The organism is Bradyrhizobium sp. Kon37, assembly GCF_055807535.1.
Map to the genome: position 1 here is coordinate 1 of NZ_JBVVOY010000021.1, position 57671 is coordinate 57671.

Below are 57671 nucleotides of genomic sequence, written 5' to 3' on the forward strand. Positions count from 1 at the left end.
AACTCCTTGGTCGCCTTGGTGACGACGGTGTAGCCGTTGTAGTCGAGCCAGTCGATCAGCGGCCGGATCGAGGAGTACTCCTGATCCTCGATTATCGCGGTGTAGTAGAACGCCCTAAGCAGCGTCCCGCGGCTCTGAAACTCCTTCAGCAGGCGCTTGTAATCGATGTCGAAGCCCAGAGTTTTCGCCGTCGCGTAGAGATTGGCTCCATCGATGAAGAGCGCGATCCTGTCGGTAGAGGAAGGTGACATTGTGGCTGAGCCTTTGGCCGCGCGTTGAGGGAGCGGAGCAGAGACTGCTCGAAACATTCGGGGAGCATTATGAGGTCCGCTAATTGTGATGGTGCGCAGCTGCTTCGTCGTCGACCACGCTGTGCTCTGGAACTCAGGCTGACACGGCAAATTAAGACGGGCAAGTCTGACATACTTTCTGCGTACTGAAATCCTGCCTCCTGTTTGGTGGGAATGATTTAGTTCAGGTCCGCGATGCATGTCATGAGGCCCGCAAAATTCGCTCGCTCTGATTGCGCAATCGCAGGCGTGGCCGCGCCTGGCGCTGTTCCGTTTCCGGCAAACTGGACCGTGCTTTTCGTGGGAGCGGCGCGAACCAAGCATGCCCCAGTACATGGCCAGACGAGCGATATTTCATCTGCGCTAATGACAATCTCACGTCGAAACCGTACGCGCTGGAGCTGAACCGGAGTCAATTTACTTCGGCTTCTTTTCCCTCTAGTCTCCGGCAAGTGGTAAAAGAAATTTTTGATTTCGGAGCGCTTATGCCGAGTGCAATCGAGTTGATCGTTGAGGGGTATGCACGTCTGAAAGACCGCGAGTCGCTCGAGCATCTGAGAATGCACCGCCAGCGCCTGGCCGTCGACCTGAAGGCAAGGGCGGGGTTTGACTGCCGCCCTTCGATCGCCCAGCTGGAAGAGGACATCGCTACTATTGAGGCGGGGCTCAGAACGCTTTCCGGCCCAGTCGCCGGGTAGATCGGCTAAGGCCTGCCGCAGACGGGATCAGCGAGAAGGCCGCCCGAAGGGAAGGTGGGGTGGCGCGAGACCAGGCGTAGGGCATCCTGCCGCGGATGGGAGTGTGCACCCTGACGTTTGCATTTCCCGCAGATGCGAAAAGTGCTGCACCAATCTTGCGCACGGTCCAAGTACATTCCGTCCCGCTGTCTGTAATCCCGGGCGAAGCTGGCAAGAGCGCTGGATGGAGCAAATTTGCCCGGCCGCAGCTTCTTGATCAGCACCGCGTAATTCCGGAGCGCCGCCCGGCACCATAATCCGAAGGGCGCAAGTCCACATATAGCGGTTCGGACTGTCGGCCGGGGGAATTAACACGGCAAACCGCGAAAAGACGCAACCGAGGCTTTGTCCTGCTAGCTCCAGATGGCTTCAATAACAGGCGCCTGTGGCGGGTTTTCCCGAAGAGGTGTAACGGGAATTGCGGGCTCGGGTCTCAGGAATTTGGAAGCGCCCATCGAGCGGAGTGCCGGTGCCTGCGCGGTTAAGCGTTTGGCTGGCAAATCCCTCGCGCAGGATGAGCTGCTAATTGAATTGGCTGTTCGTGATGGTTCCCGAACCAAGGTCGGGGCGTCGGGGATGAAACAGGATTGTCCAGAGGTTTTGGGGCAACACTCGTTGGCAGTCATTTTAGTCCTTAGACCGTCTCATTGAATATGGTCTCGGCGAAGGAGGGCCGAACATGGCTCCGCTGCAGCGTCGCTTCGGCGGTAAAACGGATTTTTCTGCATTTGCATCAAAGGCTTGATCGCGGCAATGGACGGCAAAAACGCGAGAGCCGATGATCCTGAATGGGGGCCGAAATCTAATGTTTGAGTCTACTGCCGCTTGTCTCGTGGGCAACAGTTCAAGCGTTAACTTTCATAAACCTTCTGCTTGCAGAGGGGCCGATGAATTGATACCACCAAAAAGCAATTTAAAAGAAAGGGATTCTCTTTATGTCGTTTTGGTCAAAGGGCCGTTTGGCCGCCCTCACGGTCGCTGCCGTTGTGGGTCTCGGGATGAGCGCAGCCAGCGCTTCGGTGACGCTCTTCAACACAGGTATTAATGGGCCAAACGACGGGGCGATCGATCCTAACTACTCCGTGGTCGGCGGTGGCGCTGCCGTCACCTACTATAACCCCGCTTATATTGCCGATAACGCCGGATCCCGCTGGGTGTCCGTAGATGGCGGCGGTGGTGCGGGCAACAGCACGGTGACGTTCACGACGACGTTCACGGCTGACAGTACCGCAACGGTTTCGGGCTTCTGGGGAGCCGATAACTTCGGTACGATTTTTCTGAACGGTGTTCCGATCGCATCCCTGTTCGGCACTGTTTACGAGAACTTCAATCAGCTCCACGCTTTCTCATTCAGCCCGCTGTTTGGTTCAAACACGCTCACAGTTGAGCTCACCGACACAGGCCCGCCCACCGCCTTCCGCATCGACGGTTTCGCGAGCGCCGTTCCCGAGCCCTCCACCTGGGCCATGATGATCCTTGGCTTCGCTGGCGTCGGCTTTATGGCCTACCGCCGCCGCAACCAGGCGTTGGCCCTGACTGCGGCCTGATACCAGCCACAATCAATCTGTTGAAAGACCGCCTTCGGGCGGTCTTTTTTTGTGCGGTCGGAAGATTGATTGAACGGACGATGGTCATGCTCGCCGTCGCCTACGGCGCCCTGCCAGATTTCGCGGGAACAGGTAAGCACCTCAGAGATCAGACCTGCCGGGAAAAGTCGGAATCTCGCGTTGAGAGACTACGGATCGGGGCCTTGAACAGGCTAAAGCCCTCAACAAGCATTCTAATCGAAATTTAATGAAATCAGGAACAAGTGGCAATGTCGGCTCTTAATGCCTGCGATCCGGCGCGCTGTGCGCCGCGTCACGATTGGAGACTGACATGAGGTTAATACTATCGGGAATTGCGGCTCTTGCCCTGACCGCAGCAATTCAGCCCGCGCAGGCAATGGTGGTGGGCAGCTTGGGGGGCGGCACCGGTCCCTTTCTCAGCCTGAGCAGCGCCGGCCTGAATGGTGGATCGGTCGCTACACTAAGCGGCGGCACAGTCTATACCAGCGACGAGCCGTTCGCTGACATCCCAAAGGGAGGGGTCTACGGCGGGACATTCCTCGCAGCCGGTCCGACCTCCGGTGAGCCTGCGGTGCTCACCTTCCAAAACCCGATCAACTATTTGAGCTTTCTCTGGGGATCTCCGGACACCTACAACCTGCTCCATGTCACCTCCACGAAGGGGACCTACGATTTTACTGCGAGCAGCCTGAATTTCGCCGTGACGAACGGAAATCAGGCATTCTCCCAGTATGTCCAGTTCAATGCGACGCCGGGAGACCAGATCCTCTCGGTCAGCTTCAACAACAGTCCCGCGCAGGACGCCTTCGAAACGGCGAACTTCAGCGTGTCTGCGGTCCCTGAAGCGTCTACCTGGGCGATGATGATCACCGGCTTCTTCGGCATCGGTTTCCTGGCCTATCGGGGTCGACGTCAGAGCGGCGCCGCGTTCCGGCTGGCTTAGCACCGGCTTTGAGAAAGGTGGGGCCGCGCTCCGCGGCCCCCCAACGTCTGTTGTTCCAAAACCAAATGTTTTGAAGTCACCGCAGTCTCAACTAAGCTTCGACTTTCCAAATTATACTTTTGAGGCGTTGTTTCATGCACACACGCTCCAAACGATACATGCGGCGTCATCGGGCCAAGCAAAGAGCATTGCGTCACCGTCCTCCTCCTGAGGGATCCGATCGTCTCGCTCTTCAAATCAAGCGAGCGATGGATCGGGCGATGCCCTTCTCAACATCATCGACCTGGTGGTTTCCGGCGAGCCGTTCTACGGGCAGCTTCGCGAGCGAGCGTGTTTCCGGATAGCACCCGAAGCTGCCGTTGCAGCTTGCCGAGCTCTCACCTTGAGCTTTCGGTCGCCGATGGCAGGTCTGCCTTGAACTGAGGCAGCTGCAAATGAACTGCGATTTGCAGTCATCCGGAGGACGGACGATTCTGCCTCGCTGCTTCCCCAAGCTACAACAGCACCCCGCAGGAATCTCTTGGGTGCGTGTGGCGTCCTGCTACCCCTTTCCGAACGTCTGGCGACTTGAAACTTCAACCGCGCCGGTCACGTCCAGATTTAAATTAAATGCCCGAATCTGAACAATTAACTATTCGTTAATTAGATATTGCGTTTTCTAAAGCATCTATTAAAATGGACGCGCCGAGGTCCAATTTTGCGAAAAGGGGTTTTTCATGAGAAAGAGCTTATATGCTGCGGCTTTTGCCGCGATGGTCGGATTTTCAGGCAGCGCGAATGCGGCCACGATCGCCTTCACAAACTACGGTCAATCTGACGGGATCACAGCAAATCTCGCTCAACCCGTTGTAGCTGGTCCAAATGCAGTTAATTGGACGGGTCAGCCGGCTGCTCCTGGTGGCTGCGGTCTGAGCAACTGCGGCTGGGATCCTTTCGGCTCTTCAGACACCACACATCATTGGATCGACATCGGCAATTCAGGGTCGTTGACCTTCAACATAGGCAGTTTGCTCAGCAGCATCAAAGACGATGTTCTGTACGTCGTCTGGGGCTCGCCGAATGGAGACAATAAGATCACGTTGAGCAACGGCTCTACTATGACCCTGGCCGATTTCCCCAATGTCAATCAGAAGGACAATCCAGCCGGATATCTGTTCGGCTTGAATCTTGCGGGCGCGTCCACCATCACCTTCGGTACTACTGAGACTGCGTTCGAGTTCGCCTTCACCTCACCGGTCCCCGAGGCGTCCACCTGGGCCATGATGATGCTTGGCTTCGCTGGCCTCGGCTTTATGGCCTATCGCCGCCGTAACCAGGCGTCAGCTCTCACCGCGGCCTGATCGCCAGCTACATGAGTATGCAGAAAGACCGCCTCCGGGCGGTCTTTTTTTGTGCCGCGGTCTTTTGGTACCAATCGGATTGATGAACAGCAGAATTATGACCGCGTACACCGGTCGTGCGGGGAAGCTTCCATGCTCCCAGTCGCGTGATATCGGTTTCACAACGGAGCCACTCGGCGCGGATGTTCTTGTTGGGCGCCAGCGCACAATGCGCGGCACCTGGCGATTAAGGTTGACGCACCAATTGGGATGCAATCGAACGTCGCGCCAGTTAGGACAGGGCATGCCTGAGAGAGTGCGCCTCGTTGCCTATGTTGCGGCTATCACCGTTGCCACGGCGGGGTGGCTGTTCTTCTTATATGAAGTAGCCGAACACCTTGTCAGCGGGTAGTTCAGCTTCATCTGCAAAGGCGGCCGCTGCGAACGTGCCTTGCTTACCGCGCCGAAGGTCATCCAAGCCATAAGCTCTGATTGACGGGCGGCGTTCCCCGGTTACACTCCTTTCCTTTCATTGAAAGATAGCGCCATGTTTTTCTCACGCGCCAATACTCCAGCAAAGAAGCCAAAATTGACGCTCAGGGCATTCTCGAAGATGTTGCGGGCGGAGGCCCAGAAGAGCGATACGCCGACGATCGCTCCTGCTCCAGTCCCAATCCTCGCAAAGAAGATCGTCTCCGCAATGCGGAACTGCGAGCAAGAAGACTCTACGGGTGCAGCAAACTGATCTCGGCCACACCGTGCCTCCACCCAATTGATTTCAGTACTACCTGTAAGAGGGCACGTTTTTCATGCTCCGGGTCGTTATCACTTTGGTGGTCATTTGGATTGCGATCAATCTCCTGTTTGTGGTGTTGGTCATTCCGCCGCGCAAGCCCGAGTCCAAATCTGATCCGTTATACCCTGTTGAGAGTGATAGAGCCCTCGGGCAACGCGGCCCGCGACAGGATCATCCTCGGACGCCGTGGCAAACCGCGATCTCCCTCGTCTCGGGTGCATGCTTCTCACTCGTCCCTGTCTTCGTTGCGGCGATTGACGTGATCAGGCGATTTTTCGGGAAGAACAGGCGCTAAAAATCTCATCAAAGAAAGGCCTCGGCGACGTTTCCAAGCTGGTAGTGGCTAGCGTTTGAAGTCGCGCCGTTCGTTCCTCCTCTCGCCTGCAGTAGCAACGGCGAACCGTAATCTTACCGTATCGAATAAGCGGCTGCTTTCGGCAACCGAAGAGGGCCAATCAGTACGGAAACGGAAAAGACCGCCCAGAGGGCGGTCTTTCTGATCTCAACCAGTTTGTCCAAGCGCCTAAGCGGGGAGCGAGGCGCTATGGGCTCGGCGGCGATACCCCAAGAAGCCTAGGCCTGCAAAGCCCAGGATCATGAGCGCCCATGTGGAGGGTTCGGGGATTGCTGTAATAGCGATATTGTCGAGGCCGCTGGCGTGGTCGCCATCAATACGCGTCGCCGAGAAGACCAGGTTCTGGCCGGCGACGGCCATGAAGCTCCACGTCGACGAAGCCCATGACAAACCTGGATCGATCGTCTTCGAGAGACCATTATATCTTACAGTGAACGGGTCCGCACCGGTCCCCGGGCGCGCAACGCTGTCGAATGCGACGGTGTAGCTCTGGCCAACCACGAGGGTGCCGGTATCGATGGTGATGACGCCGAGGTTCGAGCTGGAGTAACTCTGAAGAAAGGCGGCATTCGTGCCCGGACCCGGTGCTGCCGGGAAGCCCCACGCCTGAGCATTATTCTGGACTCCCGAGGTGCCCGAGAAACCGACGCCGGGAACCGATACCGAATTTCCCGAGGGCTGAGAGTACCCAGCGCTATCGGCGGCGTAGGAATACTGGCCGGCGCTCACGTTCGAATTCTCGAAATCAACGACGAGCACGGAAGCGGAAGCGGCGCTGGATGCCATCGCAATAGCGGCGGCGGCCAGAAAGAGAGCTTTCATAAATTCCTCAACGTTAACGAATCGATGTGATGTGTTGCCGGTGTTGCATGTTGTTCCTGCCCTATCAAGACCGGGTCTCCCCGGGGCACCACATCTTTGCTCTTGGCTGACAGCGCCGTGATCGAGAAGGCCTTTTGCTCAGCCAAGAATTATCCTGCGGTCCTTGGCTGTTGCTGCGGTCCTCCTGACAGAGCGCCCCGACAGACGCATGCCGCCTCTGAGCAACTCCAAGCTGAAAGATCACAGGCCAAGCCGCGGCGACCAAGAAGCTACACTCGAGCTGACGCGGCAAGGTCACCGGCACCTTGTTCTCGCTCTCTCTCCGCGCTGCGGAAATCGGCCAGGAGGCGATCGCTGCAGCCGGGAGCGCCAACCCTGGAGCTGAGCGCGGTGACCGCTAATGCTCACCTACGCTATTAGCCAGAACTGTACGGAGATGGACAGGAACTCTGGAGCGCTGGGCCGAATGAGGAAAGCCGGCGAGCCCCGAGACCGACATGCGGTCGCAGGGATGGTTCGGCTCAAATATGTTTGACGACAGCGATTCTACGGCATAAATAAGCGATAGCGACGTCGATCAACACCCGTCGCGATGCTTAGAACCCGAGCAAAAATGAAATGCTAACGAGCTGCGCAAGCGATGCGCCTCGGAGCTTGCTGGTTTCTGGGCCTGTTTCATCACCCAAAACTCCTGCTCTGTGCGCGCATGCCGCCGATGGAGTGGAGATGGTAAAGCAGGATGTGTCCCATCGGGGACCCGTCTCGAAGACGGAAACTTACGAGGTAGGCTACGGCAAGCCGCCCAAGGAAACCCGTTTCGGTGCACGACCCCAGCCTCAGCGAGCTGGGCGAGCTCCCGCGAGCGCATCCCAGCACGCGGGAACAGACATTGCTGAGCTGCTCGATCGACCGATCGAGATCAGACGCAATGGCAAGCGCCACAAGGTGCATCCTCACGAAGCGATGCTGGAGGCCCTGTTCCTAGGTGCCATGGCCGGCAAAATTGGTGCGCTGAAACAGTTCCTAGCGGAATGCATGCGAGCAGGCTTGCTGGAGCCGTCGCTCGCCCTTGCCTGCGGGGCGGTGCAGGCTCCTCGTGACGTGCCGCTCGACCTCGCAGGCTATATTATTTGCAATGAGGGGCTACCGCCTTGGGACGACCGAATCCTCAAGCACTATCGCGCTGAATATGAGGCTGATCTTGCCAGGATCGCAGAATTGAAAAGGGAGGCGTTGGCGAAAGCCCGGGCTGATGGCGAAAATGTCTACTAAATCGGACGATAGTGACGCGGTCTCTGCACCTGGGCGGACCCCTCCACCGGTGGAAAGTCGCTTCAAAAAAGGACAATCCGGCAATGCGCGCGGTCGGCCCAAAGGCGCTGTCAGCGTGCACGCCCGCACCAAACAGTTTGCACACAAGACGATCATTGCCCGAGTGTCCGGTAAACAACAAAGACTTAGCCGACTTCAGCTCGTTATCCTCAAGCTTCAAGCGCTGGCGGCCGAAGGAAAGCCTGCTGCCGCGGCGCTGATGAGCAAGGTTCGAGATCGCGCGGCACCAACGCCAATTCCCGACTCAGGGATTCTCCTGGTCCCAGCCGCGGTGTCACTGGATGAATTTATCACGCGAGAGCTCGAGCGAACCAAGGACGCTATTCAGCCCGGCACGGCCATCAACCTAGAGGCCGAAGAGTTCATAAGAGCCGCGCGCGGCGAACCTACGGCCTTGGGCGAGGCCTTACTTCAATTTCACAGGAAGTACGGGGGCTAGCCAAGATGCCTGAGCAGACTTCCGCAAGCCTGTACGAGCTGTTTGATGAACTAGACCTGCGATACTGGGAGAGGCTCATCAAAAGCGGCACCTACCCGAACAAGGAGCAGCTTGCTGCCCTAATCGAGGCCAATTTTGCGAAGCCGCTGCCAGCGTGGCTCAATCCCTTGATCTTGAAAGGTCTCAAAGGGGAGCTGAAAGGAAAGCCAGGGCGCCCCAAAAAATCGGCCTTGGACAACCTCCGATTTGACATTGCAGTCGACGAATACAAGCGCCTGCTGAGCGATTTGGCAATCCGAGAAGGCGTGGAACCTGGCGGCGCAAAGAAGCGTGTGCGATTGTCGGAGCCACCGCATCAACGCGCAGCAAAAATCGTCATCAAAAGCTGGGGCTTGCGGATGGACTGGCAGTCTTTCCTGAATCAGATCTCTTCAAAAAAATAGCCCCGAAATTATTATGAATGCCAAGGGCGATGGCCGTTCCTAGAAGCTCTGTTGTGACAAACAAGGGAGCTACTCAGATGAGCCATCAACGACCACAGCGTCAACTTTCGATTGTCTATCAAGCTATCAACGACCTCAAACTTCGTGACGGCAATGCCCGGACGCACTCGAGGAAGCAAGTTCAGCAAATTGCCGATGCGATCAAAAGGTTCGGCTTCATAAATCCGATACTGACGGACGAAAAAAACGGCGTCATCGCCGGTCATGGCCGGCTCGAAGCTGCCAAATTAATCGGCCTCAAGCACGTTCCAGCGGTTCGGCTATCCGACATGACCGAGCCGGAAATCCGGGCGTACGTCATCGCGGATAACAAGCTTGCCGAAAATGCCGGCTGGGACGAGAATCTGCTCGCGCTAGAATTCAAGTATCTCTCGGAGATCGAGATTGATTTTGACTTGACGATAACAGGCTTCGAGGTCCCCGAGATCGACATTCTGATCGGTACCGCGGCTCGCATGTCGTCGGACAGCGCGATAGATGGAACCGTTGAACCGGCTGCCGGTCGGGCCATCAGCCAAGCTGGTGACGTATGGCGGATCGGCGAGCACCGTTTGCTCTGCGGAGACTCAACGAGGTCTGAGAGCTACCAGGCTTTGCTCGGGGACAAACGTGCTCAAATGATCTTCTCGGATCCGCCCTACAATGTGCAAATCCAGGGGAATGTCTCAGGTAAGGGCGAAATCGTTCACGCCGAGTTCGCCATGGCATCGGGCGAAATGTCCAAGGCAGACTTTACGGGCTTCCTTGCTTCGGTTTTACGAAACCTCACAGCCAACGCCGTCGATGGCGCGATCCATTTTCAGTGCATAGACTGGCGGCATATTGAGGAAATGCTCGCTGCCGCTAACGGCGTTTATAGCGAACTTAAAAACGTTTGCGTATGGGCGAAAAACAACGCCGGCATGGGATCGTTCTACCGCTCTCAACATGAGCTTGTCTGTGTCTTCAAATCCGGCTCCGCACCACACATCAACAATATCGATCTTGGTCGCTTCGGTCGCAACCGGACGAACGTGTGGAACTATCCAGGCGTAAGCGCTTTTGGTGAAGGCCGCTCGGATCTTCGATTGCACCCGACCGTCAAGCCGGTTGCTATGGTTGAAGACGCGATCCTTGACTGTTCGCGGCGTAAGGGAATCATCCTCGATCCGTTTTTGGGATCGGGGACGACTCTGATCGCGGCGGAGCGGACCGGACGTATCGGGTGCGGCATTGAGATCGATCCGCACTACTGCGATGTCGCGCTACGCCGTCTCAAGGCGGTATGCGGATTGGACGCAATAATGGAAACCACCGGCGAAAGCTTCGAAGACGTCGAGATCCGAAGGGAAGAGGAAAACGCCCGCGGATTGGCGCAAGCTGCTGAATAGCCTCACGACGGCCGGCAGCCATCTCGCGTGCCGGCCCGTCTGTGCGCAATCTGCACATTCGCTCCGGGATTCAGCCGAAATGCCCCGTCGATAATGGCGGTGGCGTTTTTGCGCTCACCGAACATGAAGTTCTATCGGCGTATCCTGATGCAGAGCCCGTGCAAAGGCAGCAAAGGGCTGCGCAAAAACTTTCTATGATGCGGGGACATGTCGCTCATCATCTTTATTGCTCGGTCGGTTGTTTGAAAAGCTCAGTCTCGGGTCGTTCTTCCACCTTCGTTGCCGGCAGTCGCCCTCAGGCGCTTCAGTCCTCGTCGTTGTCGTGCTCGAGCTGCTTTCTCGTAGCGATGCAGACCTGCGACCTGCTTCATTTGGAGGGGTTCTGTGCAATCCATCAGATCGATAAGCATCCTGAACCGAACCCGGCGGATGTCAGCCAGCCAGTGTCGGGCTCGTGCAAGATCCTTGGCTGCGTCCGCCCGCGACTTGTCTGCCGCTTCAGCTGTGAGCGTCATGCTAAGCGCCTCCAGCCTCGGTCTTTCGTTATCGCCCTCGCTCGATAGTCCGTGTCGATATGCGTTGCGGCTCGATCGCGCTTTTCCCTTGATTGTCCTGGGGCCTGTGCTCTTCGTCGCATTTGCCCGATTGGCTTCGATTTGTCGTTTCGACGTCATTTGACTCACCTCATCGTTGCGCGGCGATGCTGGCCGTGTCCCCTCCGCGCCGCAACCTGATCAAGATTCTGAGGTGAAAAATAGCAAGAATCTTGCTCCAGAAAGGACTGGCAATCTTCGGCGACTGGAGCGTTACTGAGTCGGCCGGGCGCGATCCCGGCACCGGTATCTGACCTCGCGGACGCGGGGCTTAAGGCAGTGCGGCGGACAACGTCGCAATCGCCTTCAGCGTCGCGTAAACAGGAGATACCATTGCGTACCATCGTGACTGAATCTGTGGCAGGTCCACGGACCCCCATCGTCAAATTCAACCCCAACGACCGGCGCCATTTCATCGGTGGCTCGGACGCGCGCATCATTATGGGCGACGACCCGGATGCGCTCATTCGGCTGTGGCAGGAGAAGCGTGGGGACGTCGCACCGGAAGACCTCACCGGTAATCTCATCGTTCAGCTAGGTACTGTGACTGAGGTGCTGAACCGGGCCTGGTATCAACGATGCTCTGGCCAAACCATCAAGGACATCCAGAAGCGCGTCCGTCACCCGGTGCACAAATGGATGGGAGCCACCCTGGACGGCGTCGTCGAACAGACTGGCGCGGTCTTTGAAGCGAAGTTCATGTTGCCTTGGTCCTTCAATGAGGAAGCAGCAGCCGAAAAGCATATGGCGCAGCTACAGCACAACATGTGGGTGACGGCGGCGCGGAACGCGGTACTCTCGATCATCACCGGAGGCGGCAAGTGGGTCGAGATCACGGTTCACGCTGATCCGCTCTATCAACATCTCCTGCTCACGGCGGAAAAGAAATTCTGGCGTTGCGTTCAGAGCGGGGAGTCGCCCATTCTCTTCAACATCGAGACACCCCGTCCGAGGCTCGAGGCCGTCAAGGTCGTCGACATGTCCGGCTCGAACCTGTGGGCAGATCTCGCAGCCGTTTACCTTCGGACCCGAGAAGCCCACGGTGAGCACGAAGCAGCCAAGGCGGATCTGAAAAAGCTCGTACCGGAGGATGCGAGGGAGGCGGCCGGTCATGGCATCAGGGCCAAACGCTCCAAGTCAGGCGCTGTCAGTTTTGAGGGCCAAGCTGTCGCAGAGGTGGCCCATGCACCAATCCAGTGAGCGCATCGGGACCATCGCTGCGGCCCTTGCGCGGGCCCAGGCCGAGTTAATGAACCCGGAGAAGACGCTGACCGCGGTCATTCGGTCACCGGTCCCTCGGGAGGACGAGCGGACATTTCGTTATGCCTCGCTGGCAAGCGGCCTCGACATCGTCCGCAAGACCCTGAGCCAGCAGGAAATCGCCACCATCCAGACCACTCGGGTTGAGCAGCCTACCGGGCACATCCATCTCACGACCCTGCTGGCCCATGCATCCGGCGAGTGGATCTCGTCGGACTGGCCGGTCTGTGCCTCCAAGGACGTCGAGGCCCCGCACCGGATGGGGGCGGCGCTGACCTACGCCCGGCGCTATGCCCTGTTCGCTCTGGTCGGAATTGCCGGAGAGGACGATTTGGACGCGCCCGACACCCAGGCAGGACCTTTAGTGGCGGCCGAGCCACACACCGCCTCAGGGACGAAAGGAAAGCCTCCCAAGAGCGTCTTGAACCGACCCCCGGTCCTGCCTCCTGAGCGCTCGGCGGAATTGCTGAACCGGCTACTGGCCGAGCTCGCCACCGAGGTGGACGGGGAGGGCCAGGGCGGCCTCCTTGCTTGGGCCAAAGCAACCCTCCCCCTCAAGAACAGGCTTCGGGAAGCGGATGCGAGAGCTTTGGAGGCCGCTTATGCGGGCAAGCTTGCGGAGCCAACCGGGGCGGGCGCCGATCTCCAGGTCCATCTAACTTCGCCAGCGGAGAAGGCTGATTCCGACCCGCCAATGCCGCCGGATCTGAGGCTGCGTGCCACCGAACCACATCACCGGTTTGCGGATCCAGGCGGCAGCCTTGCTTTCCCAAAGGAGCCGCCTCGGAAACGAAGCAAGGCACATCTCGCTTTCGTCCGGGGATTGCCCTGTCTCATTTGTAAGCGGACGCCGGTCGATGCGCACCATCTCAAGTTCGCGCAACGGCGTGCGTTCGGGCGCAAGGTCAGCGACGAGTTTACCGTTCCCTTGTGTCGGGACCACCATCAGGCCCTGCACGGGCAAGGTAATGAAAAGGCGTGGTGGGCCGACATGCAGGTCGATCCGGTGCCTGCTGCGAGGGATCTCTGGGCCGCCAGCCCGGTTCATGCAATCGGGAACGCATCGCCATCATACTCAGAACCACGGAGTGCACTGGAGACGCCGGCAAGATGAACGCACCGTTCCAAATTGTACCACGCCCGAATTACGTTGTGCCAGAGGAGCTGGAAGTCCTGCGACCTGATCCTCTACTGTTGCCTGGGGAAAGCCGCGAACAGTACGACGCGCTCCAGCGCATCGTTCTCGGCGATATCGCGCCGAGATCCGCCATCGAGTGCTTGCTGGCGTTCGACGTAGCAGAGCTGTCCTGGGAAATTCGCCGCTACCGTTCGCTGCGTCACCAGCTGCTCGAGGCCTTTCGGCATCGAGCGGTCCAAAGGGCGTTGAGCCAAATTGATCTTGTCGGCATCGACGACCGCACAAAGGAGGTCGCAAGAGCGCATATCGCAAAGAATGTGCTGGACTGGCGAGTCAATCCTAAAGCTACGGGTGAAATCGACCGTCGCCTCCTGGCATACGGCTTCGATCAAACATCCATCAGTATGGAAGTCTATTTGCAGGTCCGCGAGCAGTACGCCTTCTTTGAGGGGTTGATCAATTCAGCCTCTCTCCATCGGTTCAACCTGCTCCGCGAAATTACTCGGGGGCGATTTGCCAAGTCAGCAAACCTGACGCAATGACGGAACCTCGCTAGAGGATTGGAAAGTCAACCCCAGCGCTGGCGCAAGAGACTTTGTCGCGGCTTCTTCGCGTTCTGAGGCTACAAGCCCGGTGAGTGCGCCCGGTGGCGATAGGTCATGAAGCCTACGCCGCAGAAGCGGAGGATCATCATTGCCCATCTCGATATTTCCGGAAACGCCCGATACGGCGGCTTCGAGCAAGCGGAAGTCATATTGAGCCTCAAGCAACTTCCCAGCTGACGAGAAATGCTGGTCATCGGAGAAGAAGCTCGTCAGCTCTGAGTTGGCAGACCTCAGGTGAGCAAAATCTGGGTGCGGAATCGTTGTGTTGCCGCACCATTGACCCCAACCGGAACCACCGCCGACGCAGGCGGAGCCAGTCGCACTGCCCGGAGCGCCTGATCCGATGTGCGCCAAAAATCGCAGCAGGTGAGTGCCTGAGTTCGCTTTTCCAGCTGTGTTCACGATGAACAAGGCTGGTGGTGTTCGCCGAACAGCTTTCACGTCTCACACAAGTGCGGGCGGGGATCTGTTTTGCTACGCAAGAATACCGGCACCGTGGCTTCATGCTCGTTCCGTTCTGCTGCGCTACAATTCTTAATCATCGTCGCACTTTTCTGGAGTGCGGCGGCATTGGAACGACAGTTAGACTGTCCGACCAAGTTGCGCCTTTCTTGAGCGCGAAGGGGTCGAGTGTCGACCGCTCCGTCCAAGAGCGGAGCGGCTTTGGAACGGCCCTCTTTCCATTGACACATCTCGGAACATGCCTGACATTGGCCGATATGGAGTAGCGTGAAGTATTTATTATCCCGAAGTCTTTTAGTCCTGCTTGCCGGCTTGGCCTCGCCAACGATTGCGTTGGCTCTCCCAATCGTAGCGGTCGGAGATACGTTCACCGGAACGATATCGATCTATCCTTCGGCTTCTCGTTCGTCCTGCATCGTTTCCGGCTCGACTGTGTATGAAACGTTCAGCAACGCGGGATCTATCTCCATTGTTCTGGCAGGCACCCACTTTGCGGGTAGCTCGCTTTACATCGAAGTCTCCTACGAGGATGCTCCCAATGGGCAACTTGGCCAATGGGCGGGATATACGCCAACGCTTAGCGGCGGGATTCAGGTTTTGCTAGACGGGGCATATCGTTCCACTTCGATCCTGCCTTTGGACCTATTGCAGTATCAGCCGCTGCCTCCCATCAACCAGATATCTTTCAACGAGGCGGACTCGACAGGCGCGCACTATAGCTATGCTGGTAATTTTACGTCACTGACGAAGCTCGACGGGCTAGGCAACTTCGCCTTCGAAGGCACCGTCACCCAATTCGAAGTCTTCTCCTCGGCAGTTCCGGAGGCTTCCACTTGGGTGATGATGATTATTGGTTTCCCAGGCATTGGCTTCCTTGCCCTTCGCCGCCGGGTCTTAATGACGTCTGACGCTACCTGACCCTTGCAGACCTCAATTCTGGCGACAAGCTCGTGGCGCGCCTTGTCGCCCGAGGATTGAAGCATCATTCCGCTGGTACAACGGTCTTATCGGGCGCATGCGACCGCCGCAGCCGGTCGATCAAGAGATAGATCACCGGCGTCGTGTAGAGGGTGAGGATCTGAGAGACGAACAGCCCGCCGATGATGGTGATGCCGAGCGGGCGGCGAAGCTCGGTGCCGGGTCCGGTCGCGACCACCAGCGGAATGCCGGCGAACAATGCCGCCATCGTCGTCATCAGGATCGGCCGGAAACGCGCCTGGCAGGCCTCGAAGATCGCCTCCGCCGAAGACAGGCCGCGCTGGCGCTCGGCATCGAGCGCGAAATCCACCATCATGATGCCGTTCTTCTTGACGATGCCGATCAACAGGATGATGCCGACGAAGGCGATCACCGTCAGCGGCGTGTTGGTGAGCTGCAAGGCCAGCAGCGCGCCGAGACCCGCCGAGGGCAGCGTCGAGATGATCGTGAGCGGATGGGCGAGGCTCTCGTAGAGCACGCCGAGCACAATATACATCGCCACCAGCGCGCCGAGGATCAGGAGCGGCTGGCGGCCGCTGGTCTTGGCGAAGTCGCCGGCATTTCCGTCAAAGCTACCGCGAATACCCTCCGGCATGTGCAATTCCTCGACCGCGCGCTGGATGTTTTGCGTGGCGGCCTGGAGCGGCACGTCGGGCAACAGGTTAAACGACACCGTGGTCGATGGGAACGATTGCGAATGGTGGACGGCGAGTGCTGCGAGCCCGCGTGTCGCATGCACCACGGCAGACAGCGGCACCTGTACGCCGCCCGAACCGGCGACATAGATGCGGTCGAGGTTGGTGGGATCGACCTGAAACTTCGGGTCGATCTCGAGCACGATCATGTACTGGTTGCGCTGGGTGTAGATGGTCGAGATCTGCCGCTGCGAAAACGCGTTGTTCAACGCGTTGTCGATGTCCTGGACGCGAACGCCGAGCATCGATGCCTTTTTGCGGTCAATAGAGAGTGTCAGCTGTAAACCGTTCGGATCGCGATCGCTGGAGATGTCCGTAATCCCCTCGACAGTTTCCAAACGCTTCGCCACGATGGGAGCCCATTGCTGCAACAAGCCGAGATCTGTGCTGGTGAGTGTATATTGGTAATTAGAATCGCTTTGCCGTCCGCCGGCTCGCACATCCTGGGCGGCAAACATGAACAGGCGGATGCCGGCGACCGGATAGAGAGCGCGGCGCAATCGATCGATGACGCTTTCCGTGGAGACAAACCCGCGATGCTCAGGTGGTTTCAAGTTGATGAACATGGTGCCGCGGTTTGCGCCTTGGCCTCCAGGGCCCCCGCCGCTTCCGACAACTGAGCCGAGGCCGGCCACGGCCGGATCGGCGAGAACAATGTCGGCGAGCTGTTGCTGCAAGCCCAGCATCGATTGGAACGAGGTGTCCGCGGAGGCGCGCGTTGCACCGATGACGAAACCGGAATCGTCAGTCGGAAAATAGCCTTTCGGGACCTTGATATAGAGAGTAACCGTCAAAGCAATGGTTGCGAAAAACACCAGCAATGTCAGGAATGGGTATTCGAGCGCGGCGCCCAAAGTGCGGGCGTAGAATGAGACCGTACGCGACAAGAAGCCCTCGACGAGGCGGTCGAATAGTGTCGCGCTTCTGGAAGTGGTCTGCCGGATGTAATGGGCGCAGATCATCGGCGTGACGGTCAGCGATACCAGAGTGGAGACGAGAATCGCGAACGTCAGCGTCAGTGAGAATTCTCGCAGCAGGCGGCCGACAATTCCATCCATAAAGATCAGTGGAGTGAAGGCAGCGACCAGCGAAAGGCTGATGGAGACTACAGTAAACCCGATCTGCCGGGCGCCTTCCTGCGCTGCCTGGAATGGGTGCATACCTATCTCTAGATTGCGGTGCATGTTTTCGATCATGACGATGGCATCGTCGACCACAAAGCCAACAGAGATCGCAAGTGCCATCAGCGATAGATTGTCGATCGAGAAGCCTGCGACCCACATACCGGCACATGTTCCAGCAAGGGCGAGCGGCACCGAGACGCCGGCGGCGATCGTCGGCGGGAGCCGGCGCAGGAACACGAACACGACGATCATGACAAGCAACGCGGTTGCCAGCAGCGTCCATTGCATGTCCACCACGCTGGCACGGATTGTGCCGGTGCGATCGACGAGAGTGGAAACCTCGACCGCGGCCGGGATCCACTGTTTCAGAGCCGGGATAAGCGCTTTCACGCGGTCAACCGTGTCAATGACGTTGGCGTCGCCTTGTTTTCTGATCTCGATGAGGACGGCCGGCTGCTTGTTGAACCAGGCAACCGAACGAACGTTCTTCACGGAATCTTCGATTTCGGCGACGTCGGAGAGACGCACGAGATTGCCGTTGGAGCTCTTGATGACGATGTTACGGAATTCTGTCGCCGTGCGCATCTGGCGATTGAGCGACAAAGTCTCGCCTTGGCGCTCGCCATCGAAGATCCCGACGGGCCCAAGCGGATTGGCATTGATCACCGCGGTTCTGACGTTGTCGGTTGCGATTCCAGCGTTCGATAACGCTATGGGGTTGAGCTGAATCCGCACCGCCGGCTGATCCGCCCCGCTGACCGTAACATTTCCAACGCCGGGTACCTGCGCGATCCGCTGTAGCAGGACGGTGTCGGCGACGTCGTAGAGAGCGCTGGTCGAGAGTGTTTTGGAAGTGAGCGCGAGAACGTAAACCGGAGCGCCGGAGGTATTGGCCTTCCCAAAACGTGGCAGGGAAGGAAGGTCGCTCGGTAAATCGGGGAGCGAGGCGTTAATTGCGGCTTGTACGTCCCTCGCCGCGCGATCGAGGCTCCGGTTGATGTCGAACTGGAGAAGCACGCTGGTTAGACCGAGCGTGCTGGTAGAGGTGATCTGGTTGACACCCGCGATTTCGCCGAGGCGTCGCTCGAGCGGCGCGGCCACGGTGCTTGCCATGATCGAAGGATCTGCACCCGGCCGAAATGCGTAAACGAAAATAGTGGGGAAGTCGACGTTGGGAACGGACGCCACCGGTAAGAAGCGGTAGGCTACGATACCAAGGAGAAGTAGCCCGATAGAAAGCAGTGTGGTGCCGACGGGACGTCGAATGAACGGTTGTGAGATCGAGAACATGCGTCTCCTGTCGGTCTTTCGAACGTTGATCGCCCCAATTTCGTTGTGTCCCCGAGCGGATCTAGGGGCGCCGGCGTAGTGCGATACCCGATTTTGTCCAATGACGATTTTACTGTAATGAGCGGGCTTTAGAAGCACCCCGCACGACAGATCCAGCGGCCCTGCAAGTGGCTTATGTCTGGGGCTCTGCCCCTATTGCGTGCAGGACATTGAAGCCATTTTCGGGGAGGCTGTCGCGAACCTGATTGATCGGGAAGCCGTCGAGGTGGAGGACAGATGTGTTACTATCTAGCCAGTCATGGTTTCGAAGGTAAACCCTGCTCAGTGCCGTTCGTCCATTCTGTCATACAGAACGGAGCTGACGCGAATGAGAAATGCGGCCGATGCTGAAGCCAAGCCGAGAAAGATGAAGAGTACAAGGTGGACATAGTCATTCAAGCTTTCAAGTTTGAACGAATATTCTGGTGGCAGCTCCAAGAAATACACCACGCCGGAAGCGACGGGCCATACGAGCAGGGAGTTGCGAAATCCGAAGCAAAGTGAGTGTATGAAAATGGCAGAGAAATAAAGATTGAACACTTTTCCCAAGAGGAGGCCGCCAACCTGATAATCGAGCATTTCGATCAGGACAAACACGCCGAGCGCAGATGCGATCTGCGCCCAGGTCGGAAGAGAATAAAGGCGGCCAAGGTAGGACGCCAACGTCAGCCTTATGCGGAGAGCGTCCTTCGACGCCGGCAGCATCACAAATGTAATGATGGTCAAGCCGATCGAAACAAAAATTGCGGTCCATGTCCCGCCAAGCAGCTTATCGGAGCCAGCGCATATCAAAACGAGCAATAACGCCAGAGCACGAGAAGCTCCCCAACTTGGCCGCTCTTCGAGCATCTTCATTAGGAAGTAATGGGACGACGTTTGCATAATCCGATCCGATACGGCGTTAGTCCTTTTCCGATCGATCGGTTCGGATCCACGAACCCGCCTTCCGCCCGAAATACACCCTGCCGTAGAAAATAAGGCGCTTCATCAGAGAAACGAGAGCAGATCCCACCTGGCGTGCTGGAAGGATCTCTCGACCGAACTTTAGCCAGCTCAAGAACAGCGCTAAGGTCACGATGACTACGTTCGCTCCGCAGATAATGACAGGCGCGATGAAGCCAAGCAACAGCAATGCAAGGCTCGCGACGAGCGATAGGGCCAAAAGTGGCAAGAACAGCGAGAATGGGGGAACCAGGACATCCAGCGCGAGGGCAAGCAGACCAACATTACGGGTCAGTAGTGCTCGGAGGAGGTACTTCGGGATGACCCCTACAATTACTGATAGGTGTCCTTGGATCCAGCGCTGACGCTGCGAATCGCTTCCCTTTTTTGTCATAGGGAATTCACTCGTGCCCACCACGAATGGATAGAAAGCGGGAGGATGTCCGTCGGCGGCCAGATCGAGGCCGAGTTTGAGATCTTCAACTAGATTCCCGTGAGCAAGCGGGGCCTTCAAGATCACGTGCCAAGGAAAAATCATGCCGGTGCCCATGAGTTGTACGGGAAAGCCTAGACCCGCGAGCCCCAAGGGACGCACCCAATTCCGTATGAGCCAGAAAAACTCAGCGATATGGTGATCGACGGCCGCCTTGCTCGGAGCTACCATCAAAAAGCAAGCCTGGATTGGCCGGTTTGTTAGCGCGCACATTTGCTTTAGACGCGATACCATGTCCTTCTGAATGCGACAATCGGCGTCGATGAACAGCACGAAGTCGGGCGAAGCGTTCCTAAGGTGAGTGACTGCGTGCGCAAGCGCGTAGCCCTTTCCGATCTTTGAGAGATCGTTTCGAACCAGAACTTCCGCACCTGCATGCGCTGCTACAGCCGCCGTATCGTCGGTGCAGTTATCGGCAACGACGAGCAGGCGATCACCTTCCTTTAGTTGAGGCTCGAGATCGGATAGGGTTGGGAGCACACCTGCGCTCTCATTGTGTGCTGGAATGACGATCGCAACCTTTTGCTCCTTTTGACAGACGGACGACGCTTCTGTTTGAAGCTGATCCCGATAAGGATTAAGAGACGCCAGAGTCTCGATAAACAGAATAATCGCAGGCACGCAGAGTGCGCTGGCAAATATGACAAATATAATGACGAGCCACATGTCAGGCTCGCCGGCCGGAAAGAGCGAGTTGTAGCTTGCGATAGAGAATTCCTGCGCCGGCACATCGGGCGCGGAATTCATAGTCCGGCATTGCGCGATCTGGCATCGAGATGCGCGGCAGAGCAAGACGATCGCTTTTCGACGTTGCCAGGTCGGAGTGTGTCAGGAACGCGAAGTCGAAGCCAGCGTCGCCCAGGACACCTCGGGTAGCTTGGTTGTGCGTGCTCTCCATTCCGTACGGATAGGCAAAAGCGCTGACCTGCCCCACGGTCTTAGTCAGGATGCGCCTCGTGGCACTGATCTCGTACTCCTGCCGTACGGGGCTGGCTTTCGCGAGATTGATATGGCTGACGGAATGGCCGCCGATTGCGACCTGCTCGCTCGCAATGTCCGCCAATTCCGCGAAAGTGCACGAAACCCGCGGGGGAGTAGAACGCAGCGAAGGCAGCTCGAACGAGTTCAGGCCAGTAACCTTAAGATGCTGCAGGAAGCGATCGAGTTCGACTGCGGTTTGTTGTTCGCCTTTCCCAAGTTCGAGTTCAAACCCGCCAATATCGAGCTTGCGGACTGGCCCTCGGTACCAATTGATATCGGCGACCAGTCTAGCAATCGAAATGTCCTCGTCGGCTCTTCCGTTCTCTTCTTGGGCACACCAGCCGGCGCAGGCGAATATCACGATTGGGATCGAGAAAGACCGGAAAATTTCAAGTACCTGAAGGATCTCGATCTTGGCATCATCGATCGTGACCAGGAGCGAGCTTGCTGGCAGTTGCCCGTCGATCAAGCCCTCCGTTGCCTGTTTGAGGCTCAGCGACCGGAACGACCGCGACAGCCAGTCGCACTGTCTCTTCAGCCGCTCGCGCCCGGACTCGGTCGTTTCGCCTTCAAAAAAGAAGCGGTGGAACAGGATGGTCCTGAGTCCTTGCCCCAGAGTGTAGATTGAGTGAGCCAAAATTATCATTCCGAATTGGCGAGCGCGACAGCTGATGAATAGCCGAATTCCAATCTCTGATTGGTCTTATGTGAACTCAAGACCGCATTGCTTCGTATGGCCACAAAAACTCCCTGGTAGCCGCGTTTACCAAGGTCAAATGCGCATACAAGATGGGCTCCTGCCGATCATCGGATAGTATAATCACGATGTCCGATTTGCTGGCTGACCCCTCCAGAATTCAATAGCATCAGCGATTCCGTTGGCGAGATCAAAACGCGGCTTAACCCCAAGCTCAGTGTAAAGCCTTCTCGTATCAGGAATCAAAACCGGGGGATCTTCGGGGCGCGATGGCAAAGCTCCTAACTGTACCAATTCGAGGCGACCAAGCTGTTTCCCAATCTCAAGTCCCACGCTCGAAAGGGAGATCGGTTGACCGCTCCCTATATTAACGCCACCCGAAACGTTACTGGCGGCAAGGGCGGCTATGGCGCTGCCCGCATCCTCCACATGCATCAGGTCGCGGATTTGGTCGCCTTTGGTACAGGGAGCCGCCCGACCCGATAGAAGGGCGTTCACGATCGATGGTACCAACCGCTGGGGTCGCTCGTGGGGGCCGTACAGCAGGAATATTCGAGCCCACGCCATCGAGATATTATGACTTTTGGCGTACGCCTCACAGAGATGGAACAGCGACGCCTTGCAAAGCCCGTAAGGCAGAGCAGGATTTAGCGGGGTGGTGTCTTCTGAGCAAAATCCAAAGCGCCAGTCATACTCGGCGCATGAGCCCACTACGACCAACCGCTGTCCTCCCACAGCCTGAAATGCCTGAATCAGCTCCAAACTTGCACAGACCCAAGCGTAATTCGCATCTGAGGTCCAGAATGCTCCGTGCGTCGTGTCCCAGGCGGCGTGCACGAGATGAGTAGGCCTTATTGTCTTCAGGAGTGCTCGCGTCGATGACTTGTCCATCAGGTCTCCCTGATGCCATGCATAAGCTGGAATCGACAAATCGGCTTCCGTAGACGAGAGCGCGTGCGTCTCTACACCCAGCGCAACAAGCCCTTTCGCAATTTGACGCCCGACGAAGCCGCGCGCACCGGTCAACAGAACTACTGTCATGGCTGGAAATCCGGATAGTTCGCGTCGCGTGGTGAGATGATCCGCTTGGCCGCGTCTGGCCAAGTGACGCCGAACGTCGGGTCGTTCCATCTGACCCCGCGACCGGCTTCGGCCACGAAGACCGGATGGATATGATAGGTGACCTCGCTATCGTCAGTAAGTGTCTGGAAGCCGTGTGCGATCCCGACGGGTATGTAGATCGCTTGTCCGACGTGGGCATCCAGTGTCACCGCAAACCATCGGCAATAAGTTGGGGAGGTCTTGCGCAGATCGATGAGGACATCATAGACCTTGCCTCGCGTCGCTCGCACGAGCTTCGTTTCTGCGTGGTCCCCGACCGAATAATGCAAGCCGCGCAGGGTGTTCGTTAGAGTATTGCGCGACACGCTCCATTGCGGAAAATTTGTCTTTAGTCCAAGCGAACCGAACTCCTGCTCGCAGAAGATTCGAGCAAATGCGCCGCGTTCGTCGTACATCGGCTCTGGTTCTATGACAAAAGCGCCGGAGACCGGAGTTTCCATGAATCTCACGGTATGATCTCGATTGTCGGGATGGGGACAACGAACGCTCCGCCCCATTCCCGGATATGCGAGTTGCTCGCAATGATCTCGTCACGAATATTCCAGGGGAGGATCAGGAGGTAGTCGGGCTTCGCCTGGCTGATCGCCTCTGGTGACAGCACTGGAATTCGCGTCCCCGGCAAAAGTCGGCCCTGCTTCGAAGCTGCTCGATCTACCACGAAGTCGATAAAGTCGGTGCGGACGCCACAGTAATTGAGAAGCGTATTGCCTTTGGCGGCGGCGCCGTAAGCCGCGATGCTTTTCCCGCTTCGTTTGGCCTGAATGAGGAACTCAAGCAAATCGCGCTTGCTTCGCTTCACGCGTTCTGAAAATTCGGCGAAGCGGTTCACGTCGGTAAGTCCGGCAACCTTCTCGCGTGCAAGAAGTTGGGGCACACTTGGATTGATTGTCGCGCGTATCGCGCCTTGATGAGCTGCGAAAATGCGCAGCGAGCCGCCATGGGTCGGTAATTCCTCGACGTCGAAGACGACAAGGTTATGTGCGGCAAAAATGCGTTGCACAGACGTCAGCGACAAGTACGAGAAGTGCTCGTGATAGATAGTGTCGAATTGTACGCCTTCGACCAGCCGCAACAGATGCGGAAATTCCATCGTGATGACGCCCTCGGGCTTCACGGCGATGGAAAGACCCGCAACGAAATCGTTGATGTCGGGTACGTGAGCCAGAACGTTGTTTCCGAGCAGCAGATCGGCCTGTCTGCTGGATCGCTTCAATTCGTTGGCGAGAGCGACGCCGAAGAAGCGCACCAGCGTCTCGACGCCCTTTTTGCGGGCCGCCTCAGCCACGTTTCCGGAAGGCTCGACGCCAAGTACCGGAATTCCCATGCCGTGGAAGTATTGCAGCAGATAGCCGTCATTGCTGGCAACCTCCACGACGAGGCTGGTTGACGCCAGCGCGAGGCGCTCTCGCATTTTCTGGCAGTACGCCTTGCTGTGCGCCAGCCAGCTGTCGGACATCGAGGAAAAGTAGACGTAATCGTCGGTAAAAATTTCGCCCGCCGATTTATGCTCGGGCAGCTGGACCAGAAAGCACTGGCTGCATGCGTAGACGTGGAGCGGATAAAACGGCTCGGCCGCCTGGGCATTCTCCGGCCTGATGAACGAGTTCGATACCGGCGAAGTGCCGAGATCGCAAAACGTCTTTGTCAGCGGTGATTTGCAGAAATTGCAGATGAAATGCATCGATCGCCTGTTCAAAGAGCTTGGTAGTGTTTGATCTGGTGGAGTGTGAAATCCCTCATGTCGGCGTGCGCCATGTGGGCGCGGTGCCATTTCACAATCCAGTCCAGTGCTTCCTCGATTTCGAGCTTGGGCCGCCACGACAGCTGGGTTCGTGCTTTTGTCGAGTCCAGTTTCAGCAGGTGAGCCTCATGGACGCCAGCCTCTTTGTCGCGGCGCCATCCGGCGCCATCGCCCCATTTTGCCGCGAGTGTATCTGCGATAATTCCCACCGGAACAGCGCCGGCATTATCAGGTCCGAAGTTCCACCCCTCGGCGAAGGTCGCCGGATCATTCCAGAGCCGTTCGGTCAGGGCAAGGTAGCCATGGATGGCCTCGAGCACGTGCTGCCAGGGCCGGATGGCATCCGGCTGCCGGATCATCGTGGGCTTGCCATCCATGAAGCCTCGGATCAGATCCGGAACCAGTCGATCCTCGGACCAGTCGCCGCCGCCGATGACGTTGCCGGCACGCGCGCTTGCCAACCCCATGCCGGCCTGCTCGAAATAGGACGCGCGGTAGGCGCTGACGACGAGCTCCGCGCAGCCCTTGCTGTTCGAGTAGGGGTCGCGCCCTCCCATCCGCTCACTCTCGCGATAGGGCCATAGCCATTCCCGGTTTTCATAGCATTTGTCGCTGGTGACGACGAGGCAGGCGCGCGTCTTCGACAAGCGCCGGACCGCGTCGAGCACGTGCACCGTGCCCAGCACGTTGGTCGCATAGGTCTCGACCGGCTCACGATAGCTGCGGCGAACCAGCGCCTGTGCGGCCATGTGGATGACGATCTCCGGCTGGGCATCCGCGACGACGCGTTCGACCGTCGGAAGATCGCGGATGTCGCCGATGATCGAGCGGACCCCGTTCTCGATCGCTGCGGCTTTGAACAGGTTGGGATCCTGCTCGGGGGCCAGCGCGAGGCCTGTGACCTCCGCTCCCAGCGACTCCAGGTAAAGCGAGAGCCATGCGCCTTTGAAGCCGGTATGCCCGGTCAGCAGAACGCGCTTGTTGTTCCAGAAACCGCCGGTCATCACCAGGTCTTCCACGGCGCGTTGCCGTGATTCCACAGGTCTTCCAGATACAGCTTGTCCCGCAATGTATCCATTGGGTGCCAGAAGCCGGCGTGCAAATAGGCGGAAAGTTGACCTTCCGCCGCGAGCCGCTCCAGCGGCTCGCTTTCCCAGACCGTGGCGTCGTCCGCGACATATTCGATGGTCTTGGGCGACAACACGAAGAAGCCGCCATTGATCCAGTTGCCGTCACCGCGCGGTTTCTCGATAAAGCGATTGACGCGCGTGCCGGTGAGATCCACGGCGCCGAAGCGGCCCGGTGGTTGGGTGGCGGTCATGGTGGCCAGACGCTTCTCGTTGCGGTGGAATTCGAGAAGTCTGGTAATATCTACGTTCGAAACGCCGTCGCCGTAGGTAAAGCAGAAATCGTCGTCGCCGACGAAGTCGCGGACCCGCTTCAGGCGTCCGCCGGTCTTGGTGTCCTCGCCGGTATTGACCAGCGTGACCCGCCAGGGTTCGGCCTTGGCCTCGTGAACCGTCATGGCATTCGCCGCCATGTCGAACGTCACGTCCGACATGTGCAGAAAATAGTTCGCGAAGTACTCCTTGATGACGTAGCCCTTGTAGCCGAGGCAGATGATGAAGTCGTTGATGCCGTGGCTCGAGTAGATCTTCATGATGTGCCACAGGATCGGCTTACCGCCGATCTCGATCATCGGCTTGGGCCGGACGTCGGTTTCTTCCGCAAAGCGGGTTCCCAGACCGCCGGCCAACAAGACTGCTTTCATCGTATCTCACCGCTTAATGATTGGGCAATATCGCCTTGCTGCAACTGGTCAGATTGGACGCTTTCGACTACACCAGCCTCGGGTTTCTAGCGAGAGCTATGAGCCATTATCATGACACGATGGTTTATTTTACAAGCCTTGCGCGCTCCCGGCATTCGCTCGCATGGCGCGGCCCTGACCGCGCCGTGAACGGCGGGGCGCCCTCGGGAAGGCCGTCCCGGTTAATCACCGAAGAGCCCCAAGCCCCCGAGAGACAGCCTCGTGGAAGGCTGCGAGCCGATCACGGCCATGACCGGCCTGTCGCCGCAATTTGGCTCTGCCAGCCCCTCTGTTGGCGCGTTAAGGTTGTCGCGCGAGCGGCGCCGGCGGCGTTCCGGAAGAGCCGGTCTCGCCTATCGTGAGCGGCCGTTGCGGGCTAGACTGGAGACGCACGGGAGCATGTCGCCGCCTTGATAATCACCCCTAACTATTTTGCCTACGCCGCGCTGGCGCTGTGGCCGCTCGTCGCGATTGTCCTGTTCGCGACGCGGCCGCTCAACCAGGCGCTGATCTGGACCATCCTGGGCGGATACCTGCTGCTGCCGGTCGGCACCGAGATCAAGTTCCCGGGCGTGCCGGCCTTCGACAAACACTCGATTCCGGCAACGATATCGGTAGTGGGATGTCTCGTCATTGCGGGCAGGCGGCCTCGTCGGATCGCGACGAGGATCGGCCTTCCTGAACTCCTGCTGGCTGCGCTTCTCATTGGTCCCTTCATCACCTCCGAGTTCAATGGGGATGCATTGCAAGTCGGAGGCCGCTACGGGTCTTTCGTCATTCCTGGTGTCGGCCATTACGAGGCTCTTTCGGCGAGCGTGGCCCAACTGATCCTACTGCTGCCGTTTCTCCTCGGCCGCCGCTATCTCGTCGGTCTCGAAGACCATCGAATGATCCTTGGTGCCCTTACGCTGGCGGGGCTGGTCTATACCCTGCCCATGCTGCTTGAGGTCCGGCTTAGCCCGCAGCTTCACGCCTGGATCTATGGCTACTTCCCGCATTCCTTCGAGCAGCAGATTCGCGACGGCGGGTTTCGGCCTGTGGTCTTCCTCGGCCATGGGCTGAAGGTCGCTTTCTTTGCCATGATCACAATCCTGGCCTCCGCGGCGCTGTGGCGTTGCCGCGTGCGGGTAGTGCCGGCTGCCCCCGCGTTGGTCACCGGATGGCTCGGCCTGACGCTGCTGCTGTGCAAGTCGCTCGGCTCCTTCGTTTATGCGATGGTGCTGACCCCTGTCATCCTGTTCCTGACGCCGCGCACGCAGGTGAAGATTGCCGCCGTACTGGTCTCCCTCGCGCTGGCCTATCCGATGTTGCGCGCCACCGATCTGCTTCCCACCCAGTTCCTGCTCGATGTCGCCGGCGCCGTCAGCGTTGAGCGCGAGGCTTCGCTGAAAATTCGATTTGACCAGGAGAAAGCGCTGCTGGATCGCGCCTCGGAGCGGCCCTGGTTCGGCTGGGGCAGGTTTGGGCGAGGGCGGATCTATGACGAGACCGGAAAGGACGTCACTCTCTCGGACGGCCACTGGGTCATCACGATGGGAAGCTTCGGTCTGTTCGGATTCCTTGCCGAATTCGGATTGCTGGCGCTGACGGTGTTTCGGGCCATTCGTGCGATCCGGCAAGCAAGCTCAGCTCGTGATCAGGTATTTCTTGCGGTGCTAGCGCTCATCGTTGCTGTTGGGCTCGTGGACCTGCTTCCCAATGCGACGATCAATCCGACAAGTTGGTTGTTCGCCGGTGCACTGCTGGGGCGGACTGAGGCGCTAAGAACCTCGCGAGTGGGAAGGCGCGCCAACCCACCCTTAATAAAACAGTCGATGGCTGGGACGGCTGGACAAGGAGTGACCGGATAGTTCTACCTTTCTTGAGTCGCCGCTTTGATGAGATCCAGCTGTTGGTGAACAGAGCCATAAGGAGTGAATGGAACTCGCACCTTCCGGATCAACTCGAAATCAATTCGGGAGGGGTAAGTTTTCCTGCAGTGTTGCTTGTTCGCTCAACGCTTACTCGGCTGCCCGTGATCTTGGGCAGCTGTGCCGGCGCTGAATGTCGCTCCTCTCTAGTGGATTGAGATCCGAAAAATGAAGCTGCCCTCGCGAAAGTTTCTTTGCGCTGCACTCTTAGCCACTATTCCGGCTCCGTGTTTTGCGGCACCTGCACCCTTGCTAGCCCCGGCAGCAGGTGCTACAGCGGCGACCCCTTCCCGACCGATGGTAATGAATCTTTCATCAATCACGGGCGGCGAGGGTGCGTTTCTCAATAACTTCAAAAACTGCGGAGGTTACACTTCCAGTGCGGGTTATGCGTTTCCTGCAATTCTAAATGCTGATGGCTATCCCACGTCTACTCCGGCAAGCACAATCACCTGCACCATACCGGCGATGCCCAAAGTCGATAACCCGGAATGGACCGTGGGGTGGTCCGGGAGCCTAAGGGTCACTTTGATTGGACCTTCCGGTGCAATCATTGTGAATGGAGACAAGCGTTGCGTCGTATCGCAAGCGAGCGGGACTATAACGCTTGCCGGGGCCAATTGTAGCACCCGGATCGTATTTGCTTCAGCGGCATCGAGCTTGACCGTTCAATTTCCGAACAGCGGCGCGTATAGCAATCCAAGTAACCTCTATATGGTGCGCTCGGATGAGAAAGTGCTGTTCGACGCCGGCGAAATCTTTAGGCCAGCATCGGCAGGCATGTTGCTCGCGAAGCTGACCGATCTGGGCGTCAAAACACTCCGCTTCCTCGATTGGAACGAAGTCGCCACGAACAACAATGTGTCTCAATGGGACTATCTGTCTCGACCGAGTTCGTTCAGCTATGGTGCGGCCCGATGGGAGCCTACCGTGTTTCCGGGCGCTCCGGGGTCCGGAGTGGCATCTTCTCCGATAAGTGGAGTCAATACTTATCAAGGCATCGCCACTTTGAGTTCGACCAAAACCTATGTGGACGGCCAAGTTTACCAGAATCTCATTACAAATGCGAATACCAGTACCACTCCGACGTTGAGTGTCGGCGGTGGGCCGGCCGTCACTATCGTCGACTTGTCAGGTGCCCCGTTGAGGGTAGGGGCCATCGCCAGTAACCAACTCGCCACGTTTGTCTACAGCGCCAAGCTCAACAAGTGGTTCTATCGGTCTGGCGGGATGACCACGCGCGTGCCTGTGCAAATCATCACGGCGCTATGCAACAAGCTCATGATGAACTGCTGGTATCAATTCCCATTGATGTTTACCAAGGCGTCGATAGCTTCGTACGCTGCTTACGTTCGCGAGAATCTTTCGCCTTCGCTTACGGCGTATTTCGAATGGAGCAATGAGATATTTAATCCATCAGCGTCGCCTTTTGCGTTGGCGCAAGGATTGGGCACGGCTCGAAGATTCCCTGATGGCGGCGGCAACTTCAAGGATGAGTTCGCGCTAAATCATCGGATAGCAATGGGTATCGTTACAGACAATTGGGCGCCGAGGTCGATGTCGACACTGGTTCGGGTCATGTCATGGGCGATTTTTGAAGCGCCGGGACAGTTGATCGCTCAAGGTCAGCATTTGACGCTGGATAGCTCAAACAACTACTGCAACAAGAGCGGCTGCTCGATCGTCGTGCGGTACGACACTGCGGGTGCGTGCTCCGCCACGAACACGACGAGTGGCAGGCCTGTCGACTGCGTAGATGCGTTTGCCTATGCGCCCTACTACAACGGGGCACAGATTACCTACATCGCTGACAGCTACCAGAACGGAATTGCCGATGCATTGAAGGCGGCTGACGACTATGCCAGTGGCAATCCAGTTCGCATGGCGGCCGCTCTGGACTTTGTGGATTGTGATGTGCGTGGCACGCCAACCGTAACTTATCCGAACTGCGGATATCGAAATGGAGCACTCGGTGGCCTCACGCTGGCAAGCTACGCTAAGCCTGGAGGTACTTACGAAAACTACAACGCTCTTGCAGCGACATATGGCAAGTACATCATCAACTATGAGGGCGGCTATCAAGCTGTTCCGCCGTCTGCGTCCCGTCTCGCGGCCTTAGCTACCGCTGGGGGGTACACGACCTGCCAAGGTGGAGATGCGACGGCGTGCAGCGCGGCGTTTGCTAAGCTGATAACGGCATACAAGAATGATTTGCGCTTCTCTCGCCTCGTATATGATCATCTGAAGCAATTCCGGTCTTACTCGAAGTCCCTTATGCCTGCCTGGTACTCACTTGGACCTGCTAGCGGTCAATGGGGCGTCTATAACGGGGTTGGTCTAAATACGGTGCCCTGGAAGAGCTATGATGCAATCAAGACCTTCTCCGCGGGTCGGTAGGCGGTCCGCTGGAGTGAAGCTCACCATTTCTTGCCCAATTCCAGATCCCAGGATTTGGGCTTGAAATCGAGCTGCCCAATAACAGGTGTGAATGTAAGCTCGCCCGCGTAGATCTTGCCTCGTACGTTGTAAAGATCTACGCGGACGAAGTCGAAGTCGCGCGAGAGCTTCTTCGCTACCGATATCATCTCGTCGAAATTCTCGGGCCGATCTACCGTGCGGGGATTGAAGTTGCGACGATACGAAAGATCAAGCGGGCTCCAATCCTTCGCGTAGAATGGATTTATGCTGTGATCATTATTGTCGACCTGAATGACCTCCGGATTTCCATGGAAACACCAAAATCTGTAGTCTAACGGGCCGTCCTTGTGTCCATCATGGAGGAAGCTCTCGACCAGCAAGCGCGGCTCGATTGAGAAGTACTGAAACTCGCGCGTCTGCCAATAGTAGTTCGTCGCTAGCCACTTCTTAAAAAGGGTGACCGCTCTCTCACGGTCGACCGGTTTTCGAAGAACCATCGTCATGGCCGAGCCATGGTTCGATTTAGCTATGCAAACATCCGGAAAGTCATCAAACGGTACGGCGTCGGGATCACCTCCATGCCACAGAAGGTCGACGAGATAGTCTTCTCCGATTCTCTCTCGGATGAAGTCTCGAGCCAAATACTTGTCACTAAGTCTGGTGAATTCTGGGTTTCCTTTCCGATGCACGTCGATCATTCTGGCGAAAAGCTTCTGCGTGAAAGTTTCGGGGGTCGCTGGAAGCTCAAGGCCATGAAATCGCTTGTATTCAGCCCTGAGCGCTCTCGGGCCGTCAATTGATTTGAAGACTCTTCGTTTAAGGGCTCTAATGCGATTTACCACTTGCATAGCGTCTTCCAGGTCCAATGTTTTGGTACAGATAGCCTAAGAAGGCTTTTTCGCATAGCTATTGCTACGTTGTACTAGATCTGAGAACGATGCGAACTCGTAGATTCGTCCCGTAGCGTTATCGGTCTGCATAGAGGATCAGGGTCTGCGTAGTTTGTTCTTAACGCGACGCGCCAAGGTCAACATGTTTGAGCTGAAGCGATGACGGTCAAATCTTCCGGGCGTTATGTCTGAACGAGATGATCGCTGATAGCCCAGAGGAGGCCAATGGAAAAATGTGCGAACCGAGGGAAGCTCGGCCCGTATCGTGTTGTAGGCTCCATCGACATGCATTGGCCGATTGGCCAGAATCGCATGCAGTCGATCCACTAGGGTGGGAATGGCGCTGCCATTCACCAGTACAAAATGGGTGCACGGAATTGGCGTCGTTGGCTCGGCCTCAACGAGGCCATCTGGCGTCGGCTTTACTGGGGCCGGGTAGAACATCGACCATTCCTTCTGATCGAGCTCGGACTTAATCGACGGCCATCGTGCCGCGAAGTTGAGGTCGAAATTCAGGTCATCCTCGAGCAGGAAGAGTTCAGGAGCGTTCAATCTCTGTGCTCTTTCCAGCGCTTCGAGGTGGCTTAGGAAACAGCCGCGTGCGCCAATGGAAGGGAACGTGCCCGCGTTCGGCGGTTTCACGGCAGGCAAGAAGATTGCCTCCCAGCCAATTCTAGAAAGCTCCTTTTGTATTTCCTTCCTGCGGTCGTTTCGCTCCGGCAGATTGATAACAAGCTTCATAACGAGAATATCCATTTAAAATCGGCCAACTTCGATGGCGGCGGAACCCGTCAGACAAAGCTGCTATGTCGCACATATGTCAGGACCTCACCTCCAAGAAAGAGCTCGAAATCGTAATTCGCCATGGCCTTTTGAAACGACAGACTGGTGCCTTTGCCAGGCAGCATCCAGTCGTGTGGCTCGATGTGAACCATAGCGAGATCCGCCAGCCACTCGGTGTTCTTTGAGAACAATTCCTGCTCAAACCCCTCGATATCTACCTTGGCAATGAACGGGGCTCCGTTGGGGACGCTAGCAAAAGCCTGCCGCATGGTGACGATAGGAAGCCCTGTTGACGCGCGCTCGACGCGCGTGGCCCAGCCCAGATCTCCTGCCTGGATCGTAACGAAGCCGGGCTCGGACCCGATTGCAGCTTGAATGGGAAATATCGATTGAGCCAGAGCCGCATTTCTCGAAAGAACGCCAAAATTGCCCGGTTCAGGCTCGACCGCGACGACGGCAGATCGGGGGTAGTTTGCCTTGAACCAAAGCGAGGCGGCGCCGATATTGGCTCCTGCATCCACAATGACCGGGATACGGCCCGATGAGAGGATCGACTCATACCGATCGTTCACTCGTTTCTTGAGCTCCGGTAGCAGGAGTTCGTACTGCCGCGTGCTGAAGACGCCGCGGACGGCGGCCGTGTCGGATTCGCCGGCCCTGACATGGATTGCTTGAGGTCCAGCGCGAATGACTGCTGTCTCTGCCCCCGTAATTCGTGGCAAATGTCGCTTCAGGAATTGCGGTCCATATCGGCGTACGTCGTCAAGATTGTTCTGCAATCGTCGAAAGAATGACATGGGAAATTCCTCAACGCTGCTCTAATGGGTCAGTGGAGCACCGCGCGCTTCTTGAACTCATCGACTCGTTTCTTTCGGGCCCACCTGAGCAAAGCCCTGTGAATTCTTGCCGGGTACGACGCGCTCGCGGTGAGGGGTACGTATTTTTCGATCAGTTCTCGGCGGTCCTGAGGAAGCTGGCGGGTATAGAGCTTAGCCCAGTCGAGACCTTCACGATAGAACGCGTTGTGATAATGCAGAACCCTCACCTCCGACATGGGTATGAGATCTGCATTTTCCTTGGCTAGCGTATTGACGTTGAAGTTCAATCGCGCGTCGTACTCCGAATGTCTAAGCGCCAGTTTCTGAACCGCCAGCGAAATCGAAACTTGATCCTGATGGTAAATTCCAGCTTCGCGCGATCCGATGCTGCTTGAAAGTAACTTCTTGATCGTGTCGTAGTGCGCCTCGCCGAGCCGCGTGGCGGTGGCATAAGTATAGATTCCGGTTTGCCAATAGGCGCGAATGCGGCGCCCTTCGGGAAATGAGTTGATTTCAGGAAAGCGATCGAAGTCAATTCCGATTAGTTCACACAGTTTACGCCAATAGGGAGCATTCTTGTCCGTGCCGTCCGACCCCAGATATCCTTCGCCTGCACGGGCTATAAATTGAGTGCCCTCGGTCGGAGATAGCTCGTCGAGGGACTGAAGCACCACCATGTCGCCATCCATCCAAGTGATGTTGGGCGTCGACACCCGGGTTTCGAGCTTTGACATCACGCAGCTCTTGTTGGCGTTGTTCCACCAGTCCAGTTCGACGTTCAGTCGTTCGTCGATGAATTCGACCTGGAGGCGTCTGAATTCCTTCAGAGTTGCCGAGCTTATTCTAGGCCCTCGACGGGGTTTAACGGCGATGAAATTGGCGTTCGCTGCCGCGCCGCCGAAGGTTCTGAGAGACTCGGCGAGCATTAGCACTTGGGCTTCAATTGGGCCGGCCTCGACACATGTCACGATAGTCGTATTTGTCATCGGTCGAGTGTCTCTGTATGAGTGAACTGCTCTAACTGCTTTGGCTTTTTGATCATGGTCATTCCCAAAACAATAGAATTAGCTTACCCGCCAAAAAGCCGACGGCTATCGCGGGGCAGGCGACGAGCTCTCGCCGCCAATCTAGAAAACGTAGCCTCTTGCTCAAAATACTTATTGCAAAGATGCAGATGAGACTGCTGATCACGAGACCCACGAGCGCACCTGAAAGCCCTGCCACTGCGAAGCCGATTGGCATCGCGCATAGTAATGTTACAAGGCGCAGCAGATTAATGGCGGTATTTAGTTCTGGTCTATTGAGAGCGATAAAGGTTTGTAGAGCCAGTTGCGAGGGAATCAATAGGAGACCCACACAAAGGATCTGCAGCATCCAACCAGCGTCGGCATATCGCGCGTCATATAGTATGGCGATCAGGCGCGGCGCGAACTCGCTCAAGAATCCGAAGCTGGAATACGTCAGAAGCGCGATGACAAAATGGAGTTTGTAGTAGGCCGCCTGGAGGTTGGAAGGTCTATTTCGAATAACTTCGCTGATTGCAGGATATCCGACCCCAACGACGACCCTCATGAGAAGTTGCTCAGTCACGAGGAACATATTGAAGGCAATTGCATATATTCCGAGCGTCGGTGGATCGACCATGCCGGCCAAGAGAAGACGGTCTGAATTTGCGACTAGCGCTCCTAAGACTGAACTTGCCAAAATCCATTTGCCGAATTGGAGCACTTCTCGGGCTGCGGCTGTCTCCCATTTAATCCGGTTATGGTGTCCAGGCAGCGCCGTATGGCTCAGCACTGCCGAGGCAGCGGCGGATGCGATTCCGCCGATCACAAGGGCCCAAATAGAGCGATCGACCATGACCCAAGCCAACATTGTTGTAAGACCAACAATTTGCGCCGCGATTTCGATCAGAACAATTCTTTGAATATGCAGGCGTCTGTTTGCCTCGAAGATCTTGGTCGACGTCATTGCTGAAACAATCGCCGATAGCGAGACGATCGCGATCACATATGGCAGGCGATGGTCGGCATAAACACTGTCAATCGGTGTCCACGCGTGCTGCTGGGCAATCGCAAGCCCCCCCCCGATGGCAAGTCCGGTGAAAGCGAGTTGACCTCCTCTGAGGATCTGGATTGTCCAGACTGTGTTGAGGAAAGTTGGGTCAACGCCTCGTTTGCTTTGGATGACACTCTTGCTCAGGCCGAGATCGCTGAGCACTGCAAGAGTTGCCATAATCACGGTCGCGACGGCAGTAATTCCGTACATCTCAGGCGCAAGAAGCCTCGTCATGACGAGATTTCCACCAAATCGGATGGCTTGGCTTATGCCAAACCCTCCGAGGCTCCAAATGCTCGCACGGATAACGCGTCTACGGAGAGGCGCATGACTGTCGATATTAGCTTCCTCGCTGCTACTCATTGACTAAAAAACGGCATTTTGACACGTGCGTCTGTTGTCGCATGCTCCGGATTGATCGGAGCAGTCGTCTTTGTATCCTGCGCCGCATGCCACCCTGTCGGAATGCCAGGGGCAGTCGCGTCCTGAGCCAGTCGGCTACGTCTGGCCTGAAGTGCTCAAACTCGCTAAGGAACCAGGACGAGCCATCCTGCGAGTTGAGAGTATGGTGATAGTGGATCACCTTCGCTTCGTGTGCCTGGCCCCTTTGGTAACTCGATGACGAAGGCGTCATGTGAAAATTGCAATAGTGTGAGAGATTGCGCCATCTCAGCTTCAGTTGCACCACGGAGAAGGCCAGCGCGACGTCATCACCCGGCTGTGGCAGGCGGGGCGTGTACGCAATGTGGCTGTCCAACATAATTTCCAGATCTCGGACGAATTGCCGGCCGAGCCCGAGTGTTCTTCGGAAAGAATAAACTCCGGAATGTAATCTGAGCCGCACCCTTAGTTGATCCTTTTGACCGATCGCCCAAGGCAGACTGTCTATCGGAACGCCATAGGTGTCCGCCAAAGCCTGCCAGTACGGCTCGTGTGGGTCCCCTGGCCCGGTTGATCCGACATTTCTGCTGATTGCTGCGCAGGCAAAATCCTCGTCCGGCTGCAACAACAGTTGTTCAGGCTCCGAGACCACCAGCACGTCCGAGTCGAGCCAGATCACCTGCTCGGTTTCCGCCAGTTCGTCCGCGAGTTGGGCCGCCAGCCCCTTGTTCATGTAGACAAACCAGTCGCGCCGGTTTCGCAGGTTTCGTCGCACATAGATGGCGCCGAGTTCGTCCAGCTTGCGCAGCGTGCTCCGGTCCAGGGACGGGCCCATACGCGGCGTCACGACGAGGACGGGGGCCTCGGCCATGCTTCCGCCGAAGCGCCGCAGGGACTCGACGGCCAGCACAGTCTGGCCTTCCAAGACGCCGGATTCAGCGCAAAAAAGAAAGGAGTATCTCGGTTTCATCGAGCGCTTTCGCTTCCACGCGCCATGGACACGACGAGGTCCTATGGAAAATGGTTAAAACTGGTCTAGGAGCGAGGTCCCATGCCGACTGTCTAGTTCGATTGGCGGAGAAACGTCAATGTTTCTGTCCGTCGACCGCGGTCCAAGGTAAACCGGTCGAGCGATGACCTGCGACCTGCGGCTTGCCGCCTCCGGGGAGGGACGCGAGCAGCGCGGCGCAAGTGGCTGTTTTGCCCGACGTGGCCAACGACACCGTGGCATACACCGTTCACCGCCATTGACGGCTACTTTGCATGGGGTTGTTTTCGCGATTTTGCTGGGACGGTTGCGAGGCCGTCAGTTCGCGGTTCGCGGTGGCTCGCTCGGCGCCCCGCCGTCCGGCGGGTCGCCGTAGATGCGGCCCCAATCGCTCGTCTCGCCGTGGGCAGGAAACAGCTCCGACAGCATTCGCGCGACGGCGGCCGGATAGCTTTGCGTCCGGTCGAAGAACTGTGCTGAGAGAGCCGTCGTGGCTGAGCGGAGCCGGCCGTAGAACACAGGCTCGGAGGCGAGGCGGCGGATCTGCTCGGCGTAGCTCGCCGGGTTGTTGGTTTCCGCTTCGGCGATGGCCGGCCCCAGCACGTCGAGCGCATTGGTGACCTTGCTGGCCACGATCGGCAGGCCGGCGATCACCGCCTCGGCGCAGACCTGCGGCATACCTTCGGGGAACGTGCTGGTGGTCGGGACGATGACGGCGTGGCAGGAATGGTAGAGCTCCAGAAGGCGCTCCCGCGGGAGATGACCGTGCAGGAAGATGGCCTCGTCCAGTTGCTTCTCTCGCACCAGCTCGCGCAAGGCGGGCAGCGCGCCGCCGTCGCCGCAGACGTGGATCACGACGGGGACGGTGCACCGCGTCTTGAGGATATCCGATATCGCGACGAGGTCGAACACGCCCTTGTCGGCCTCGACCCGTCCGGCAAACATAAGATGGAACGGTCCGTCACGATAGCCTTGCGTCGGATTGAATCCGTCGCGGTTGAACTGGCAGCGATACTGGAAGAAGGGGATCGCATCCCGGGCCTCGGACAGCACCTGCCTCTCGCATTCCGGCGATACCCCGATGGCGCCGGCGGCGATGCGGCGGAAGAACTGCTGGTTCAGCTTTCGGACGACGCGGCCGGACAGCGAGGTCGGAGGAAAGCCCTGCGGCCAAAGCACATTGTGCAGGTTCGGAACGACGCGAATGCCGACGAGGCGAAACAGCGTCAGCGCGAAGTAGTGGCTTGTTCCGGAATCGATGAAGGCAACGTCGGCGCCGAAGCGCGAGGCGCGGTAGGCGAGATAGCAGGCCCATTTGAGCTGGAGCAGGTGGAAGGCAAGTCCCGACCGCTGGACGTCGCCGGGCTGCTTCCGCCGGTTCTCGGCAACGATAACTCCGTCCTCAATGCTGTCGACGCGCGGATGGGACGAGATCGCCAGAATGGGGTATCCGGCGGCCTTGCAGTAGTTGAACAGCTGTTCCGAAAACGCCAGGCTGGTGGTCGATGCAGTGCCACGCGCCATGGCCTCGCGATGAGCGCGGACCTGATCGCCCGGCGCGAATGCCGCGAACAGCCGGATTGGCCGCAATTGTGCGCTGCTGTTTCCCAAGATTGGCATTCCTCACTTGTACTCGATGATGGTGGGCCCGCGCCCTAGCAACCGATCCAAGACAAAGCGGACCATTCCGGTCGTCTCCGCAAATCGCCCCAGCAGCTCCAGCAACGCGAACTTCACCCGGTCGGGCCAGGTACCCGGCTGGCGCAGGATCCGGCGCAGCACCTGGAGCGGATAGATCAGCAGCAGGGTCAGCCCCGGCAGGCCCACGATCGCGATGCCCGCGGCGGCCGCCAGGGGAAGCCCGGCGCCCCAGAGCCAAGCCCGCCGGGATTCCCACACCCAAAGCCGCTCGGGCGGGGTGCCATGCACGTGGCTGCACAAAGCGAAAGCATAGCCGCTGCGCACGTTTCTGCTCCACCACTGGCTGAACCGTGTGATCGCCGCGTCATGGAGCGTCATCTCCGCATCGATCCGCCAGATTGCCCATCCGGCCCGGCGTAGCCGGACGCAAAGTTCGGGCTCTTCGCCGGCAATGAAATCGTCGCGATAGCCTCCGACGCCCAGCAGGGCGTTTGTCCGCATCATCACGTCGCCGCCGCAGGCGCGCGCCGGGCCGCACGGCACGTTCCATTCGGCGTCGCAGATGCGATTGTAGATCGAACGTTCCGGATAGCGCTCGCGGCGGCGGCCGAAGACGGCACAGGCATGGGGGTGCTGTTCGAGAAATTCGAGCGCCTGCTGCGGCCAGGCTTGTCCGAGTTCGCAATCGCCGTCGACGAACTGGACGAATGGCAGGTTCGGCTCGAGCTCCATGAGCCTGCGAAATCCCGCATTGCGCGCGCGAGCCGCGGTAAAGCCGCGGCTCATATCGAGCACGACCACCTCGGCGCCGTGGCTGCGGGCCCATGCGATCGAGCCGTCGGTCGATCCGGAATCGACATAGACGACGCGCGCTGCACCGCTGGCGGGGCGCAGGCAGCCTTTCAGGCGTTCGCCTTCGTTGCGTCCGATTGCAACAACGCCGTAGGGCGGTGAAACCTTTGCCTCGCTCACCGTTGCTCAGTCTCTGCTGCGGCGGGTTGTCGCGATTTCACAATCGCTGGTACACCGACTGCGATCGAATTGGCCGGGACATCTTGCAGCACGACCGCGTTGGCGCCGATCACCACATTGTCGCCCACCTTAATCGGTCCAAGAAGTTTCGCCCCCGCGCCAATGTCGACGTTGTCGCCGATCACCGGGGCGATCGGCTCCTCGACGCGACGCAAACCGACGGTCACTCCATTGCGTATCCGACAATTGTCGCCAAAGCGAGCATACCCACTGATGATGATGCCGCCAAAATGGTCAATGACAAAATTTCGACCGACGACGGCCTCACACGGAAGCTCGACGCCGGTGATGATCTGCATCAGCTTGTAGAGGATCTTGTAGAGCAACGAGAGCGCCTTGCGGAGCGGTGCTGGGCGTACACCATAGCGCCAGCGTCCGAAGCGGTAGACAATCATGACCCAAAAGCCTTGCGCACCGCAGTCACGACCGTGGGCTTCGAAATCGGCTTTTATATTCTCGAACATTGTGAACGCCCGTCACCGTGTCTTCGTCTGCCATCGTAACTACGCCGCGCTATGTTCCGAGCCCTCTGGCAGCATGCTCGCGACCCGACGGACAGGCGTCCGAGCGGCATTCCATTCTATACGGTAAATCAGTGGTATCTCTTTGGGTGGCCGTCCCAACGCAAGAGTCTGGTGCCCTCATTGCAAAGTGTCTACCTGAACGCGGGCAAACCCCGACGCGAGCGCTGGGTTAGGCACGTTCTTGAGCTTGAAACCAGTCGAAAATACACTGTGTTTGATAGAATCGCTAAGGAGGCAAGGAGCCATGTTGTCCGATCGCCCGGTGAGCGCCACACGAAGCTTCCATAGCGTCATGCCCAGGATCAATCCCGCGTCCGCCATAGCGGCGTAAAGTGGACCGTGATTCTTCAAGAAATAGCGCCTACGTGCCTCGAAGGAATAAGATGGCTGGCGCTTGGGGACTTTGACAGTGACGCCGGTCGATTGTCCCACCAGATGCACCACCCGGCTCTCTGGAACGTACCAGATCGACCACCCGGCCTTTCGTGCGTTGAAGCAAAGGTCAACATCTTCAAAATATGTATAATATCCCTCGTCTAGGAGGCCAATGCTGCGAAATACATCTGTGCGCACGATCATGCTCGCGCCTGCCGCCCAGTCAGTCTCGATAGGATGATCTACGACGGGGGGGGCTACGACCCATCTTTGAAGTAATCGGCTCACTATCCCCAGCTTGAGATTACCCTCAAACTCACTGATTGGAGAGGGAAAGCGAAACGCTGATCGTTGCGGCGTGCCGTCAGGATCTTCTAGGCGACTCGCGGCGATGCCAATGTGCGGGTCGCGCTCCATGAAGTCGATGAGCTTTTTCAGGGCACCGGGTCGGACGATGGTATCGGCGTTGAGCAGCAGTATATAATCCGGTGGGTCGGTGGACTGAAGGGCAGGTTGAAGTATGACATTATTTCCGCCTGTGAAGCCAAGGTTGGGATTGACGGCTGTCAGCGAGCACCAGCCTCCCCAACCATTATCCCGGATTGCCTGCTGTAGTCGTTGGACGGCATCGCCGCCTGACCCATTCTCGCAAACGGCGACATGTGTCGATGGTAGCTGATCTATCTCTGCCGACAGAGATCTGAGGCAATCGACCGTTAGATGAGTGACCTTATAATTGGCGATGACAACTAGCAGCTTCAACGGAGGCTCGCTTTATTTCCATTTGAAATTATGGTCGGCCTGCAAGGGTACCCCGTTCATCCTATTTGTCTCTGCACAAGATTGCTAGTTCTATTAAAATTGCTCGCCGGAAAACGTGAAAACTAGGTTAAATTCGAGGGGCTAATCGCCAACGCCTGGTGGCGTAGAAGCGCCTTCAGCGCTGCAGTAGCGTTTGGGTTGCACGCCGCGCCAGAATGTCTAAGGGGCTTCGACGGAATGTCGGAGAGTTCCCTCGCTGAAACAGCGGCTATCTTGTTTCTTTGAGTCTTTAGGCCGCACGGAGGGAACATGCCTTGGCCCATATTAATCACCTTTATTTAAATGCGCTTCCCGCCGTCGATATTCGCATGCTATGCAAGGACGCATTCGGTTGTGCTTATTTTGACCGTAGGTCGAGAACGAGTTCAGTTCGCGAGAATTTTGGTCTTGAATACCTCAGGGACGGCGCGCCTCAGCTCACTTAGCCCTTCTGCTGGCGGCGAGCACATGGGGTCGGCCAAAACGATTGATTTCAAGAGCGACGGCGCGCGCAACGTGTACGGCTTGCTAGGCCTACCCGTCGATGCAATAGACTTGAGGACACTCATCGCCACGATGGATGAGGCGGCGGCGAAACGTGAGCCATTTTTGATTTCAACGCCCAATGTCAATTTCCTGATCAAGAGTCACAGTAACGCCTCCTTTCGCTCGAGCATTCTAATGAGCGATCTGTGCCTTGCGGATGGGATGCCTCTGATCTGGATCGCTAAACTTCTCCGCGTGCCTATCCGCGAAAGGGTGGCGGGTTCCGACCTTTTTGGCCGCCTGAAGGCGAGGACAGGCACCCGACTGCGCGTTTTCTTGCTTGGCGGGACTGCAGACCTTGTTGAAAGAGTTGGAGAGAAGCTGAACGCCGAGCGATGCGGGCTGGACTGCGTGGGGGTGTTAAATCCGGGGTTCGGATCTGTCGAAGAGCTGAGTTCGCCGAACATCATTGCCCAGATCAATGAAAGCGGGGCAGACCTGCTCGCCGTTTTTCTTAGCGCCGAAAAGGCGCAAGCTTGGCTCATGCTTAACCATCACCGGTTGACCGTTCCGATCCGCGCGCAGTTCGGTGCGACGATCAATTTCGAAGCGGGGGCGATCCAACGGGCGCCTCCGCTACTTCGAAGCACTGGGTTCGAGTGGCTTTGGCGTATCAAGGAAGAGCCCTACCTTTGGCGCAGGTATTGGGCGGACGGCAAAGCGCTAATTCAGATTCTCTTCAACGGCGTCCTGCCCCTCTCGATTGCTGCCAGGCTTACTCGTCAACGGACCAAATTCGCGGTCCATCGGCGCGATCAAGATGGGGCAGTGACGCTAGAGCTTTCAGGTTCGGCCACCGCCGATGAAGTGGAAGCTCTGCTTCCCTACATTCAGCAAGCTATCGAGGACAACAAGCCGATTATCTTTGACCTCAGTACTGTTGACTATACGGATGGCCGCTTTTTTGGCGTGTTGATCGAAGCCAAGAAGCAACTAGTGCGGCGCGATCTATCGTTGGTCATTACCGGCGTTTCTCCGCGCCTGCGGCGAATTTTCAGGCTAAACAGGTTTGAATTCCTGCTGTCCGATAGGTAATGGACGAAGTAGACCTTTCCCGGTTCGACCGCAGGCAACAATTTGGATATCAAAGATGAGAGCTGTCCTTGATTCGAAATCAACCTTTGTCCGGATGACGGTCTGGAAGCCCTTTGGGTTTGGATTGATAGCCGTCCTGCTCGCTGGCTGTGGTTCTCCTGAGCAGCGTGCCCAGGAGTACTATGACAGCGGCATGGCCCTGATCTCCAAGAAAGATGACCTCGGCGCAAGGCTCGAGCTTCTCAAGGCCGTGAAATACAAAAGCGACAAGGTTGAGGTCTGGAAGGCCCTGGCCGGGATTGATGAGCGTACGAAGGCGAACTCGTTGTTTCTCGATCTGCGAAGGATTGTCGAACTCGATCCGAAAGACACCGACGCGAGAGTGAAACTCGCGAGGATCATGGTAGCCGGTGGAGGTGCAGAGCCGGCAATCAAGATTTTAGATGCTGCCAACGAAGGTGATAAGCCGAATGCCGGGCTACACGCGGTAAGGGCTTTGGCCCTCGTCAGGATGAACGATTCTGCCGGAGCCGTCCGTGAGGCCCAACGCGCCTACGATATCGATCCCACCAACATTGATGCCGTAACCTTGCTCGCCTCCAAGAAGCTCGCTGACGGCGATAGCGGCGCCGCGATCAAGATGCTTGATGCGGTTCCGTCACAGGCTCAGGACGCTGACCGATTGCGCGCCACACGCTTGCGGATCGACATTCTCCTCAGGAAGGGCGATCTTGCGGAAGCGGAAAAGCTGGTGCGCCAGCTGGTAGCTGACCATCCGCAAGAAACCTCAACTCGCCTTCAGCTGATCCAGATTCTTACGGCCGAGCGGAAATTCGATGATGCCGAGAAGGAATTGCGGGCACGCGTCGCATCCAGTCCGACGGATAGCAAGCTGGAGCTTGACCTTGTTCGCTTCTTGAACACGTTCAAAGGCGCGGACGCGGCACGGGCCGAACTGGAGTCTCGGATCAACGCCGGCGGCGATATATTCGACTACAGATTTGCTTTGGCCGAGCTCAATTTTATCGGGAACCGCCAAGGTGATGCGATCTCCGATTTGCAGAAGCTGGTGTCAGAGACGGGTAACGCCGACCAGAAACTGAAGGCACAGGTCAGGCTTGCCGAGATGTTGACCGCTAAGGGCGACAAGGCCGCGGCAGAGCCCTTGATCTCGGAAATTCTCACGAAGGACCGCCGCAATTCCGGCGCGCTTCGCCTGCGCGCGGCTTACAGCCTCGACAAGGGACAGACGGACAGTGCCATTGCGGATCTGCGCGAAGCGCTTGCAGACCAGCCAAAATCGCCCGAATTGCTGATTGCCCTTGCGCTGGCGTATGAGCAAGGCGGAAAGCCTGAGCTAGCGGACCGTCAATACGCGGAAGCCCTGAAGAACTCGAACACCAATATCGAGGTCGCCCTAAGATACGTTGCCTTCCTGCAGCGCCGGAGCGATGCCGCGCGAGCTGAGGACATCTTGACGGAGGTTATTGCTCGATACCCGGGCAACCTGCAGGCGCTTTCGTCGCTCGCACAGGTCAAGCTCAGTCGACAGAACTGGGAAGGTGCCCTCGCGATTGCGCAGACGATTTCTGCCAACAAGGACGGTCGTGTCGTTTCTGACCAGATCAAGGCCGCAGCATTTGCTGGCCAACAGCGAATCGGCGAGAGCATTGCCGCGCTTGAAGACGCCCACAAGGCCGCGCCAGATGCGATCCAGCCGGCGGTTGCGCTGGCATCTTCCTATATCCGAGCCGACCGTGCTGCCGATGCGGCGACCGTCTTGCAGGAAATGAACAAGCGCTTTCCTGACAACGCAGAGCTTTGGGTCATTCTTGGCCAGACGAGACTGGCACAAAAGAAAGACCAGGAAGCAATCACCAGTTTCCAGGAAGCGATCAAGCGGAAGCCAAAGGACGCGTCCGGCTATAGCGCTCTGTCGGATTACTACATCCGTATCAAAAATTACGATGCCGCCGGAACGGTCTTGCAAGGTGGATTGCAGGAGAATCCGCAAAACATGGCTCTGCGGATGTCATCCGCGAGCCTGCAGATCTTGAAGAATGACAATGCCGGAGCGATTTCGCAGTACGAGTCGATTCTGAAGGACCAGCCGCAGGCGCAGTATCTGATCGTGATCAACAATCTTGCCAGTCTGCTCCTCGATACCCGGTCCGATAAGGAAGGTCTGGAGCGAGCTGCTGCTCTGGCGGAAAGGCTGAAAGCATCGAACGTACCTCAGTTCCAGGATACGGTTGGATGGGCACGCTTCAAGCTTGGTGACATCAAGTCGGCGATCGCGATCCTCGAGCCAGCAGCGGCGAAGTCGCCGACCCTCTCTGCCGTGCACTATCACCTTGGTCTAGCCTATGCCGCGGATGGCCAGGCTCTGAAAGCCAAAGAAGCACTGGAGACCGCCGCCAAACTCGAGTCGGATGGGACCGAGCTCAAGAAGAGCATCCAGGATGCGTTGAAGACGACCCTTTAGTTTCCGTGCGGGAGTACGAGGAAATTGTGCGTGGCAACGAACATCAGACTGTGTGAATCGGCCGGGCCCGTTCCGGACACTGTGGGGGTGCCGGTCAGCGGGTCGAAGATCGTTGTGCCGGTGCTTGCGAACCGGTGCTGATACCGGTAGGTGAATTGCAACGATACATCGCGCATCGGAGTGTAGCCATAGGTTGCGGCAACTGAGGCGTAGTCGGTTGTTGCTCCGGCAATTTGCCGGTTGCCGGTTGCCGAGATGGTCAGGTTCTCACGGCTATTGATCAAATAGTTCAAGCTGGCAGTGACAACATCACGCTTAATCAGCGACCCCACGATGCTTGGTCCAACGGACTGGCTAGCAATTACCGACAGCGTCGCGCTCTTCATGAACTTGTAGGTCAATATGGCATCGCCGATCCAGTCGAGTGCCGTACTTCCGATTGGAAGATTCGAATTCAGTCCGCCGATTGCAGACGTTGAGACGCCGCGATCGGTCACCAGATAGGCTGCGCCGATGTTGCCCCTGAACGACAACAGCGACGACAGGGCGGTGTCGATGCCGACCTGATTGCGGAAGATGCTTATCTGCGTGCTGAATGCATTGTCATAGGCGAGCAACTCTGCTTCCGACGACAGGCTGACGCCCGTAGTGGAGCCGATACCGTGCCGCCAAGACCCCCGCGCGAGCGTGTCGGTGAATGCAGTGCCTCCGCTCGAGGGCTCGTAGTAGGTGCGAGTTGATGACGCGAACAAGCTGGCGGTGTCTCGCGCGTTGAAAGAACGATCGATGCCGCCGGTTGCGGTGAATCGATCGAGGGAGCCACTGACCGGCGCGACGATGCCGAGGTCATTCAAGAGCGCTAGCGACGTGCTCTGCTGCCTCCAGACAGCCTCGACATATTCCCGGTCGGATCTATTCTTCCCGAATTGTTCATAGTGTGCTTTCGCCCCATAGGTGAGACCCTCTGGTATTCCGTCAGCGCCTGGACCCCACCATTTCCTGTAGGAGCCATCGCCGTCGAGGACGAGCTTGGATGCCGGTGTCAGACCCTCAGCAGTGCCCGTTATTGTGGAGTAAGAACCGAGCGAACCGGCCGGATAGGATCTCAAAAATTGGTTGCTGTTGAGTTCGACAGTCTGGCTTTCGGAGGTTCGGAGCGACCAATCCCATGCAAAAGCGGTCCCCGGTGTAAGCCCGAGCGACATCGAGACCGCGATCGCAATCCTCTTCACAGTTAGGCCCGCCCCGGGTGCACTTTAGCTTGTCTAGTCGAAGAACCCTCGTTCTGGCACCATGATGACGTCGCCGGCTCGCAACGCAACGTTACCTTCGAGATCTTCGCCGGCCTCATAAGCCCTGTAGTTGAATACGAAGATTGTCTCGTCGCCACCCGGGGCGCGCCGGCGCACCTGTATCCGCTTCTTCGAAGCGTAGGGGCCCAATCCGCCGGCAAGGGAGATGGCCTGCATCAGTCTCGTGGGCTGCCTGATGACGTAAGGGCCTGGCCGCAAAACCTCGCCTGTGATGAAGATCTTGGGCTTGAGGTCCTCTTCCGGAATATCCTTAGGCGCGTTGGCCAATGCGACTGTCACGTCCAGGGCGTCATCTTTGTAGTTTGGCTTCAGCTTCGCTCTGAGCACGTTTTCGAGCGCAAGGGGGGTGAGGCCGCGGGCCCGGATATGGCCGGCCAGCGGAAAGGCGATCTCTCCGAGGGGGTCAACGACCACAGTCCGGTCGAGCTTCGGATCCTGCAGCACGGTGATCGAGAGGGTGTCTCCCGGCTTCAGCGTCTGGGAAAAGGCGGAAGTGGCAAAGATTGCCATGAACACTGCCAGCAAAATCGTCCGCATGCTTTTTTCCTCTTCGCGAAGGCTCAGATGTGCGAAGTTAAAGTATTAACCCTAATCTTTGCTGAAGAACTCAAGCGAAGACCCTGCCGGAGCCGGCAACATCGGGAAACTAATGGATTTCAGCTACTTAAGGAACCCGGGAGAGCTGCTTCACGGGAAAAATGCTGTACTGTTGCTTGTCTGCAATAACGTCCCGAACCAATTGATCGCTCACGACCTTTTGGTCATTGGCGAACCCGTACACCAGAGCGGTGTCGCACAGGACATTGATCATTCGGGGAATTCCGCCGCTGGCGTCTCCGATCAATGCGCAGGCCTCCTGGGTAAATAGCGGGCGAGGGGCGCCGACGGCCTGAAGGCGAAAGGCGATGTAGTTGGCAACCTCGCGGGCGTCCAGCGGTCGCAAGTGGAAATCGGACGAAATCCGCTGGGCGAATTGGTGCAGCTTCGGCAACAGGAGCAAATCCCGCAATTGGGGCTGTCCTACAAGAATAAGTTGCAGGACCTGGAACTTGTCCGCATTGATATTGGAAAGCATCCTCAGATGCTCCAGCGCTTCCGGCTCAAGATTTTGCGCTTCGTCAATGATCAGGACCGTTCGCCGACCGGTTGCAAATTGGCCATGGAGAAAGTCTTGCAAGTTCTTGAAAAGATGAGGATAATTTCCGTCGAACGGCTGCCCTAACGCCATCAGGATCCACTGCAGAAGCTCCTCGCGTCCTTGCGGCGACGTCGAGATCAACCCCAGGGTCAGCGTTGGGCTGAGCTTCTTGAGCAGATGTCGAACAAGGGTTGTCTTGCCGGAGCCGATCTCGCCGGTGATGACGGTAAACCCGGCGTTGTTCATGATGCCAAACTCCAGCATCGTGAACGCCATCGAGTGCATCTTGCCCCAATAGATCAGATCCGGATCGGGCAGAATCGAGAAGGGCTTCTCGCGCAGCTGGTAAAATGACTCGTACATCCTGCCGTTCTCTAGCCTACCTCGGCCGCCTTATAGCTCAACCATCGGAAAGCTTCCTATCGATTGCCAGTCTTGAACGAAATTGCCTAAACAAACGACCAAAGATCATCATTAAGGCTGACGATTTAAAAGCTGTCGCGACGCAATAATTTATGAGCTACTATGCAATTTCGATGCTAAAATCGTTTGAAAGTTTCATATCGCGCACGGACTGGGCCCACTGAGAGACGTTTCGACGCTTTGCAGGTCGTGAGCAACCGGGTTCCATAAGACCATGCTGCAGAAGATTGATTTCGAAGACAGTTTTGACGCTCCGGTGGAACAGGACCGGTCCCATCTGTTGAGACCGTCCTACTATTTGGACATTATCAAACGACGTTGGATCGTTTTCCTGGTTCCGTTTTTCTTGATTGCAGCGGCAGGAACCGCGGCCGTGCTGATCTGGCCGCCGACCTACCTTTCCGAAGGCAAGATCCTCGTCCAGTCACAGCAGATTCCCACGGAACTCGTGCGGCCGACGGTGACAAGCGCCGCGCAAGAGCGAATCCAGGTTATCCAGCAGCGCACGATGACGCGCGACAATCTCATTGCGATTGCTGACAAATTCCAGCTTTTTCCTGAGAAGCGCACACTGATGTCGGTCACCGAGTTGGTCGACCTGATGAAGAAATCCACGAAGATCGCGCCAGTCGATCCGATCCTGGATTTCAAGCGACAGACGCGGGCGGCTTTAGAGAATCCGACGATCGTCTTTTCGGTTGGTTTTGAATATGGGGATCCAGCCGTTGCGGCTCGTGTTGCCAACGAGCTGATGACGCGAATTTTGAATGAAGACCTTCGCGACCGAACCAGCCGTGCGACCGATACATCGCGCTTTCTGTCTCGAGAGGTCCAACGTCTGCAGACCGAGAATACGGCGCTAGATGCGAAGATTGCTCAGATTCGGATTGCTCAGGGCAAACCTGCAACGGGGTCCGGTCAGGATCAGCCGCCCAGCACGCTTGCGCAAATGAAGGCGGAGCTAGTCCAGAAGAGCGCGCTTTATTCGGACAAGCATCCGATGATCCAAACGTTAAAGCGCCAAATCAAGGCGATGGAGAATGTGGCTCAACCGCCGGCAGCGAATGGAAACGACGCTGCGGCGGCTGCAAGCCTGGATGCCCTTGTTGCACAGCAGGAGGGTCTACAAAAGAACCTCGAAGCTGCCACGGCCAAGCTGATGGCCGCGAGGCTTGGCGAAACTCTCGAGAAGGACCAGCAGTCCGAAAAGCTCGAGGTGATCGAGCAGCCCACCGCTCCTCAGGAACCCATCAAGCCGCATCGCCCGAAGCTGCTAGCCCTCACCATTGCGTTCGCGTTGGCAGCCGGCGCGGGCCTCTCCTTTGTCCTTGAACTGACCGACAAGGCTGTCAGGCGCAGCAGCGATTTGTTCACCATTGTTGACAACCGTCTTATCGTCCCGATTCCTTATATCGCAACGAAGGCCGAGTTGCGCCGCGCGAAGCGCCGCAAGATCGCGGCAATCGTGCTGGCGGTCGTGATTGTGGTCAGCCTCATTGGCGGCGCTTACGTCTTCCTGCCACCACTCGATCTCATGCTCGCCAAGGCGCGGGCAGGGCTCTTCCGGTAACTCAGAGGTTCCCATGGACTCGATCAAGCAGGCCGTGGAGCTGGCGCGCTCCGGTGACAGTCTGGCACATCAGGAGTTCATCGGTGGATCGAAGCCGATTGCAACGGGGCAAGAGGCTGCGTCCACGCGCGAAGTTCGCCTCGATGTGGATCATCTCGAGGCCAATCGCATTGTGGCGTTCGCGACCGGCAGCGAAAGCGTTCGCTACTACGACATGCTGCGGACCCAAGTGCTTCAGGAGATGGACAAGAAGAACTGGCAATTCCTAGCCATTACCTCGCCAACAGCTGGATGCGGAAAAACCGTGACCGCATGCAATCTGGCGATGAGTATTGCGAGGCTTCCTGAACGTTCTGCGGTGGTTGTGGATCTCGATCTACGAAAGCCAATGGTTGCAAACTACCTCGGCTTGCCGCCGAGCGGCGGGGTGCTGAGTGTGCTGGACGGGCAGGTGCCGATTTCGTCCGCTGTCATCAAAGCGGGAGTGGGACCTAACAGCCTGTTCCTATTGCCCGGCTCGGTACCGACGTCCGGTTCCTCTGAATGGATGTCCTCACAGACGATGACGACGTTGCTTCAGGCAATCAAGCGGGAGTTTCGGTCCCATACCGTGATCTTCGATCTGCCCCCAATGCTGCTCGGCGATGATGTAATTTCCATACTGCCTCGCATGGATGCAGTATTGCTCGTGACCGGCGTGGGAAGCTCATCCGTGGCTGACGTCAAAGAATGTCAGAAACACCTAGAACGCGTCCCGGTCGTGCGCGTGGTCGTGAACAAGGTGTCGGAAGATGTGGATACCTACTACGGGTCTTATTATTAGAGGGATAGACTAAGCGGGTCGACGCTTCCTCTCATTGTGCATCAAACGTTCCCGGGGGAACGAAGGCCGCAATCTCTGCCGCAGGTACGAAGTACTTCGCGACGTCGTAGTTTTCTTCTTTTTTCGTTACCTGATTGATCCGCTTTTGGCTGATCTTGCGGCTCATAATGCCAAGCAGGCACTTCTCCTTCACGTCAAAAACGCCTGATCCCGAGTTGCCCGTCTTAGCCACGTCCACAATGGCTGTGCTGAAGCGCCGCGCTCCCAGCGGAATTCGGTCAGGGGCAATGATGTGAGAGCGAACGACGGCTTCAGGGATGACAGTGACGACCTCCTGGCCTGGTCGAGGCGGAGCGTCACACAGACGCAGGCGCCGTAGCCTCAACCGCATGGGCAAGAGGTTTTCTTCTACGGCCAGCAAAGTGAGGTCCGTTCCCTCGAGCTTGCCCTCCTTGACGACCTGGGTGGGGTACTCATGATCGGCGATCGTGACTTTTGGCCGTGTGAACCAGGTTCGCCCCCCCACGTGAGCCGCCGTCAGGAATTTGCCTTTTCCAAGAAAAATGCCGTAGCCAGGCCCCCATGTCTGCATGGGGGTCTGGTGGATATTCACCGCATAAGCAAGCAGAGTATCTTCCGGCATCTGTGCGGTAGCCGCTCCAGCCGTCGGGAGCTGCAACGTCAGGTACACCAAGAGCCCAACAAAGGAACCAGCTGCTCTGCGACCTGCGGAGGGAGAATGATCACCTGTGTTGTACCTGCCTACCGAGCGCATCGTGATCCAGGGCAATCAGGATTTTCCCAGGAAGAAGCCTCTTTCCTGGGCAGGCAGCGCAACCAGCAAATCCTTGATGAATTGATCCTGCAATTTGAACGAAGCTTCCTTGCTCAGGCCGATCGTCGATATTCTGAACAAGGACCCGTCGGGAAGGATGCCGCGTAAGCCGTATTTCAAACGGCTGATCTGATTGTCGACGACCCCGTTTGAGATGTCATCGCCGATCTTCATCCAGTAGGTGATAGGCTCGAAGCGCGACTCGCGCTCTGCAATCAACCTGGTGACTTTCAGTGACCCGCCGGAATAGTCCAGGCTGGAGCTGTTCTTGTCGGACACGCGAAATCCGTTAGCCGTATAGCAGATCTCGGGGCGGTGCGCCTTGAGCTTATAATTTTGCACGGGGCCGTATGCGACCAGCAGCATGACGATGTGACCGGCACCATCCGTGTAGCCCCGTGCCACTTCCTGGCTGTAAACTTTCGCGGAGAGGGGATCCGGGGGCTGCACAAAGGCTTCGGGGTCCACCGGCTTGACCGGGCTGATCTCGGGGACAAGCTTCCAGTTAGCGAACTGTTTCGGAATGACCGTTTCCAGGCTTTGGGAAGCCGTGGTACGGGCCATCAATTGCCGTGGCGCAAACATCTCGGCAGCTATAGCGGTCCCCGCAATTGCAATTGCCGCGAGAACAACCCCAACTCGGTTGGACTTCATTGTGTAGCTCCTATTCAAACAATCGATAGCCGTCCACCGGCTCAAAATATAGGGGCGATAGCCCTGAATTACCTCACGAAATCGTCACAAGGGGTTCATTGTCCATAAATCCCGGAATTAATCTAAATATCTGAATTTCAGCCCGGCTCAACCTCGTGTCTCGACGGCTGCGCTCTAGCCACTTAATGATTGAGCTTACATTTCCTGTTCCGAGCAAGTCTCTCACTCGGCGCGTATCATTACCAACTGCAAACACGGAGCGTCAGGTGAAAAGGCTTGCCAATTTGCGCACTTGGAGTCTGGCTCTGATCCTAACCGCGTCCGGTCTTGCCTTGGCCTCATGCGGTCAACAAAGCGGGGAAAAGGCAGCTGCCACAAAAGGGCAGGTGGTTGCTCGAGTAGGCAACGAGGTCATTACGACGCAGGAGCTTGACAATGAGTTCAGGCTGGCCGGCATCACACCGGACAAACAGAAAGATCCAGAGGTTCTGAAGCGCGTCCTCGGTGAGATCGTTGTTCGCAAGTATTTGCTGCAGCAGGCCATGAACGCGAAACTGGACCGCGAGCCGGGAGTCCTGTTGGATTTATTGCGCGTGCGTGAGCAGGTTCTTGGCAACGCGGTGCTGAACCGCGCAGCATCAGCCAAAGCGCCGACCAAAGCCGATATCGACCGCTACGTCGCGAAAAACACATGGAAGTTCGCCGATCGCAAGCTGTTCAGCGTCGACGAAGTCGTCATTCCGCTCACGCCTGCCACCCAGAATTTTGTAAACGCCAACAAGGACGCCAAATCGCTGGACGAACTTCTTCAGCAACTGACAACAAGCGGAATTCCACATGGTCGCCAGCTCGGCGTCCTCTCGAGCAGCGACCTGCCTGAGGAGCTTGTCGGATTAATTCAAAAGCGGAAGGACGACGACATCTTCTTCACCAGGGTCGGTTCAAACGGGCTCTTCTTCAAGGTCAGGGCCGAAGAACCTCGTCCGATCGAAGGAGATGCCGCTGTCAATCTGGCGCGGCAGATGATCCGCTCGGACGCCCTCGCAGCAGAATTGGGCCTTGCGGCCTATTCGGCGAAACTCGAAGCCAAGTACGAGGGCGAGTACGCCGACCTCATGAAGCAGGGGGAGCCCAAGTCGCAATGACCGGCATTCAGGTTCATCCGCCCAGCCATTCTCTTTTCACCAGCGTGGAACATGGCAACACTATTTGACGTCGTCACCGTTACGAGCTTTGTCGGACTGGTCATCGCGTTCTTTCAGTTCTCCGACCGCGAGATCCGGACTCTGGTGTATTTTATGCTGTCCGGTATCGTGTTTGCCGTCGCCAATCAGGTCGGCAATGCCGGACAATATATCCTCGGCGGGGTCTTGATCCTGGCGGGAATTGGGTTTGCCGCTCTTGTCATCAAGAGATAGCCGATTGTTGGCGCACGCAAGGGATGCTAGTTTCTACGCCCATGTGGATTATATTTAATCACAGAGCTTGAATTGATGACCGATATCCATATTCGCAAGTCGCTTGGAACTGGTCTGTCCGCTTCCCTTCTCGGTCCTGTACTGATGGGGGTGGCCATCCTCGGCGCCTACATGCCCACCATTCGAGGCTTGATTAACGGCCCATGGCAGACGGAACAGGAGGGCCACGGTCCCCTTATCATCGCGGCGACGCTGTGGCTGATTTGGCAATCGCGCGACCGCGTGATGCGCGCCAAGGTCGCACCTGCACCGCTCATGGGTTGGGCCATCTTGGCCATCGGATTGGTGTTTTTGTACCTTTCGCGGTTGCAGCAAGGGCTGCTGACCGTCGAAATGGGGTCGATCTTGCCGGTGATCGTTGGATCGATCCTGATCTGCGCGGGTTGGCCTACGCTTCGGGCCTTGGCCTTTCCGCTCAGCTTTCTGGTCTTCGCGGTGCCGATGCCTGACTGGCTCGTCGACGCAATGACGGTCCCGTTGAAGGTCTTCATTTCCGATACGGTGACCCGAGTCCTTTACGCTGCGGGCTTCCCTGTCGCGCAGAACGGCGTCATGATCATGATCGGATCCTATCAGCTCCTGGTCAAGGATGCTTGCTCCGGCATGAACTCGATTTTCGCCTTGTCCGCGATCGGGGTGTTTTACGTCTACGCATTCAGATGGAAAGAAAAGCTCCGCAGCTTCATGCTCATATTGGGGATCATTCCTATTACGATCCTCGCCAACTTTTTCCGCGTGTTTGCGCTGGTGCTGATGGCCTACTATGGCGGCCCTGATCTCATCGAGGGCACCGTTCATGATCTGACAGGAATCAGCCTGTTTGTGGTGGCGCTTCTCCTCCTGTTCGCTTTCGACGGTGTTCTCGGAATTGTCGGTAGCCTCGTCACGAGATCGCGGGGCAAAGTGGCTGCTACGTGACACGCCCGCCGGTGATCTTGAGCTCCGTTATCCAAGACTAAGTGGGGTAGGGGCGCCGACAAAGGTTCTAGCCTAATGTCGGGCCCAATTGATGCGGTTCTCTCAGGAAATCCGCCGCGACACGGTGGCTCTCTTAAGGGCTGACCATGAGTCTTACCTATGCCATTCCTGACCTCCACGGCCGGCTCGATTTACTCGAGCGGGCGCTGTCGCGGATTCTCGAGCATGTCGGTCATCAGACGGCGCGTGTCATCACCCTGGGCGACTACGTTGATCGAGGACCGAACAGCCGCGAAGTGATCGAATTCCTGATGCGGTGGTCGTTTCCGAATTTGCAGCTAACGGCCTTGAAGGGGAATCACGAGGCGATGATGTGGGAGGCTTGCAACAATCTTGTCGAAGCTACGTGGTGGATCGAGAACGGGGGCAACGAGACATTGGCTTCCTACGGCGAATTCCTTCCCGGCATGCCGCTTCGGACTGTGGTTCCACCGCATCACCTGGCATGGATTGCTGAGCTTCCGACCCTGTTTGCCGACTCGAAGCGCGTATTTGTGCATGCAGGATTGGATTCACGGCTTCCTCTCAGCCAGCAAAGCGAACGGACGCTGCTATGGAAGCGCTATCCTAAGCGAGGGGCGTCGGGGTATGGCAGCCGGCATGTTGTCCACGGACATGACGCGGACGAACGGGCACCTTTAGTGTCAAGTGGCAAGACAAACTTGGATGCAATGGCCTGGAAGACGGGGCGTCTCGTCGTGGGAGTGTTTGCAGAAGAGCATCCTGGGGGAGCGGTCGAGTTTCTGGAGGTAGTCGAAAGTCGGCTCTGATTACGACCGCTCACGAAAGAGCTAGGCCTGTTTCAACTACGCTGCCTGAAACAGTTCGGCTAAACGCAGGGACTCACGATCGATGTCGTGAAGATCGATGACTTTTGTTCGAGCGCTCTCTCCCATGCTTTCGATCTCCTCATCGGAGCATTGGAGGCAAGCCTGCATGGCGGTCGCAAGGCTGTCCACATCTCCCGCGGGAACAAGCCAGCCGTGCTTGCCCGGCTCGACCAATTCAGGAATACCCGCGACGAAAGTGCTGATCACGGGACGTCGCAGCGCCATGGCTTCCATGAGTACGACGGGAAGGCCCTCTGCGAAGCTTGGTAAGACCAGGGCCCTGGAGGCCAGGATGTGCCCCCGGACCTGATCGCTTGTGATCCAGCCCGTAATTCGCACGACCGCCTGCAATTGGAGTTGCGCGATGCTGTGCTCCAGCTCTGCTCTCATCTCGCCATCGCCGGCAAGAACAAGCTCGAATTTGACACCGGCGTCTAGAAGCCGTCTTGCAGCCTGCAGCAGCAATAGCTGCCCTTTCTGCTCAGAGAGTCTTCCGACACAAACAAGTCGGGGTATCTCCGTCGGCTGCCTCGTTGTGTCATGCTCGTAGAAGCCGGGCTCAAGGCCGCACCTCACAACCCTTACTTTTTTCCATTGTTCATAGCCGACTTGACGGAAAAGTTGACTGCGTCCAAACGAGCTGATTGCAACAACAAAGCTTGCGGACCGAATCTTTTCTGCCAAGCCAATGAAACCGGCCTTGTCGAATTCCTCCGGACCGTGGGCTGTGAAGCTCCAAGGTGGCCCGCCCAACGCGTGGGTCAACATCGCAACTTCAGCGGAGTTGGTGCCGAAATGCGCGTGAAGATGCTGCGCGTTTTCGGCTCGCAACAAAAGATAGATCAGGCACGCCTCCATCAGATAAACAAGGTGGACCGGAAGCGGTCGTTCCGCCCGTCGCCCCAGCTTCCATACCAAGGCCAGAGCGTTAACCATGTGAACTGGTCGCGCCGTAAGCACACGAAAGAATGCGAGCAGAAGGCTCCTGCCGCCCCGATGAAGGACGAAATGTGTGCGCTGCGCTTCGATCTTATCTTCTGGGCTGAGAGGGTCCTCGTTGCCACCTCGGATTGAGATGCGCAAGATCTCGTGCCCTTGACGTTCGAGCGCGAGGACCTCTCTTCGGATAAAGCTGTGGCTGACTGCCGGGTAGCGATTAACTAGATAGGCGATTTTCATTGGTTCGATCTTGAGGTGTCTTCGAACTGGGCAATGGGAATTTGACTGTTGGATCGTCCTGTTTGTAGCTTCGTAAGCTTAGTACAGCGACCAGACTGTTATTGCTGGAGGATTGTTGGCTCCAATGAGTATCCTCGGCTCTGCGGAAAGCAATGGATGTTGGTATTTCTTATAGCATTAAATTGCCCTGGCGTTAATTCCTACGCTGGTGCTCTTTGTTGAAGTGGTGGGAGCGGTCGTGGCGCGCCATAAGGAATATTTGCAAATCCCCCAAACGCCCGGCCCCGTGGTCATTGTCGTACCGGCTCACAACGAAAGTTGCAGCATCCTTCCCACCTTGATGGACCTCATCCCTCAATTAAGAGAGTGCGATCGTCTGCTCGTGGTGGCCGACAATTGCAACGACGATACGGCAGCAGTTTCGGCCGCACAAGGCGCGGAGGTGCTCCTGCGCAATGAGCCTGATCGACGCGGGAAGGGTTACGCACTGGCATGGGCCATCGCGCCTTTAAGAGACGATCCGCCTGAATTCGTTCTCTTCGTGGATGCGGATTGTAGGCTGCAGCCGGACTTCGGCCCAAAGACGCTGGACCATTGTGCACAAACGGGCCAGCCTGTTCAGACGCTTCATCTCATGACGGGTGCGGAGGGCTTTCAGGTCAACCAGCTTGTCGTAGAGTTAGCTTGGCGGCTGAAGAATTGGATAAGGCCACTGGGGCTCCATCATTTTGGCCGACCGGTACAACTGATGGGCGCCGGAATGATGTTCCCCTGGGGGGTGATTGAGTTAGCGCCGCTTGCCAGCGGCAACCTCGTCGAGGATTTGAAGTTGGGATTGGACCTCGCTTTAAGCGGCACACCAGTTCGCTTCCTGCCGACAGTCCGACTAACCAGCGCGTTTGCAGCAACAGAGCGAGGTGCTGAAAGTCAGCGGAAACGTTGGATCGAGGGGCACTTGCGCATGATCGGGGGTTACGTCCCCCGGCTGGTGGCGGCGTCGATCGCGACGCGCAATTTGGACGCGCTGGTTCTCGCGTGTGATCTCCTCGTGCCCCCATTGTCGCTTCTCATATTGATAGCGTTGGGCATGGTGGCGCTGGGAGGCATCTATGCGTGGCTCGGAGGGGCGTTGCTTCCCACAGTGTTGGCCTTTTTGAACTTCTCGTTGCTTGCCGGCGCGCTGGCCTTCGCTTGGCTGAAATTCGGCCGGGACATTTTGCCGGCGTCGCAAATTCCTTTCGTGCTGGGGCAAGTCTTGCAAAGGTTCCGTCTCTTGGGACGTCTTGTGCGTCGGAGCTCTTCCGAGTGGGTACGCACTGAT

47 protein-coding genes and 3 pseudogenes (1 of these 50 running past the window's edge) are annotated in these 57671 nt (G+C 57.3%); 23 read left to right on the forward strand and 27 right to left on the reverse strand.

The features are described 5' to 3' along the window. A partial coding sequence (locus AC0L3J_RS28990) for an NYN domain-containing protein (protein ID WP_473349272.1) occupies positions 1-251 on the reverse strand: 251 nt, incomplete at its 3' end. Positions 252-775: 524 nt separating this feature from the next. Here AC0L3J_RS28990 and AC0L3J_RS28995 point away from each other — a divergent pair. The 4 genes and pseudogenes from AC0L3J_RS28995 to AC0L3J_RS29010 all read left to right on the forward strand — a co-directional run. Continuing rightward, complete coding sequence (locus tag AC0L3J_RS28995) at positions 776-988, forward strand: hypothetical protein (RefSeq protein ID WP_027516186.1); 213 nt, start codon at positions 776-778, stop codon at positions 986-988. A 1472-nt stretch (positions 989-2460) separates the two neighbouring features. Continuing rightward, a pseudogene (locus AC0L3J_RS29000) lies at positions 2461-2574 on the forward strand (PEPxxWA-CTERM sorting domain-containing protein); the annotation flags it as partial. 511 nt (positions 2575-3085) lie between these two features. Beyond that, a pseudogene (locus AC0L3J_RS29005) lies at positions 3086-3538 on the forward strand (Npun_F0296 family exosortase-dependent surface protein); the annotation flags it as partial. Positions 3539-4764: 1226 nt separating this feature from the next. After that, positions 4765-4878 (forward strand): annotated as a pseudogene (locus tag AC0L3J_RS29010) (PEP-CTERM sorting domain-containing protein); the annotation flags it as partial. Positions 4879-6176: 1298 nt separating this feature from the next. Here the strand turns inward: AC0L3J_RS29010 and AC0L3J_RS29015 are convergent. Next, positions 6177-6830, reverse strand: coding sequence for a PEP-CTERM sorting domain-containing protein (locus AC0L3J_RS29015; RefSeq protein WP_473349273.1), 654 nt, complete (start codon positions 6828-6830; stop codon positions 6177-6179). 726 nt (positions 6831-7556) lie between these two features. Between AC0L3J_RS29015 and AC0L3J_RS29020 the strand changes: the two genes are divergently transcribed. The 8 genes from AC0L3J_RS29020 to AC0L3J_RS29055 all read left to right on the forward strand — a co-directional run bounded on the left by AC0L3J_RS29020 (position 7557) and on the right by AC0L3J_RS29055 (position 15450). Beyond that, positions 7557-8102, forward strand: coding sequence for a DUF5681 domain-containing protein (locus AC0L3J_RS29020; RefSeq protein WP_473349274.1), 546 nt, complete (start codon positions 7557-7559; stop codon positions 8100-8102). Positions 8103-8151: 49 nt separating this feature from the next. Next, positions 8152-8601, forward strand: coding sequence for a DUF5681 domain-containing protein (locus AC0L3J_RS29025; RefSeq protein WP_473349275.1), 450 nt, complete (start codon positions 8152-8154; stop codon positions 8599-8601). A gap of 5 nt (positions 8602-8606) precedes the next feature. Then, a complete protein-coding gene (locus AC0L3J_RS29030; protein ID WP_473349276.1) occupies positions 8607-9044 on the forward strand; it encodes a hypothetical protein in 438 nt (145 codons plus the stop codon). 77 nt (positions 9045-9121) lie between these two features. Beyond that, complete coding sequence (locus AC0L3J_RS29035; RefSeq protein WP_473349277.1) at positions 9122-10474, forward strand: site-specific DNA-methyltransferase; 1353 nt, start codon at positions 9122-9124, stop codon at positions 10472-10474. Between the two features lie 935 nt (positions 10475-11409). Further along, positions 11410-12267, forward strand: a complete 858-nt coding sequence (locus AC0L3J_RS29040) for a YqaJ viral recombinase family protein (RefSeq protein ID WP_473349345.1) — start codon at positions 11410-11412, stop codon at positions 12265-12267. Next, positions 12251-13441, forward strand: a complete 1191-nt coding sequence (locus AC0L3J_RS29045; RefSeq protein WP_473349278.1) for an ERF family protein — start codon at positions 12251-12253, stop codon at positions 13439-13441. Before AC0L3J_RS29040 ends, AC0L3J_RS29045 begins: the two co-directional genes overlap by 17 nt. Next, on the forward strand, positions 13438-14007 hold the full coding sequence (locus tag AC0L3J_RS29050) for a hypothetical protein (protein ID WP_473349279.1): 570 nt from the start codon (positions 13438-13440) through the stop codon (positions 14005-14007). The genes AC0L3J_RS29045 and AC0L3J_RS29050 overlap by 4 nt, the downstream gene beginning before the upstream one ends. Positions 14008-14799: 792 nt before the next feature. Continuing rightward, positions 14800-15450, forward strand: coding sequence for a hypothetical protein (locus AC0L3J_RS29055; RefSeq protein WP_473349280.1), 651 nt, complete (start codon positions 14800-14802; stop codon positions 15448-15450). Between the two features lie 64 nt (positions 15451-15514). Here AC0L3J_RS29055 and AC0L3J_RS29060 read toward each other — a convergent pair whose 3' ends face one another. From AC0L3J_RS29060 to rfbF, 9 genes are all read right to left on the reverse strand, one after another. Further along, a complete protein-coding gene (locus tag AC0L3J_RS29060; protein ID WP_473349281.1) occupies positions 15515-18619 on the reverse strand; it encodes an efflux RND transporter permease subunit in 3105 nt (1034 codons plus the stop codon). Positions 18620-18940: 321 nt separating this feature from the next. Then, complete coding sequence (locus AC0L3J_RS29065; RefSeq protein ID WP_473349282.1) at positions 18941-19513, reverse strand: DUF4118 domain-containing protein; 573 nt, start codon at positions 19511-19513, stop codon at positions 18941-18943. A gap of 46 nt (positions 19514-19559) precedes the next feature. After that, on the reverse strand, positions 19560-20759 hold the full coding sequence (locus AC0L3J_RS29070) for a glycosyltransferase family 2 protein (protein WP_473349283.1): 1200 nt from the start codon (positions 20757-20759) through the stop codon (positions 19560-19562). A gap of 1 nt (position 20760) precedes the next feature. Beyond that, the gene (locus AC0L3J_RS29075) at positions 20761-21711 is read right to left on the reverse strand and encodes a polysaccharide deacetylase family protein (RefSeq protein WP_473349284.1); all 951 of its coding nucleotides are present in this window, start codon (positions 21709-21711) and stop codon (positions 20761-20763) included. A 183-nt stretch (positions 21712-21894) separates the two neighbouring features. Then, the gene (locus AC0L3J_RS29080; RefSeq protein ID WP_473349285.1) at positions 21895-22812 is read right to left on the reverse strand and encodes an NAD-dependent epimerase/dehydratase family protein; all 918 of its coding nucleotides are present in this window, start codon (positions 22810-22812) and stop codon (positions 21895-21897) included. Then, positions 22809-23342 (reverse strand): dTDP-4-dehydrorhamnose 3,5-epimerase, encoded by a 534-nt coding sequence (gene rfbC, locus AC0L3J_RS29085; RefSeq protein WP_473349286.1) that lies wholly within the window; start codon positions 23340-23342, stop codon positions 22809-22811. The genes AC0L3J_RS29080 and rfbC overlap by 4 nt, the downstream gene beginning before the upstream one ends. Then, a complete protein-coding gene (locus AC0L3J_RS29090; protein WP_473349287.1) occupies positions 23339-24574 on the reverse strand; it encodes a methyltransferase domain-containing protein in 1236 nt (411 codons plus the stop codon). The genes rfbC and AC0L3J_RS29090 overlap by 4 nt, the downstream gene beginning before the upstream one ends. Positions 24575-24585: 11 nt before the next feature. Then, positions 24586-25638: a CDP-glucose 4,6-dehydratase gene (gene rfbG / locus AC0L3J_RS29095; RefSeq protein ID WP_473349346.1), complete on the reverse strand. Its 1053-nt coding sequence runs from the start codon at positions 25636-25638 to the stop codon at positions 24586-24588. Further along, positions 25638-26405: a glucose-1-phosphate cytidylyltransferase gene (rfbF, locus tag AC0L3J_RS29100; protein WP_473349288.1), complete on the reverse strand. Its 768-nt coding sequence runs from the start codon at positions 26403-26405 to the stop codon at positions 25638-25640. Before rfbF ends, rfbG begins: the two co-directional genes overlap by 1 nt. Before the next feature lie 449 nt (positions 26406-26854). Between rfbF and AC0L3J_RS29105 the strand changes: the two genes are divergently transcribed. Together AC0L3J_RS29105 and AC0L3J_RS29110 are read left to right on the forward strand one after the other, a co-directional pair. Beyond that, positions 26855-28294 carry an O-antigen ligase family protein gene (locus tag AC0L3J_RS29105; RefSeq protein WP_473349289.1) on the forward strand — a complete coding sequence of 480 codons (1440 nt, stop codon included), beginning with the start codon at positions 26855-26857 and terminating at the stop codon, positions 28292-28294. 363 nt (positions 28295-28657) lie between these two features. Continuing rightward, entirely contained in the window at positions 28658-30751 is a 2094-nt protein-coding gene (locus AC0L3J_RS29110; protein WP_473349290.1) for a hypothetical protein, read from the forward strand. Positions 30752-30771: 20 nt separating this feature from the next. Here the strand turns inward: AC0L3J_RS29110 and AC0L3J_RS29115 are convergent, their stop codons facing one another. The 10 genes from AC0L3J_RS29115 to AC0L3J_RS29160 form a co-directional block, all read right to left on the reverse strand. After that, positions 30772-31620 (reverse strand): ATP-grasp fold amidoligase family protein, encoded by an 849-nt coding sequence (locus tag AC0L3J_RS29115; RefSeq protein ID WP_473349291.1) that lies wholly within the window; start codon positions 31618-31620, stop codon positions 30772-30774. A gap of 138 nt (positions 31621-31758) precedes the next feature. Next, positions 31759-32418 (reverse strand): glycosyltransferase family 25 protein, encoded by a 660-nt coding sequence (locus AC0L3J_RS29120; RefSeq protein WP_473349292.1) that lies wholly within the window; start codon positions 32416-32418, stop codon positions 31759-31761. 35 nt (positions 32419-32453) lie between these two features. Then, positions 32454-33242, reverse strand: coding sequence for an FkbM family methyltransferase (locus AC0L3J_RS29125; protein ID WP_473349293.1), 789 nt, complete (start codon positions 33240-33242; stop codon positions 32454-32456). A gap of 29 nt (positions 33243-33271) precedes the next feature. Continuing rightward, positions 33272-34249: a hypothetical protein gene (locus tag AC0L3J_RS29130; RefSeq protein WP_473349294.1), complete on the reverse strand. Its 978-nt coding sequence runs from the start codon at positions 34247-34249 to the stop codon at positions 33272-33274. 58 nt (positions 34250-34307) lie between these two features. Then, entirely contained in the window at positions 34308-35684 is a 1377-nt protein-coding gene (locus tag AC0L3J_RS29135; protein ID WP_473349295.1) for an oligosaccharide flippase family protein, read from the reverse strand. After that, positions 35677-36672, reverse strand: a complete 996-nt coding sequence (locus AC0L3J_RS29140; protein WP_473349296.1) for a hypothetical protein — start codon at positions 36670-36672, stop codon at positions 35677-35679. Before AC0L3J_RS29140 ends, AC0L3J_RS29135 begins: the two co-directional genes overlap by 8 nt. A gap of 336 nt (positions 36673-37008) precedes the next feature. After that, positions 37009-38301, reverse strand: a complete 1293-nt coding sequence (locus AC0L3J_RS29145) for a glycosyltransferase family 4 protein (protein WP_473349297.1) — start codon at positions 38299-38301, stop codon at positions 37009-37011. Positions 38302-38313: 12 nt separating this feature from the next. After that, positions 38314-39303 (reverse strand): glycosyltransferase, encoded by a 990-nt coding sequence (locus AC0L3J_RS29150; protein ID WP_473349298.1) that lies wholly within the window; start codon positions 39301-39303, stop codon positions 38314-38316. After that, entirely contained in the window at positions 39300-39827 is a 528-nt protein-coding gene (locus tag AC0L3J_RS29155; RefSeq protein ID WP_473349299.1) for a serine O-acetyltransferase, read from the reverse strand. Before AC0L3J_RS29155 ends, AC0L3J_RS29150 begins: the two co-directional genes overlap by 4 nt. Positions 39828-40004: 177 nt before the next feature. Next, positions 40005-41024 (reverse strand): glycosyltransferase family 2 protein, encoded by a 1020-nt coding sequence (locus tag AC0L3J_RS29160; protein ID WP_473349300.1) that lies wholly within the window; start codon positions 41022-41024, stop codon positions 40005-40007. Positions 41025-41531: 507 nt separating this feature from the next. Between AC0L3J_RS29160 and AC0L3J_RS29165 the strand changes: the two genes are divergently transcribed. Both AC0L3J_RS29165 and AC0L3J_RS29170 read left to right on the forward strand, forming a co-directional pair. Further along, positions 41532-42644 (forward strand): WecB/TagA/CpsF family glycosyltransferase, encoded by a 1113-nt coding sequence (locus AC0L3J_RS29165; RefSeq protein ID WP_473349301.1) that lies wholly within the window; start codon positions 41532-41534, stop codon positions 42642-42644. A 55-nt stretch (positions 42645-42699) separates the two neighbouring features. Further along, positions 42700-45129, forward strand: a complete 2430-nt coding sequence (locus AC0L3J_RS29170; RefSeq protein WP_473349302.1) for a tetratricopeptide repeat protein — start codon at positions 42700-42702, stop codon at positions 45127-45129. Here AC0L3J_RS29170 and AC0L3J_RS29175 read toward each other — a convergent pair. The 3 genes from AC0L3J_RS29175 to AC0L3J_RS29185 form a co-directional block, all read right to left on the reverse strand. Continuing rightward, a complete protein-coding gene (locus tag AC0L3J_RS29175) occupies positions 45126-45983 on the reverse strand; it encodes a hypothetical protein (protein ID WP_473349303.1) in 858 nt (285 codons plus the stop codon). The two genes, AC0L3J_RS29170 and AC0L3J_RS29175, sit on opposite strands and share 4 nt — an antisense overlap. A gap of 411 nt (positions 45984-46394) precedes the next feature. Next, the gene (locus AC0L3J_RS29180; RefSeq protein ID WP_063993606.1) at positions 46395-46979 is read right to left on the reverse strand and encodes a polysaccharide biosynthesis/export family protein; all 585 of its coding nucleotides are present in this window, start codon (positions 46977-46979) and stop codon (positions 46395-46397) included. Positions 46980-47106: 127 nt separating this feature from the next. Then, positions 47107-47943, reverse strand: a complete 837-nt coding sequence (locus tag AC0L3J_RS29185) for an ExeA family protein (RefSeq protein ID WP_027516220.1) — start codon at positions 47941-47943, stop codon at positions 47107-47109. 274 nt (positions 47944-48217) lie between these two features. On the opposite strand from AC0L3J_RS29185, the gene AC0L3J_RS29190 reads away from it, so the two are divergent. Together AC0L3J_RS29190 and AC0L3J_RS29195 are read left to right on the forward strand one after the other, a co-directional pair. Continuing rightward, positions 48218-49573 carry a GumC family protein gene (locus AC0L3J_RS29190; RefSeq protein WP_473349304.1) on the forward strand — a complete coding sequence of 452 codons (1356 nt, stop codon included), beginning with the start codon at positions 48218-48220 and terminating at the stop codon, positions 49571-49573. A gap of 13 nt (positions 49574-49586) precedes the next feature. Continuing rightward, positions 49587-50396, forward strand: a complete 810-nt coding sequence (locus AC0L3J_RS29195; RefSeq protein ID WP_473349305.1) for a CpsD/CapB family tyrosine-protein kinase — start codon at positions 49587-49589, stop codon at positions 50394-50396. Between the two features lie 31 nt (positions 50397-50427). Here AC0L3J_RS29195 and AC0L3J_RS29200 read toward each other — a convergent pair whose 3' ends face one another. Together AC0L3J_RS29200 and epsI are read right to left on the reverse strand one after the other, a co-directional pair. Continuing rightward, complete coding sequence (locus AC0L3J_RS29200; protein WP_473349306.1) at positions 50428-51039, reverse strand: serine protease family protein; 612 nt, start codon at positions 51037-51039, stop codon at positions 50428-50430. 147 nt (positions 51040-51186) lie between these two features. Further along, positions 51187-51885 carry an exosortase-associated protein EpsI, V-type gene (epsI, locus tag AC0L3J_RS29205; RefSeq protein ID WP_473249248.1) on the reverse strand — a complete coding sequence of 233 codons (699 nt, stop codon included), beginning with the start codon at positions 51883-51885 and terminating at the stop codon, positions 51187-51189. 266 nt (positions 51886-52151) lie between these two features. Between epsI and AC0L3J_RS29210 the strand changes: the two genes are divergently transcribed. From AC0L3J_RS29210 to AC0L3J_RS29225, 4 genes are all read left to right on the forward strand, one after another. After that, a complete protein-coding gene (locus AC0L3J_RS29210) occupies positions 52152-53030 on the forward strand; it encodes a hypothetical protein (protein ID WP_473349307.1) in 879 nt (292 codons plus the stop codon). Positions 53031-53081: 51 nt separating this feature from the next. Beyond that, complete coding sequence (locus tag AC0L3J_RS29215; protein WP_473249251.1) at positions 53082-53303, forward strand: XrtV sorting system accessory protein; 222 nt, start codon at positions 53082-53084, stop codon at positions 53301-53303. A 75-nt stretch (positions 53304-53378) separates the two neighbouring features. Continuing rightward, positions 53379-54281, forward strand: coding sequence for an exosortase (xrt, locus tag AC0L3J_RS29220; RefSeq protein WP_473349308.1), 903 nt, complete (start codon positions 53379-53381; stop codon positions 54279-54281). A 146-nt stretch (positions 54282-54427) separates the two neighbouring features. Then, the gene (locus tag AC0L3J_RS29225) at positions 54428-55111 is read left to right on the forward strand and encodes a metallophosphoesterase (RefSeq protein WP_473249253.1); all 684 of its coding nucleotides are present in this window, start codon (positions 54428-54430) and stop codon (positions 55109-55111) included. A gap of 36 nt (positions 55112-55147) precedes the next feature. On the opposite strand, the gene AC0L3J_RS29230 is transcribed toward AC0L3J_RS29225, so the two are convergent. Then, on the reverse strand, positions 55148-56350 hold the full coding sequence (locus AC0L3J_RS29230) for a glycosyltransferase (protein WP_473349309.1): 1203 nt from the start codon (positions 56348-56350) through the stop codon (positions 55148-55150). Positions 56351-56588: 238 nt separating this feature from the next. Here AC0L3J_RS29230 and AC0L3J_RS29235 point away from each other — a divergent pair, with 238 nt between their 5' ends. Further along, positions 56589-57671 carry the 5' portion of a glycosyltransferase family 2 protein gene (locus tag AC0L3J_RS29235; RefSeq protein WP_473349310.1) on the forward strand. 18 nt of this gene lie beyond the right edge of the window, so only the first 1083 of its 1101 coding nucleotides appear in the window; it begins with the start codon at positions 56589-56591; its stop codon lies off the right edge, out of view.

What these genes read in the sequence shown, in the direction of transcription:
- AC0L3J_RS28995 (WP_027516186.1), top strand. Translation starts at nt 776, where the DNA reads ATGCCGAGTGCAATCGAGTTGATCGTTGAGGGGTATGCACGTCTGAAA.
- AC0L3J_RS29015 (WP_473349273.1), bottom strand. Translation starts at nt 6,830, where the DNA reads ATGAAAGCTCTCTTTCTGGCCGCCGCCGCTATTGCGATGGCATCCAGC.
- AC0L3J_RS29020 (WP_473349274.1), top strand. Translation starts at nt 7,557, where the DNA reads ATGGTAAAGCAGGATGTGTCCCATCGGGGACCCGTCTCGAAGACGGAA.
- AC0L3J_RS29030 (WP_473349276.1), top strand. Translation starts at nt 8,607, where the DNA reads ATGCCTGAGCAGACTTCCGCAAGCCTGTACGAGCTGTTTGATGAACTA.
- AC0L3J_RS29035 (WP_473349277.1), top strand. Translation starts at nt 9,122, where the DNA reads ATGAGCCATCAACGACCACAGCGTCAACTTTCGATTGTCTATCAAGCT.
- AC0L3J_RS29045 (WP_473349278.1), top strand. Translation starts at nt 12,251, where the DNA reads ATGCACCAATCCAGTGAGCGCATCGGGACCATCGCTGCGGCCCTTGCG.
- AC0L3J_RS29050 (WP_473349279.1), top strand. Translation starts at nt 13,438, where the DNA reads ATGAACGCACCGTTCCAAATTGTACCACGCCCGAATTACGTTGTGCCA.
- AC0L3J_RS29060 (WP_473349281.1), bottom strand. Translation starts at nt 18,619, where the DNA reads ATGTTCTCGATCTCACAACCGTTCATTCGACGTCCCGTCGGCACCACA.
- AC0L3J_RS29065 (WP_473349282.1), bottom strand. Translation starts at nt 19,513, where the DNA reads ATGAAGATGCTCGAAGAGCGGCCAAGTTGGGGAGCTTCTCGTGCTCTG.
- AC0L3J_RS29070 (WP_473349283.1), bottom strand. Translation starts at nt 20,759, where the DNA reads ATGTGGCTCGTCATTATATTTGTCATATTTGCCAGCGCACTCTGCGTG.
- AC0L3J_RS29080 (WP_473349285.1), bottom strand. Translation starts at nt 22,812, where the DNA reads ATGACAGTAGTTCTGTTGACCGGTGCGCGCGGCTTCGTCGGGCGTCAA.
- AC0L3J_RS29090 (WP_473349287.1), bottom strand. Translation starts at nt 24,574, where the DNA reads ATGCATTTCATCTGCAATTTCTGCAAATCACCGCTGACAAAGACGTTT.
- rfbG (WP_473349346.1), bottom strand. Translation starts at nt 25,638, where the DNA reads ATGACCGGCGGTTTCTGGAACAACAAGCGCGTTCTGCTGACCGGGCAT.
- rfbF (WP_473349288.1), bottom strand. Translation starts at nt 26,405, where the DNA reads ATGAAAGCAGTCTTGTTGGCCGGCGGTCTGGGAACCCGCTTTGCGGAA.
- AC0L3J_RS29110 (WP_473349290.1), top strand. Translation starts at nt 28,658, where the DNA reads ATGAATCTTTCATCAATCACGGGCGGCGAGGGTGCGTTTCTCAATAAC.
- AC0L3J_RS29115 (WP_473349291.1), bottom strand. Translation starts at nt 31,620, where the DNA reads ATGCAAGTGGTAAATCGCATTAGAGCCCTTAAACGAAGAGTCTTCAAA.
- AC0L3J_RS29120 (WP_473349292.1), bottom strand. Translation starts at nt 32,418, where the DNA reads ATGGATATTCTCGTTATGAAGCTTGTTATCAATCTGCCGGAGCGAAAC.
- AC0L3J_RS29125 (WP_473349293.1), bottom strand. Translation starts at nt 33,242, where the DNA reads ATGTCATTCTTTCGACGATTGCAGAACAATCTTGACGACGTACGCCGA.
- AC0L3J_RS29130 (WP_473349294.1), bottom strand. Translation starts at nt 34,249, where the DNA reads ATGACAAATACGACTATCGTGACATGTGTCGAGGCCGGCCCAATTGAA.
- AC0L3J_RS29135 (WP_473349295.1), bottom strand. Translation starts at nt 35,684, where the DNA reads ATGAGTAGCAGCGAGGAAGCTAATATCGACAGTCATGCGCCTCTCCGT.
- AC0L3J_RS29140 (WP_473349296.1), bottom strand. Translation starts at nt 36,672, where the DNA reads ATGAAACCGAGATACTCCTTTCTTTTTTGCGCTGAATCCGGCGTCTTG.
- AC0L3J_RS29155 (WP_473349299.1), bottom strand. Translation starts at nt 39,827, where the DNA reads ATGTTCGAGAATATAAAAGCCGATTTCGAAGCCCACGGTCGTGACTGC.
- AC0L3J_RS29165 (WP_473349301.1), top strand. Translation starts at nt 41,532, where the DNA reads ATGGGGTCGGCCAAAACGATTGATTTCAAGAGCGACGGCGCGCGCAAC.
- AC0L3J_RS29170 (WP_473349302.1), top strand. Translation starts at nt 42,700, where the DNA reads ATGAGAGCTGTCCTTGATTCGAAATCAACCTTTGTCCGGATGACGGTC.
- AC0L3J_RS29180 (WP_063993606.1), bottom strand. Translation starts at nt 46,979, where the DNA reads ATGCGGACGATTTTGCTGGCAGTGTTCATGGCAATCTTTGCCACTTCC.
- AC0L3J_RS29185 (WP_027516220.1), bottom strand. Translation starts at nt 47,943, where the DNA reads ATGTACGAGTCATTTTACCAGCTGCGCGAGAAGCCCTTCTCGATTCTG.
- AC0L3J_RS29190 (WP_473349304.1), top strand. Translation starts at nt 48,218, where the DNA reads ATGCTGCAGAAGATTGATTTCGAAGACAGTTTTGACGCTCCGGTGGAA.
- AC0L3J_RS29195 (WP_473349305.1), top strand. Translation starts at nt 49,587, where the DNA reads ATGGACTCGATCAAGCAGGCCGTGGAGCTGGCGCGCTCCGGTGACAGT.
- AC0L3J_RS29200 (WP_473349306.1), bottom strand. Translation starts at nt 51,039, where the DNA reads ATGCCGGAAGATACTCTGCTTGCTTATGCGGTGAATATCCACCAGACC.
- epsI (WP_473249248.1), bottom strand. Translation starts at nt 51,885, where the DNA reads ATGAAGTCCAACCGAGTTGGGGTTGTTCTCGCGGCAATTGCAATTGCG.
- AC0L3J_RS29215 (WP_473249251.1), top strand. Translation starts at nt 53,082, where the DNA reads ATGGCAACACTATTTGACGTCGTCACCGTTACGAGCTTTGTCGGACTG.
- xrt (WP_473349308.1), top strand. Translation starts at nt 53,379, where the DNA reads ATGACCGATATCCATATTCGCAAGTCGCTTGGAACTGGTCTGTCCGCT.
- AC0L3J_RS29225 (WP_473249253.1), top strand. Translation starts at nt 54,428, where the DNA reads ATGAGTCTTACCTATGCCATTCCTGACCTCCACGGCCGGCTCGATTTA.
- AC0L3J_RS29230 (WP_473349309.1), bottom strand. Translation starts at nt 56,350, where the DNA reads ATGAAAATCGCCTATCTAGTTAATCGCTACCCGGCAGTCAGCCACAGC.